This window comes from Nonomuraea sp. NPDC049129 (genome assembly GCF_040648495.1).
In the GTDB taxonomy this organism is placed as follows: domain Bacteria; phylum Actinomycetota; class Actinomycetes; order Streptosporangiales; family Streptosporangiaceae; genus Nonomuraea.
The window spans coordinates 1-55,903 of record NZ_JBEZDU010000015.1; the positions used below are offsets into that span (position 1 = coordinate 1).

Genomic DNA, 55,903 nt, shown 5'->3' on the forward strand with positions numbered 1-55,903 from the left:
CGGCTACACCACACTGATCCTTTACTCGACCGATGGCCGGCGGCAGTTCGAGATCTCCGTCACGCGAAGCACCACCGACGACGCCATCATCCCCGCGATGGTCAAAGCCGGCCAAGCCGTCCTGTGCCCGACGGGTTGAGGCTCTCCGCGTCGACGACTATCTCACGCCGGGTGCATCTCCCCCCGCCCGGGCATCTCTCCGAAGTTCGACAAAGACAGGATCGCCCAGCCAGGCCAGGCGCGGGGATGAATTCCTGGATACCTGAGCTCCACACCCACTCCTCGTCCGCCCCGCCGCTGTCGATCAGCTCGGGGATCTCACCAAGCTGCCGCAGTCCTTCGGACGGGGCGGATGAGGAGGCGGGAGTACCTGGACGTCGAGATGGCATGGCCGAGCGGCGGGCGGCTGGGCCGCGTCGGAGTTTTGACCGGAACGACGCGCAGCCGGTCGACCGCGGCCGACTGGCGCCAGACTCGGGCTCGACCAGTCCACGCCGTTCCCCCAGCAGTACGACAAGTACAAGGCGATCCGGCTCGCGTACGTCTTCTCGGTGTTGAACGCTCGGCCCGCCGCGCTCCCGCCAGGTACGCGCACGCCTCGACATGCAACCCGAAGCTCTCATCGACCACCCCCCACCACACCGACTCATCGGCGCCCCCACCGCCCGCTCAGGGCGGTATTACCGAGGCAGCACACCTGACATGCCTGAAGGGAGGAGCGACTGTGGTGATTAGGCGAGGAGGGTTCGGGTGAGGGCTTCCACCCGGGCTGCGGCGTCGCCGGCGAGTGCGGGATCGGCCAGCGCCTCCTCGACTGGAGGCTCGTTGATCGCGCCGGCGGTCGCGTCGATCAGCAGATGGTCCAGGCTCGGAAAGTACATGTGCGCCGTGTGCCGGGACACGTCGGCGGCCGTGATCTCGTCGATGGACGGTGTCGTTCCGCCAGCGTTCAGGCGGACCCCCATGGCTGCCTTGGCGATCTGTAGTCCCTTGGCGTGGGAAAGCATGGGTGACGGCGAGTCGGGTCACCGTCACCCGAGCGTCGGGATGCTACGCGGGCGGCTGGAGGACGGTGACCACCTGGGTGGTGCGCGCTGACTCGATGGTCGAGTTGCCGAACAAGTGGACGGAGTACGTGTGTTCCCCGGCCGTGGCCGGCGTATCGGAGAAGCTGAACGACCCGTCGGCGGCGGAGGTCAACTTCACTAGGTGCTCCGAGGTGACGGTGCCATCCGGGCTGACGACCTTGCGCGAGACGGTGATGATCGCCCGCGGGAAGGTGATGCCGTCGGCGCCGAAGGTGCCGCTGAACTCGAGTCGCTCGCCGACGTTGCCCGTCGCCGGTCCGGTCACGGTGAGCGTCGGCTCGTACAAGGCCACCGTGACGGTCACCGAGGAGCCACTACCCAGGAACCATGAGTTGCCCGGCCAGTACACCTGATATTTGAACGCCCCGGTGGACGGCGGGGCGTCGGTGAATTGGTAGGTCCCGTCCGCCGCCGTGGTGATCTCCTGGAACGGCCTGGAGGTGCCGTCGGGGAGCCAGCGGTACAGTTCGAGCGTCTGTACGCCGGGTGGCAGTCCGCTGCTCAGCGTGAGTCGTCCGCTGAGGGTCGACTGCTTGAGCACGGTCACCTTGGAGGGAGCCGTCAAGGTCAGCGTGGAGGAGTGGTAGGGCGAGGGCGGCAGCCGCCAGAGGTGCATCCGCCCGGTGCCGGGCTCCTTCAAAACCGCGAAGGTGAGCGTGCCGTAGAACTCGATGCTGCCCGCCACCACCGCCTTCCCCTGCTGGGCGGCTGTGTAGATGACCTCCGCGGTGGTCGCGTCGTACACCACGAGCTCCGCCGCGTCGCCCGCGGAGGAGTTCCAGCCGCCCACCACATAGGCGCCGTTCGGGCTGGCCGCGACAGCGGTGGGGAGGCCGTGCTCGCCCAATCCGCTGCTGTCGTAGGCGCGGCCCTGAGTCATGGCTGTCGTGTCCCAGGCGTCGAACTGGCGGGTATCGTCCAACGTCGACAGCGCCGTCGACCCGTACTCGGCGAGTGCGAGATCCCGCAGGGCCGGCAGCCCGTTCGCGTCTCCGCGGATCTCGCCGCGCGAAGTGGCCGGCGTGGTGCTGATGTCGTACACCTTGACTGTGGCGGGGCTGACTCCCGGCTCCCCGGCCACCAGCGTGTTCCCGGCGACGGCGACGAGCGGAGCCTGGGTCGTGGCCGGCCCGACCCGGACGGGGGTGGGTATCGCCGCCGCCGGAATGAGACCGAGAACGCCTCCCCCGCCCGCTTCGCCGCAACCAAATCCGATCCACAGCCGGCCGTACGACTGCGCCAGGCTCGATGGGCACGGGTACGCGGTGAGGTCGATGCGTTTGGTGATGGCGAGCGTGGTGGTGTCGATCTCGATCACTTCATGCGAATCGCGCAGCGCCGCGTACACCTTCCTGCCGGTCTCCGGCGAGGCCAGGGCGACAGCACCGGACAGGCCGGGGATCGTGTTGATGACCTTGCCGTCGATGGACGCGACCACGATCTGGTCGCCGGCGGCGACGAAGACCTTGCCGCCGCGCGCCACCACGTCTCCGCCCTTCCCGGCGACGCCGAGGTCGGTGACGGTCGCGGCGGCCGAGGCGGTGGGCGCCTGAGTGACGAGCAGGGCCGCCGTCAGGAGCAGGGTCCCGGCCCAGGCGACTAATCGGCGGGACAGAGGAGCACGGGCAGAGGTTGATCGGCGCACAGGCACTCCGTTCTGGAGGAGGAGGGGAGCACCCCGGCATGACTACGGGACCTGCTCCCGCTGACGATCTTCGTAAATCGAACTCATATTCGCATAGTGCGGGATTGCCGTCTAGAGCATCGGTCATGAGGTGCCGGCAAGAAATGCGCCACGAGCCTGTTGATCTTGTTGTGACTTGCCTGGTCAATGGCGGGCGGACATGACGCACCCCCGATGCACATCGACAAGTTGGTCGAGCACTGGACGATCCTGGGTGAAGAGCGCGACCTCGTCGCCGGCAAGCGCGGTGCCACGCGCCTCGCCTTCGCGATCTTGCTGAAGTTCTCCATGCAGTACGGCCGTTTCCCGCGCGGACGCTCGGAGCGCCCGACCAGGTCGTCGAAGACGTACCAGGGCCGGTGGCCGATGGAGTCCGCGTGCAGGGCCGTCTGCGCCAGGTGCTCGCCGACCTGGATGAGTGTCTGGTCGGGCAGGGCGACGCCGCATCATAGCCGGGACCGCCGGAGCTGTTCGCGCCATGGATCGCGGCGCTCCCGACGACTGCAGCACGGCCGTGGACGCATACCCTATGTGACCGGTATGTGGGGCTTCGACACGACGACCGGCAGGTTCGCCGGCCCGACGAACCAGGATCGGACCCGCCAGGCGCTGATCAACTGCGAGCACGTCCTGCGGACCGGAGGCGCGACCCGGGAGGACGTGGTGGAGGTGCACGTACTGCTCGCGCGTGCGGGGAACTTCGAGGCGTTCGACAAGGAGTACGCGACGATCGAGTGAATCACGCCGGACTCGCGCCAGAGCCTCCGCTCGTCCTCAAAGGGCGAGCGGAGGCCCCTGATCGGTCAGCCAGCGCCCAGGTACTGGACGGCGCCGCTGCCCAGGAACTGGTAACTCCGAATCGGCTTCGAACGCGCAAGGCACGAGCCCCAGACGGGGTTATACGCATAGCACAGGCTCCACTGGGTCTTCACTCGGTAGAGGTTCCAGCCGACGCCATAGTTCGGGTAATTGCTGCAACCCTCGTAGTTGTAGGTCGTGTAGTCGTCGTAGCCGTAGCAGAAGGAGTTGGCGTACCTGACCCATCGTCCGTCGCCGCACCAGTCCACGTCAGTTTTTCCGTACAGGCGCGGCCACGAGAACGTCCCGTACCCGAACCAGTAATGCCAGCAGCCATTGGCCTTCACGGCGGCTGTTCCGCCGATGCTCTCCTCAGGCTCCGTAGGCTTCATCCCCGACGTCGTGGCGTCTTCCAGCCTCGGCGTGGTCATGGTCAGGTTGTCCATGTCCACGTACTTGTCCAGGCCCTTCTCCTTGATCTCGTCCGCGGTGAGCGCCTGGGCAAAGTAGGTATCGCCCGCTTCGTCCGTCCAACTCACGACCGGCGGAGTGGGAGTGGGATCAGGTGTGTCATCCGCCGACGCCGCCCCGACCATGGCCGTCCCGGCTAAGAAGAGAGTCATCGCGAACGTGACCACCCGGCGTGCCAGCTTTTTCGTTTGATACATCTTTTGGCGCCTTTCTTTGTAACGGGTTCTCCGCTGATCTGGATATCAATTTCGACTTTTTGACGGTGGCGCCGGAGAGGGGCAGATATGCTCCCGCTCGGGCTACCTGGTGCTTGTACTGTTGATGATGAGACTGTGAGTGGACCGTCAACAGGGTGGTGACCGGCCATTTGCCGGTCATACAGAGGGGACGACCGGCCGCGCGCTCGCCCAGTACGACGGGATCGGGCAGCGCCACGGTCATCCAGATCGGCTCGCGGCGGTCCCGGGTCGCGTTGACAGCCAGGTCGATCTCGGTGAGCGAAAACCGGTGCGTGATCAACTGCTCGGCGTTCAGATCGGCACCCGCCGCCAGCAGGACCCGCGCCGTCTCCACGGCGTCGGCCTGCGCCACTCGTGAACAGGTCAGATACAGCAGCGGTTCCCAGCCGAAGGGCCGCCGTATGCCTGGGGCGATGCGGGGTCGGCCGCGTGTTATCCCTGCCGCGTCGCCGACCGCTGCCATCGTCCACACCGACGCGTCGGCTGTCTGGGGATGGGCGGCCAGCAGCCGCGCTGCAGTCTCGATGCTCATGGATCCGTGGTAGTTCAGGCAGGCCAGCCGCAGGAACTCGGTGGCCGGGCCGGCCGACGGGCCCACCTCGTGTGGTCGGCCATGTCGTCGTCGATGACCTTCGGCCGTCCGCCGTGGTTGCCCTTGGACGCGGCGATGACCTGGCCTTCGAGGGTCTTCTCGCGGATGTAGTTGCGCTCAATCTGCCCGGCGACGGCGAGCACGGCGAAGAACATGGCGCCCATGCCGTTGGGGTCGTAGATTCCGGTGAGCGGGCCGGTGAGGAGTTCGAGCTGGATGCGATCATTGGAAGGTAGTGATAGAGATTCCGGGTGACAACGACGCTCGAGTTCCCCGTTCTGCTGCGACTGATCGACGAACGGTCGACCGCCTTCCGCGCCGCGGTCGCCTCCGCGCCCAGCCTTGACGTACAGGTGCCGACCTGTCCCGAGTGGACGCTGTTCGATCTGGCGCAGCACATCGGCGAGGGGCGCCGCGACTGGGCCGCCACCGTCGCCGCAGGGCCTGCTCCGGCCAAGTCGGCAGCGGATGGCGCTTCCGTTGCGCCTCGGGAGCGCGAGGCGCTGCTGGCCTGGTTGGCGGAGTCCACAGAGCAACTGGTGGACGCACTGCGGAAGGCCGGCCCGGATCGCGGTTGCTGGACGTGGTGGGAGACGTCGCAGTCGCCGCAGACCTCAGGTGCCGTAGCTCGGCACCAGCTCCAGCAGATGGCGGTGCACACCTACGACGCCCAGATCACCGTGGGTGCCCCGCAGCCGCTGCCGGCCGAGGTGGCACTCGACGGTGTCGACGAGTTCCTGTCCACCTGCGTCGCAACGACGAGTGCCTGGCCACACAAGCCCGCTGTCGTCGACTTCCACGCCTCCGAGGGCCGCTCCTGGCGCCTCTCGCTCTCCGCCGACGGCGCACGGACCGCCCGTCTCCCCGGGCCCGGCACCATATCGGCCACCGCTGCCGACCAGGACCCGGACGCGGCCAACGCCTCCGCCTGGGGCACGGCCGACGAGCTGGTCCTCATTCTGCACGACCGTATCCCGATCGACTCGCTGAAGCTCGACGGCGACCGACGTGTCTTCGACCAGCTCAGCGCCTGGGACCCGGATGAGTAGGACGTGACGATGCGCCCCCTCGTACGCCCCGAGGCATGCCTCCCGGCAACGGCTACAGCCACGCCGTGGTGGCCTCGGGGCCGCTGGGGGCAGACCGCCACGGCTGCGAAGCGGCTGACCACGGGCGGCGGCCCACAAGCTGATCGGCGCGCCTGGTCGGCACCTGACGCCGTCAGTTCTCCGCGTCGTCCTCACTGGGCGTCGATGTAGCGGGGCGTCCAGAGCACGATGGCGTTGGGGACCAGGCCGAGCGCGCCGAGCTGGTCCGGCCACCACGTCTTGATTACGGCAGTAACGGGCCGCGGGCAGCGCGGTAGTTGCTGGTCAGCGTCGTCGGCGTTGGGCGGCGCGGCATGTGTTGTTGGGCGGCTGGGATGCGGGTGGCGTATACCCGGTGCGCTTTGCGCGCGGTCAGTCCGGCGCCCTCGGTCGTGAGGGCGCTGCTTTGCTGTAATGCGGCACGGTGGAGCGCGAACGGGGCGGTGACGCGACCAAGTGGCCCTGGCCGCGGTTGTGGAGTAGGACGCCAAGCCGCCCAGCTAGCTCGGCCGTTGCGCCAGGGTGCAGGACCAGCGGCCGTCGTGCCAGCCGCAGGTCTGCTCGTAGCCGGAGCGGAAGGACCCGAGCCAGGGGATGTCGTCCTCGTAGCGCGTGGGCGGCGGTGTCGGTGCGAAGTTCGCCGCGTCGTCAATGCTGCCGCTCCCGTCGTAGCGTGCGACGGTTGGATAGGGGTAGACCGGCCGGGTTCGTACGACGGTGTCGTCCTGGCGCTTCGTGGCGACGAGCCGGTCGGGTGCGACGCCGTTCTCGACCCAGTCGAGGGTGGGGGTGAGCGCGTCGATCGCGTCCGGCCCCTGACCGTCACCGCAGTGGGCGACGCCCGGCAGCATGTACAGGCGGGCGAACCGCTGCGTGGCGTCCGTCCCGCCCATGCGCTCGGTGAGGGCGTGGTAGTAGGCGATCGTCCCGTACGGCGAGATCGCCTGGTCTGCCCAGCCGTGCCAGAGCAGGAGCTTGCCGCCCGCGGCGCGGAAGGCTGTCAGGTCGGGGTCGCTCGCGTCGTAGACGCCGGCCTGCCGGTAGATATCGCGGAACGTCGCCGAGTCGTAGTGCAGGTCGTGCAGTGTCGCCGACGGCCGGGCGGACGGGTAGGCGAGGTACTTCAGTGCGTTCGTCGCGTTGCCCTCGGCCACGGCCGGGGCGCCGGTGGCGGTCGGGGTGACCCAGCGGGCCCAGTTCGCTTCCGAGCCCACGGGCTCGCCCCCCGGGTACATCCGTCGGCCCCGCTCGTCGCGTGGCCCGTCGTACAGCTTGCGTACGGCATCGATCTGCGCGTCGGTGAGGCAGTCCGCGCTGTCGGTTCCTGTCGCGCAGCGCAGGCTCCGCGGATCGAACGCGCAGGCACGCGGGTCGTCGATCTGGCCGTCGGCCAGGCCGTCCCGTGCGTCGCACTCGCGCATGACGGCGGCGTGCAGCGCGGGAAGCTTGGCAGCGGTCATGATGGGCCGGCCCCGCGCGTCGGTGTTGGCCGTGGCGTGCCAGCCCGCGGACCACACGATGAGCGACGTGAGCAACGACGCCGGGGCGCCGGCGATGATGCCGTCGAAGTCACGCGGGTAGCGCTGCGCCTCGGTCATCCCCTCATGGCCGCCCTGCGAGCAGCCGTCGAAGTAGGAGTAGCGCGGGCCTTGCCCGTAGTAGAGCGCGATGAGCCGCTTGGCGACGAGCGCGACGACGTGGTCGGACCGGTAGCCGAAGTCGACCCGGAGCTGCGGATCGGCACCGAACGTGCCGTCGAAGCCGGAGACGCCGACGTGCCCCCCGTTGCCGGTGGCTATGACGAAGTCGCCGCGGGTCAGCGGCACGCACCCGTCCGTCGCGTCGGCGTAGATGTCGACGCTCCCGCAGAACGCCCCGCACCCGGTCTGCAGATACCGCTGCCGCCACGTCTCGGTGGGGAGGAGGACGTCGAACTGGATCTGCGGCGCCGCGGTTCCCTTGACTTCGCAGGCCGCCCAGCCGACCGGCGAGGTCGTCGCGGTCGCGGACCCGATGACCGCCGGAGCGCCGGGCGTCCCCGACAGGTCCTGCCCGGCGAGGGCCGCGCAGTCGATCCTCGGCAGCACCACGGGAGGGCCGGAGGACGAACCGCGCGCCTCGGCGGGCGCCCCGGCCACGGCCGTACGGGCTGCGGCCTGGCCACCGCCGGCCATCACGAGGACGGCGAGGACGGCGAGCAGAACCGGTAGCGCCCGGACTCCAGCGGTGCGGCTGGCGCGGCCCGGCGTCCGACCCCGTACACAAGCGAGCAGTTCTTGCGTCATCGCCATACCTGATCATGACTGAAGGCGGGGATCGGCGCTACCGGGCGGCTGGGGACACGTTCGGGAGCGGCGGGCCTGGTAGGGACTTCGGACGGCATTCGCGCAGGTGAGCCCGTCGTCCGAGAACGTGTACGTTTCCGGACAGGCTGCGGCGGGACTCGCATCGTCGCAGGTCAGAGACCCTGCGGCCCGCATGCGCAGCTCGACCCCGGGGACGGCGACGGAACGCTGACCGGTGATCATCGCCGGTGTGTCGTGGGCGCGGGCCGGTCATGGCATCACGACGAGTCGCCTGCCTTTGAGGTCGGTTCGCTGCCAAGCGGCCGCGATGTCGCTCAGCGGGACCTTCTCCACGTCGAAGGTGAGCTCGCCGGACCGCGTCCACGTCACGACCTGCTGGTACGCCTGGTCCATGGTCTGCGGGTCGAGGCCCTTGGCCGCGCCGTAGATCTCCACGCCGGAGGTGCGCAGGCTCGACCCGGCGATGGCGACCTCGCTGCCGACCGACTCGCCGATCTGGACCACCCGGGTCGGCTTGCCGAACGCGAACGACCGCGGCACCAGGGCGCGCAGCAGGATCTCGGTGGGCCTGCCCCACAGGTAGTCCATGACGACGTCATAGCCGTCTCCCCTGGCCTCGAGGTACGCCTGCGCCAGCGCCTCGTCGGAGACCGCGGTGTTGATCACCGTGTCGGCCCCGATGGCCTGTACCTCGCGCAACTGGTCGTCGTCGCGGCCGGTGGCCACGATCCGGCCGGCGCCCAGCAGCCGGGCCACCTTGACCGCGAGCCGCCCGGCGACCCCGGTGGCGCCCTGCACCAGCACCGTCTCCCCGGTAACGAACCCCGCGGCCGTCTTCATCGCCATCGCGGTGACGGCCGAGGCCATCACCGCGACCACGGCCGGGTCGATGCCGTCGGGGATCGGCAGGTAGGAGCCCTGGGGCACCACGGCCTTCTCAGCGAGCGCGCCGTAGGGCAGGCGGATGTTGCCGAACCCGACGAGCGTGCCGTCCGGGAGGGCGCCGATGCCGTCGAAGGCGGGGATCAACGGAAGCCGGCCGATGTACTTCTCGCTGGCGTAGTGCGTACCGGCCGCGATCGCCTTGTCGACGTTCTCGACGGCGACCGCCTTGACATCGATGATCACCTCACCGTCGCCGGCGACCGGATCGGGGAAGTCCTCATAGCGCGGGATGCCGCCGACCTCGTGGAGCACCGCTGCCTTCATCCCAGCTCCTGCCCGAACAAGCGAGCGATCCGCGTCTGCCACGCCGCCAGGACACGAGGCGGACGGGCCGACGAGTGGTTGAACCCGTGGTGGTGCGAACGGTGGTGGGTGAGCGAGTGCCGCCTCCCATGGCCGTGGCGGGCTTGGCCCTGGTGTCCGGCCGGCCGCTCGGTGTGCGCGGGAATCCCCGGAATGCGATGGGTCGCCCGGTGCAGCAGGTCGCGGAGCGAGTGCTGGTGTCTCATCGTTGCCTCCTCTGGCACGTGAGCCTCTATCACTGATAGAGGACTCTATCACTGATAGACTCCGGAAGGGAGGTGCCGGAATTGGCTTTGGACAAGCAGCGGATCGTCACCGAGGCCGTCGCGCTACTGGACGCAGAGGGTCTCGACGGCGTGACCACGCGCAAACTGGCCGCCCGGCTCGGCGTACAGTCGCCGACCCTTTACTGGCACATCCCGAACAAGGCGGCGCTGGTCACCGCGATTGCCGAGGCGATCCTTGAGCAGCAGTTCCCCGAGCCGGCGCCGCCCGCGCCGCAGGAGCACTGGCCGGACTGGCTGATCGGCCTGGCCGAGCGGCTGCGCCGCGCGCTGCTGGCCCACCCGGACGGAGCCCGGATCATCGCGGCCTCCCAGCTGTCCCTCAAGATGGCCGCCATCTCCGAACTGGCAATGAGCACACTGGTCGGGCGGGGCATCCCCCTGCGGCAGGCTCGCCTGATCGTGTTGACGGTGTTGCGCTTCACCGTCGGCTACGTCCTGGAGGAACAGGCCGGCCGCCCCGACGCGGACGCCCTGGACGGCTTCGACATGGCCGCGTACGCCACGGCGTACCCCACCGTGATGGCCGGCGTGACAGAGTACTTCCAGGCCGGCCACAGCGTCGATGATCTGTTCCGCGACTGCCTGGAACAGATCATCCATGGTCCTGCGGCGCGGTCCGGGGCCTCACCGACGAAACCCGGACCCTGAACGAACGGCTTCAAGCCGCCCTCTCCAACGCCCGGTTCGCCGAACTCGAAGCTCAGGCGAAGAGCCTCGAACTGGTGATCGTAAGATCTACGCACATATATGTTCGTCGCCGAAGGCCAGACGAGGGGGCAGCCGTGGGGGTCTGCATCTACATCGACGTCGTCAGGGACGGAAAGAAGCTTGGCAGCTACGACCTCGACAATAGCGCGCACTACCTTCGCGTGGGGCTGGAGGCACTGGGGCTCGACGGCGACGAGATCGTTCACGGGGTAGGGGGTCCGGACGGCGTCGACGCCGAGGGGTCGGAGGAAGGATTCGTGGGCCGACTCGCCCCCGAACAGGTCAGAGCCTTCTGGGAGCGCCTTTCGCCCGTCACTGCCGAGCAGTTCATGACGGCCCTACGGACGAGCGAGAACGTCAACGGCGACGACGAGGAGTACTTCACGCTGTACTTCGCCGACCTCAAGGAGACATACAGCGCGGCCGTTCACGCGGACGCGGGTATGACGATGTCCTGGTACTGACGGTCCGCCCCGATCCCCAACACGTCGATCAAGAAAAAGGGATCTCGGATCAGCGCTCGGCCAGCGAAGCCGCGCCAGAGCCTGGCCGGCGGCGGAGCCTGATCGCGCCCCGGCCCCCTCGCTGGGCCAACGAGCGCCGCGGGATCATCCGAGCAGGCGCGAGCGGCGGATTCGGGCGTCCGGGTCCACAGCGTCGGCGATCGCCGCGGCCCGCTTCCGGACATCGGCCGGTAGCGCGTCCGGCACACTGGCCGCGCCCTCGACCCACGAGCCCGGCGTCGAGCCGGCGTCGGCGATCGACCAGATGGATCGCGCCCTAGCGAACCCTGCTTCGATCCGTTCGCGGGAGAACAGGTTGAGCGGCGCGACCGCGTGATAGATGAAGTCGCCCGGCGGGGCCACAACGGCCCCGGTGCGCCTGACCGGCGCGCCCGCCACGTGGCGGATCTCCATCATCACGATCGGGGCGTCGTCTGCCGCGGCTGTCGACAGGAGCGCTTCGGCGATGACAGGGGTCGATGCGTCGAGCCACCGCGCGTCACCGATGGCCGGTGTTGCCGTAGGTGGATCGAGGTGGATTCGAGCAAGTCCCGCCGCGTCGGTGGGGCCCCAGCTGTCGGAGACCGGCTCCGCTGCCGCCCGCATCGCCTCGAGCAGCGGAGTCGCCGCGACGGGCCCGTCAGGATCGGCGATCGCGAGGTGAACTGCGCTCCTCCCGTGCAGCTCCTGCGGGAACGGGGGCAGAGGCGGCACGTGAAGCACCGCGATGCTGGAGGAAACGCCGCTACCGACTGTTGCGATGGTGCTCGACCATGCTGCGAGGAGTTTCGGTAGCGCGTCGGCATGCCACAGCAGTGCTCCGGCGTGCAGGTCCGCCGCTGGGACGAGGTCGAACTCCAGCGTGTGAGCGATCCCGACTCCCCCCGCTCCGCGGAAGGCCCACATCGCCGCTCGATCGACCTCGTCGCCGGCATCGTCGGCAGCGGTACGGGAGCGACCGCCGCCGTCGACATAGTGGACGGCACGAAGCGCTCCACTGGCAAGTCCATCCCGCCGGACAAGCCAGCCGATGCCGCCGCCGAAGGTGTAACCGGACACGGACACACTCGGGGCTGAGCCGGCTAATGCGAGCAAACCGTGCTGTTCGGCAGCGGCGTTCACCGCAGACCAGGTCGCGCCGGCCCCGACCACGGCGACGCGCGACTCGGGGTCGATCGACACGTCGGTGAGCCTCGAGGTGTCGAGGAGGACCACCCCCTTGCCCACCGGCGCGCCGGCTCCGTGGCCGGTCGCCTGCGGCACGATCTCCAGTGGCGTGCCCGACGACCGCGCGAGCGCGGCCACCTCATCGAGCGTGGGCGCGATGTCCTCCGGACGGGAGACGACCGCGACCCGCGCGGGCCGCTGCTTGATGGAGGAGTTGCGGGGCCGGGTGGCGGCGGCGTAACCGTCTGAGTCGGCGTCAACGAGCATGCGCTCATCGTACGGGAATAACGGAGGTTTTCCTCCGCTTTAAGGGTCATCTACTCAGATTGGATGACTCATGACTCAGCTTCAGCAGCCCATCGCCGTGATCGGCGCGACCGGACAGCAGGGCGGCAGCGTGGTGGATGCTCTGCTCGCGCGGAAGCAGGCGGTTCGCGCCCTGGTTCGCGACGCCGAAGCCGCGGGCGCACACGCTCTCCGAGCCCGCGGCGTGGAGGTCGTCGCCGCCGACCAGGAGGACGGCGAATCGCTCCAGCGGGCACTCACCGAGGTCGCGGCACTGTTCTTGATGACGACGTTCGAGGGAGCGGACGGCACGGAGGGCGAGGCGCGCCGCGGTGTGACCGTCGCGGATGCCGCAGCACGCGCGGGCGTGCCGCACGTCGTGTACTCGTCGGTCGGCGGCGCGGAGCGAGCGACAGGGATCCCGCACTTCGAGAGCAAGCACCGGGTCGAACAGCGGCTTGGCGAGGTCGTAGCGACGAAGTTCGTCCGCCCGACGTTCTTCATGGAAAACCTGGCGCCGCAGCTCGCCGACGGCGGGAGTGGGGAGCTGGTGCTTCGCCTGCCGGTCGCGGGTGACGTTCCGCTCCAGATGATCGCTGTTCGCGACATCGGCGCCGCCGCCGCGCGTCTCTTGATCGCCCCTGATGTCATCGATGGTGACGCGGTCGAACTCGCCGGCGATGAGCTCACCATGGCTCAGGTGGCCGACCGGGTCGCATCCGAGCTCGGCCGGCCGACGCGATACGAGGGGCTGCCGATCGATGTGCTCCGTGATGACGAGGACATGCGAGCGATGTTCCAGTGGTTCGCCACCGTCCCCGCCTACCAGGCCGACTTCGACCTCACGCGCCACCTCGTCCCCGACGCGCGCGACTTCGCGGCATGGGTATCCGGCCAGGGTCCCGCGCGCGCCGGGAACTGACGCGTCGAACTAACCGCGATCGGGTGCGATGCCGCGCAGGAACACCGCGCGCAACTCGGCGGCCGCCTCGGCCCAGCCGGGCACGTTCGACATCGGCTGCGCGAGCATCGCCCCGAAACGCACCACAGTCCCCGCATTCACATCCGTGCGGACCGAACCGTCCTGATGGCCGCGCTCGAGGATGGCGCCCATGGTCTGCTGCATGCGCGCGCGCAGCTTCGCGGATTCGGTGCCCTCGGTCATGGGCGCTCCGTGGAGCGGAAGCACCAGTTCGTCGCGATGAGCGAAGGTTTGATGGAGGAACCGGCTGATCGAGTCATGACCGGTATCGCCGGACGTCAGCGCGTCCTCGGCCTCGGCCAGGATCAGACGGTAGGCGCGGACCGCCATCGCCTCAAGCAGCGCCTCCCGGTTCGGGTAGCGACGGTAGAGCGTCCCGATCCCGACCCCCGCCTCGGCGGCGATCTGCTCCAGCGGAACGAACTTACCCTCGGCCAGCCCCGCACGCACAGCTGCGGCGATCAGCCGCTCGGTGTTCTCCGCCGCATCCTTCCGGAGCTTGCGCGGTCGCGTGGAGGTCATGAACAACACATCCTACGTGAGTGTTCGCCCCCTCACCGGATCTGGATGACGTGCTTGCCGCGGACGCCACCGGCTTCCAGGGCCCGGTGGGCATCGGCGAGCCGGTCGAGAGGGTGGACGGTGTCCACGACGGGGACGATGTCGCCGTGCTCCGCGTAACGGGTGATCTGGGCCAGCAGTTCGGTGTCGGGGTTGCCGCTGAAGACGCGGATGCGTCTGCTCCCGTGGAGGGTCGAGGCGAGGATGGAGGCGAGGCCGGCGAGAGGCCGTCGAAGTCAAGGTTTCGGCGAGCAGTGAGATGGCCTGCACCGGGGTGACAAGCCGTCCGGGCCGGCGCCTGCTGGCCTATCTCTTCCAGGCTTTCCAGGTACAGCGCCCTGGCTCTCTCCCGCCTCCCGCGGCGATGGGCCCTGCGCTCGCGTAGCTACGGCCGGCGGACCTCGAGGGCCCCGCGGCTACCTCGGCGACGTCGAGAGGGGAGCCTCCCAGGTGGCGGTGATGTCGCGGGCGACATCACGGAGGAGGTCGATGAGCATGTCTGCCAGTGGTGTGAGGCCGGCGTCGGCTTTGGTCACGGCGTAGAGGTGGCGGTAGGGCCTGGGGTGGGCCAGTTCGCGATGGGTGGTGCCGGGCGCATGGGTCAGGGCCAGGCGCGAGACCAGGGCCACGGCGATGCCGGTGCCGACGAGGGCCTGGGCGACGTCGTAGGACTCGGTCTCGAACCGCACGGTGGGAGTGAAGCCGGCCTCGCGGGCGGCGTCGTGGAACTGTTCGCGGGCGGCATGGCCGGCCAGGATGGAAACCCACGATTCGTCGCGCAGTTGTTCCAGGTGAAGTTCGGTGTCCGCGGGCTGCCCGGTGGCCAGTGGATGGTCATCGGGGAGAACCACGACCATCGGGTCCAGCAGCAGCGAGTGGCCCCGTAGGTGTGGGGGCGGCGTGAGCGGTGCGCCCCAGGACGCGACGATGGCCAGGTCCAGGCGCCCCGCGCTGATCTCGTCCGCTCCGCGTCCGGACACCACGTCCACGACCGAGACGTCGGCGTCCGGATGGCGGTGCCGCAGGGCCGTCAGGGCGGGTGGCAGCAGGTGCAGGGCAGCCGCCTGGAACGTGCCGATCCGCAGACGGAGCGACAGGTGGCCGAGCAGTGCGGCCAGTTGCGCCTCGGCCTTGTCCGATGCCTCCTGCACGGTTCGACCGTGGGAGGCCAGCAGCGCACCGGCCGCGGTGAGCGTTGCTCCGCGAGGACCACGGATGACCAGGGGCACCTGCCAGTCGCGTTCGGCCTTGGCCACCTGCTGGGTGACCGCCGCGGGCGTGAGTTGGAGCGCGTGAGCCGCCGCCGTCAGGGAGCCGTGCCGCTCGATCAACGCGAGAAGCCGCAGCTGTCCCGGATCCACCAGCATTCACTAATCCTAACGCTGCACCCTTCTCTTTTAACTTCTCTTACTGGTACGGGCGAGGAAGACTCGTGGGACACTCATCGGCCGCAATCCCCGGAAGGGGTTCTTTCTCCATGCCCACGCATGTGCCCGTTTTCATCGCCACCACCTTGCTGCTGGCGATGCTGCCAGGCGCGAGTCAAGCCCTGATGATCCGGCAGGTTCTGGAAGGCGGGCAACGCACGGTCCGAGGCACGCTCGCGGGCAACGCCACCGGCTTCCTGCTGTGGTCCACGGCCGCCGCGGCCGGGCTGTCCGCCGTCCTGCTGGCCAGCCCCACCGCGTACGCGGTGCTCCGGATCGCCGGCGGCATCGTGCTGATGATCCTCGGGGTGAACACCCTACGGACCGCGCTCACCACCGTCCCCACTCCCCCGGCCTACGAGGGCGGGCGCCGCACCGGCTTCACGGGCGGATACCTCACCGGCCTGATCACCAATCTCGGCAACCCCAAGGCGGGCGTGTTCGCCGTCTCGGTGCTGCCCCAGTTCGTGACCGCGAATGGCCCGGTGTTCCTGTCAACCGTCGCCCTCGGAGCCCTGTGGGCGCTCGTCAGCGCCTCCTGGTACACCTTGCTCACCTGGGCCGTCAGCCGAGGGCGCGCCCTGGTATCGCGGCCGACCGTCCTGCGGGGACTCAGCGTGACCACCGGCGTCGTCCTGCTGGGGCTGGGCGCCGCGGTGGCAGCGGGTTTCTGAGGGCCGGGCCGGCATTTCCTCCAGCGCCCGACGCGACTTGTGACCTACCGGCCGGCAGGCCGCCATCGGCTCAGGACCGTCCTGTCCCGCGGGCCGGTGGTTTCGCGGCCGGTTGTCGGTGACGATGGGGGTGTGTCCGCGCGGCTGTCCTGGTTGGCTTCGATGCGACGCTCGCGCAGGGTTCCGGCCGCGGTCGCGATCGTCCTGGTGGTGCTGGGCGTCGTCGCGACCGCCGTCTCGCTGGACGCGCCGTCCGACGGCAGCATCGTGCGGCTGGGCTGGTCGACGTGGCGTCTCGACGGCGTCGTGGTGGACGTGCCGGCCGCGCCCTCGGGGCCTGGGCTGCGGACCGGGGACCTGGTGATCGCCGTCGCCGGCAGGAGCCTGGCCGACGGGCTCGGCGCCGTCTCTCGTCCCGGCCTGGGCGCGAGCGTCCCGTACGGCGTGGCCGGCCAGGACGCGGTCGTGGCGGTACGCGTCGATCGGCCCGATCCGTACCCGCTGCTCGTGCAGGGCTGGGGCAATCTCGTGTTCGTCCTGGCGCTGGCGGGGCTGGCGGCCGCGCTGTACCTGCGGCGGCCCGAGGCGCCCGCGACGGCCCCGCTGCTCGTGCTCGCGGCCGGGCTGCTGGGCAGCACGCTCACCGTCGCCGTCGGGCTGCCCGCACTCGCGCTGGCCACCGGCGGCCCTCAGCTCTGGCTGTTCCACATCAACGCGATCGTGTCGTACTCCATCGGCTGGGGAGCGTTCCTGGCCTTCGTGCTCGCGTTCACGGCTCGCCAGCCTCTGTCACCCCGTACCCGCAAGACGATCGCCGTCGCCTACGCCGCGCCCCTGGCCGCGATGGCCGCGTGGAGCGGGGTCGCGGCGCTGCTGGCGCCCGACGCGCTGCGGTGGCTCGGCCTGCTGCACAGCGGTCAGACGGCGGTGGTGGCGCTGGTACTGGTGGCCGGGACGGTCTGGGGCGCGATCAGCTATCGCGGCAACCCGGATCCGCTGATGCGCGGGCGGACGCGCTGGATGCTGGGCGGCGGCGCGGCCGCGGCCGTACTCGGCATCGCGGGCTGGCACCTGCCGGAACTGATCACCGGAACGCAGCCGCTGCCGTGGGGCGCGCTCGGCCTGACGGGATTGCCGTTCGTGGCCGGGATCGGGGTCGCGCTGCGCCGCCACCGCCTGTTCAACGTCGAGAGGCTGGCCAACCGCTCACTGGTGTACGCCACCATGGTCGCGATCCTCGTCGCCGGGTACGCGGCCGTGGTCGCGCTGCTGGTCAGCGTGCTGCGGCTGTCGGGCACCGTGGCCGCCGCGCTCGCCGCGGCCAGTGCGGCGCTCGCGCTGGCGCCGCTGCGCAACGCGGCGCAGAGCACCGTCAACCGGGTGATGTACGGCGACCGCCACGACCCGGAGGGGGCGCTGACCCGCCTCGGGACACGGCTGCAGGCGGTACTGCTGCCCGCCGAGATGCTACCGGCGATCGTGGAGACCGTGGCCCGGTCGTTACGCGTGCCGTACGTGGCGATCGACCTGGTGGACGGCGCGGGCGAGCGCCACCCGGCGGCCCGGCACGGCGTCGCGGCGGGCCAGGTGCACGCCGAGCCGCTGCGCTACCACGGGACGCTCGTCGGGCTCCTGCTGGTCTCGGCGCGCGGCTCGGACGACCCGCTCGATCCCATCGACCTCAGCCTGATCGCCTCGCTGGCGCAGCAGGTGGGAAGCGCGGTGCAGGCGGTACGGCTGCACGACGACCTGACCCGCTCCCGCGCCGAGGTGGTGGCCTCGCGGGAGGACGAACGCCGCCGGCTCCGCCGCGACCTGCACGACGGGCTGGGACCGACGCTGGCCGCGATCGGGCTCAAGGCCGCGCTGGCGGCCCGCGCCGTACCGGGTGACTCGGCGGCGCGTTCCCTGCTCGGCGAGATCTCCGCGGAGGCGAGCGCGTCGCTGAGCGACATCCGGCGCCTGGTCGAGGCGCTGCGCCCGCCCGCGCTGGACGAGCTGGGCATCGTCGGAGCGGTACGCTCCCGAGCGGCGAGCCTGGCGGGAGCGATGCCGATCGAGGTCATCGGCGAGGAAGGCTTGCCGCCGCTGCCCGCCGCGGTCGAGACGGCGGCCTACCGGATCGCCGTCGAGGCGATCACCAACGCGGTCCGGCACAGCGGCGCGACCGGCTGCACCGCCGAGATCGCGCTGGCGGCCGACGGCGTCGAGGTGACGGTACGCGACGACGGCCGCGGGCTCGATCCTGAGCGGGCACCCGGGGTGGGGCTGCGTTCCATGCGCGAGCGGGCCGCCGAGGTCGGCGGGCAATGGTCGATATGCTCCCTGCCCGAGGGCGGCACCTCTGTGCGCGCCTTCCTGCCGGCGGATCTGGGCGAGTCTGGGAGGGCACGATGATCCGGCTGATCCTTGCCGACGACCACCCCGTGTTCGCGTCGGGCCTGCGGGCCCTGCTCGACTCCGAGGAGGACATGACGGTGCTCGCGGTCGCCGCGACCGGCGAGGAAGCGCTGCGCTCGGCGATCGAGCACCGGCCCGACGTCGCGGTGCTCGACGTCAACATGCCCGGCGGCGACGGGCTCACGGTCACCTCCCGGATGCGGGCCGCCGGCCTGCCCACGCGTGCGCTGATCCTGACGATGTACGACGATGACGAGAACGTCCTGGCCGCCCTGCGGGCCGGCGCCCACGGCTACGCGCTCAAGGGCGCCGGCCCCGAGGAGATCACGGCCACGGTCCGCGCGGTCGCCCGCGGCGAGGCGGTCTTCGGCGCCGGCGTGGCGACGCGGCTGCTCGCGCACTTCTCCAAGGCCGTCGTGGCTTCCCCGTTCCCGCAGCTCACCGAGCGGGAACATGAGGTGCTCGGGCTGGTGGCACGGGGCCTGGACAACACGGCGATCGCGCGGCGCCTCGGCGTGAGCGGCAAGACCGTGCGCAACCACGTCTCGAACGTACTGACCAAGTTGCAGCTGGCCGACCGGCCCGCGGCGATCGTACGGGCCCGCGAGGCGGGACTCGGCGGAGCGCCCGAATCCTCATGAAGGCCCCTTTCGCCCGGGAACAACCTCCCGGATCGACTGGGACCCGGGACCCATGACGACGGGACACGGTATCGCCCACCCTGAGGGTGACCGATCGACGAGCCACCTTCAGGAAAGGACGATCCCATGCGCGGGACCCGAAGGACACTGGGCGCCATATCGACCGCTGCGGCCCTGATCGCGGGGCTGACCTTCGCCACCACCGGAACCGCCCACGCGCAGGGCACCACCGCCCTGGCCACCAAGACCTTCTACTTCGGAACGATGCGGGCGGGCGACTGCACGATGTTCTCGGGTGCCCGATGGACCCTGACCTCCACCGGCAAGGCCTCCTTCGACGGCACGGTCACCAGCAGTGATGACGGCGACGCCTGGCTGATGTGGGCGAAGATCAAAGACGAGAACGGCGCCGTGCTCGGCTGGCTGCGACACACCCGCTCCAACCCCACGAACCTGACGAAGTTCGTCATGAACATGCCCAGCCACACCGAGCCGTACCGGTGGCAGATCAAGGACACCGAGGCGGAGTTCGACCCCGGCCTGTTCCCGCTCATCAAGCACATGTCGCTGAGCAAGCACTGCTGAGCCCGCACCGCCGGCCCTGACGACGAACATGAGAGCGCGGGCGCTCGGCGGGCTGGGGCTGCTGGCCTCGGCGATGCTCTGCCTCGCCGGGACCCTGACCGCATGCGCCGAAGTGATGTGGGGGGCCGGCGCATGGGCCGGGGTGGCGGCGACCGCGACGGTGTACCGCGACATCGCGCGGCACGCCGGACGGGGGCGGGCCGCCGTCGCACTGGCCCTGCTCGGGGTGGTCGCCTCGGCCTGGATGGTCGAGGCGACGCTGCGGGTCGCCGGCGGGCGGTGGGTCGCGGCGCAGTCCGTCCCGCGGCTCACCTTGGCCTGTGCCGCCGCCGCCGGCATCGCGCTGCTGGCGTACGGGCTCGCCCGCGCCGGACTGGTCCGGCCGGCGGCTGGAGCGGTCATCGCGTTCGCCGCTCTGCTCGGCCCGCTCACCGGCGATCCGGGAGCCCCCTACCTCCTGGGTGCCGGGCCCCTCGGCGCCGCTCTGCTCGCCGGCGCCATCCGAACACGCGTTTCGGCACGGAGGTCGCGGGACGGCCCGGCCTGATCCATACGATACGAAAGGAAAGATCGTCATGACCAACCCGAACTTCTCATCGTGGCAGAGCCAGAACAACGCCAACCAGAACGCGGCCAGGGCGGCCCAGTGGGCGCGCCAATCCGCTCAGGACTCGGCGCGGCTGGCGCGCCGCTCCGGCCGGTCGAGCTTCGTCGGCAACGTGATCGCGCTGCTGATCGTCATCGCCGTCCTCGTCGTCGCCGCGCCGTTCGTGCTGGAGATCATCGGCCGCGTCTAGCACCGACTCGGGAGTCAACGACGAGCGAGCTTTCCCATGGGTCCCTTTTATTGCCAAAGGTGATCCAAAAGTGAATGAGGTGCATCATGCGATGCTATTCCCGGATCTTGGTGGGACGGCTGGGTCGTGCTCGGGCCAACGGCGTCTATGCCCACGTGAAGTGCAGCAGCGACTGACGTGCCCAGGGGCGGCCGCGCGCCGCCCCACCCACGCTCCCCGAGGTTGGTATGAGCGAGACCGGAATCCCAGGCCCTCGCGGACAGTGGCCGGTCGGCCAACTCCCCGCCTACGAGCGCGACCGCATGTCCTGGCTGTGCCTCACTCGCGGGGGCCGCCCCGCCCCTCTGTCCCGGCTCCCCGGCTGTTTTGTCGGATCGGGCTGCGAGACACCGCGCATGCGTGATCACGTACGGTCGCTGCTCGTCCAAGGAGCACTACGCGAGCAGCGTTTCGACCTCGATCGCGGTCGGTGTTGCGTTCCGTGTGCAGCCCGTGCAGGTGTTGGCGGGTGGCCCTCAGGGCGGTCTTGGTCTCGTCCAGCTCGGCCTCCAGCCGAGCCCCGCGCTCGGTGGCCTGCTGTCGTTGCTCGGTCAGCCAGCGCTGCTCGGCGTGCGCGACCTGGAGCCGGGCGGAGTGCTCGGCGGCGGTCTGTCGAACTGGGTGCGCAGGTTTGTCTCGCGCTGGGAACAGCTGTGGCGTGGTGTGCCATGGAGCGTGCGTATGAACCCGGGCGTCAGGGAGGAGCTGCCGTTCTCTCCCGGGAACTGGGAGAAGAGCTCGCCCTCGCTCCGGGCCTGGGGACGGAGCCGGAACGGCTGTGGCTGATGGATGCGCGGGTAACACGGCCAGGAAAATCACCTTCGCCCCGCAAGCTCCACCTGATCTATCGCCTCCACGTCAGCGCGGAGGTTCGCCGCGCTCTGGCCTCCTGGATCTGACGCGTCCCGCCCAACCGAGAGGCCGTTCTTGAGGCGGCCGAGCTCCCGCAGTACGTCAAGGACCGCCTGCGCCGGCGGCGCCCCAGCGGACGATCTCGCCGTCCACGATCGTCCGTTCTGGGAGGTGCTCCCAAACCGCGAACACGACTGCGGGGAACATCTCGTTGAGCCGGGTGCCGTGCCGCGAGGAGAGCTGTACCCCGCCGTCGCCGTCGCACCTCGCTAGAGCCCTGTAGCCGTCATATCTCGGCTCGTAAAAGGCACCCCCGCGCCGAGCCGACGGGCTCAGGCAGGTAGTCGACGGCGAGTGCCAGCATAGGACCGGCAGTGCGAAGCGTAGCCATGATGCTCCCCCTCGGGTTCAACCGACACGGGGGTGCGATGAGGGAGTTTACCCAGGTCAAAAGCGGTGCGCAGTCAAGACATAGCAAAGGGGCCCCGCGGAACACCGCAACCCGCCGCCTCGCCGGCGTTCCGGCTCATCGGCCACGTCAGCGTGGTGTATGGGCTGGCATTCGGCCCGGACGGCCGCATCCTGGCCAGCCCGTGCGTCGGTATCTGCCTCTGCCGCCATCGCGCGATCGGCCAAAACGCCCGGCCACGCTATCGATGCAACATGCCTTCAAGATCGGTCACACGCCTTACGAGCCTGAAAGGATCATCTCACCTCTGACCCTGCGAGAAGAGGCCAAGAACCCCAGATAGCGATCGATCGAGGTCGGCTGGGATGTGGTGCAGCGGTCGGAATCTGCTCCTGCTTAGTCTGCCGTGAGTCCGCGGTTCTTGACCGCCTGCACGGTTGAGTAGCCACTACTCATGCCGTACCGCCGCAAGGTCCTCATCGTTGGGCGCATGCGTCATCCACCACATTTCAGCCGATTGGTTGTCATCCCGCTGGTCGTGCTCTGTCTCATCGCGCTCAACACGGCGATCGTCTCGGTGGCCAGTGCCGCTACAGACGTCACCATCACGCTGACCATCAACCACGTCCAGCAGCACGAGAACCCGGACGACGACGGCGGGGACGGCGACTACTTCCCCGAGATCCGCATCGGCGACGGACCGGGCGATCCCGTCCTGCGCAAGCCGTACGTACAGGACGACGTCTTCGACCCCAGCACCTTCCCCGACCCCTGGATCTTCACCAGGACGGTCTCCGTGCCCGATGACAAATTCACCGTGCCGGTGCTCATCAGGCTGTGGGACTACGACGACGGCACCAACTTCGGCGACGATCTCATGGACATCAGCCCCGGCAACCAGGACGACGAGCTGAACCTGGACTTCGACCTCGGCACACGCTCCTGGCGCGGCGTCGCCGACGGGATCACACCGAGCCAGGGCCGGATCACCGGTGACGGTGACCCGAACTTCCCCGAGGTCAACGACGGCGTCGCGGCCACGATCGGCATCGACATCAAGGTGGATCCCGCCACCCTCCCCGACACCGACGAGGACGGCATCTACGACGTCATCGAGCGGTTCGGCATCAGGGAGGCGGACGGCACGATGCGCTACGACCTGGCGGCGATGGGCATCAACCCCTGCCGCAAGAGCGTCATCGTGACCATCGACTACATGACCTCGCCCGCCGAGAACCACAAACCCAAATCCGCCGCGATCGCCGAGGCCAAGAACGCGTTCGCGAACGCGCCGGTCGATCCCGTACGGCCCTGCCGGTACGCGGGGGTGCCCACCCCAGTCGGTGTGGACTTCATCTACATCGAGGGCAACCCGATCGCCGAACAGGCCACAATCGGGCTCGACAACGACTTCCGCAGGTTCCGGACAGCCAATCTCAGCCCGCTGCTGCGTCCCTACGCCCACTACGCGATCGCCGCTCACGACCAGCCTAACGCGGCCGGCGTGTCCGGGGTCTGCTGCGACGCCGACAAGGACTTCCTGATCACGCTCGGCTCCTGGCGCACCCTGTGCGTCGCGCCCGGGACGAACGGCGTCATCGACACCAAGCTCGGCGGCGACGACGTGCTGCTCGGCACCAACGAGATCGACGTCGGCACCAATGGCGACTGCGAGAGCAAAGTCGACACGACCCTCGTCCCCCGCCCCGATGACGAGCAGGTCCTGCCTCCGGGCACCGGCCGGGACAACGCCCGGGTCGGCACGGTCCGCGACCAGTCGGGCACGATCATGCACGAACTGGGCCACGCCCTCGGACTCGCCCACGGCGGCAGCATCCGCACCAATCACAAACCCAACTACCTCAGCGTCATGAACTACTCCTTCGACCCGGGCGGCATCCCGATCGCCCCCGGCCGCGACGCCGCCCGCCGCCTCGACTACTCACGCGAGGACCTGCCCGACCTGGACAGGACCGCCCTCAACGAGTCGATGGGCATCCAGGACGGCACCGACCTCACCCGCTGGCTGGACCCGATGCGCAACGAGAGGTTCGGGCCGGGGCGAGGGCCGCTGAACTGGAACGCGAACTTCGACACCGCCGGCCAGCCCATCATCGACCCGGCGACACCGCCCCTGGCCGTGGACATCAACGCCGACGACGACGTCTGCGTGCTAGGCGGCACGAACGGCCTCAACAGCACCGTCAACCCGAACGACGTCCGGATAGGCGACGACATCCTGGCGGGCGGGGACAACACCTGCCAGTCCACGCCCGGCGGCGGCGACAGCGGGCGGGAGACGGTCCTGACCGGGCACGACGACTGGGCCAGCCTGAAGTTCAAGGGCGCGGCCATCACCGGTTCGGGGCCGGAGATCTCGTTCCGGCAGGTGGTCAGCTCGGAGCTGGCGCGGCGCAACTTCTACGAGCCCGACGTCACGGTCGCCAAAACCGTCGACAAGGCGACCGCGCTACCCGGCGACACGCTCACCTACCAGGTGAAGACCAGCAACATCGGCAAGGGCCGCGCCGCCGCGGTAAGCCTCACCGACACCCTGCCCGACGGCACCGCAGTGAACCGGGCGCTGCCGGAACTGGCTGCGCAGGCCTCCCACACTGAGACCTTCACCTACCTGGTGCCCTGCACCACGGCCGACACGACCGACCTCACCAACCGCGCCACCGTCACGGCAAAGAACCTGGCCGAGGAGCCCGAGACCGACACCGCCAACAACAGCGACTCCGCGACCACCCGGATCAAGGCCCCGAAGCTGACATTGACGGCCACCGCCACCCCGACGGCGAACGCGGCCGAGGCGGTGACCACCAAGCTCACCGCCGCCAACACCGGCAGCGCCACCGCCACCGGCGTCACCCTGCAGTACACGCTCCCCGAGGGCGTCTACTACAGCACCGCGCTCGACCAGGGCACCGGGCCGCGCCCGGCGAACGTCAACGGCCGGATCCTGACCTGGAACCTGGGCACGGCGGACGCCGGCGCCGCCAAGAGCGTGGAGTTCACCACCCGCTCCAGCCTGCTCACCGAGGGCGGCACCCGGCTGACCGGCCAGGCCAAGGTCACCTACGGCAACGCCAACGGCTGCGCCTACGACCCGGTCTCGGCCTCCAGCACCTCCACGGTCACCGAGGCGGCACCCAGCCGTAACCCGCAGATCTCCACCATCTGGGCGAGCCTCCCGGCGACGCGCACGGCCGAACTGCTGGCCAGGGTGCAGGCCACCGACACCCGCTTCGACACCTCCCCGGCCGACGGCCGACTGACCCAGCAGGAGGTCAACGACACCTTCCGGCTGCCGCTGCTACAGCCCAGAACCCTCAAGGCCGAACTCCTGGCCACCTACCTCAACCTGGCCGACCGCCGGATCAACGCCGCGACGGCCGTCCACACCGTGACCATCGAGCGGCTGGGCCTGCGGACCGTGGGCGACGCCGCCCGCCACGCACAAGCCACACTGCCGCTGCCACCGCTGAGCAACGTGGTCGCCTTCACCGACACCACGCTGGCGCTTGTCGAGATCAACTCCGGCATCGCCGAACGCTACTGATCCACCGGCATCGCCCGGCCTGCGAGGCCGGGCCATGCCGACTGGCTGGCCGTCCAAGGCCGCAACAGCCTCCAGAGTGCCCTGGCGATCAACGCGGGTGTGGTAGCTGATGGTACTCGCCTGGTGGCAAGTACCGTGACCCAACAGCGGCGCCTTGGCGCCCGTCTCGAGACTCAGTCGGTGCGGAACTGGTCGGCCGGGTAGACCCCGAGGATCTTCACGTCCGTGGTGAAGAACGCCAACTCCTCCAGCGCGTTCTTCAGGCCAGGATCCTCGGGGTGCCCGTCGACCTCGGCGAGGAACTGGGTGGCCGCGAAGTGGCCGCCGACCATGTAGCTCTCCAGCTTGGTCATGTTGATGCCGTTGGTCGCAAACCCGCCGAGCGCCTTGTAGAGCGCGGCCGGCAGGTTGCGGACGTTGAAGACGAACGAGGTGACCACCGGGCCCTCGCCGCGCGGTGCCTGCACGAAGTCGGGGCTGAGCACCACGAACCGGGTGGTGTTGTGCTCCTCGTCCTCGACGTCGCGGGCGAGGATGTGCAGGCCGTAGATCTCCGCCGCGAGCGGCGGCGCGATCGCCGCCTGGGTCGGGTCGTCCGCCTCGGCCACCTCGCGCGCGGCGCCGGCGGTGTCACCGGCGATCATCGGCACCAGGTCGTGCTCGCGGATGATCCGGCGGCACTGGCCGAGGGCATGCACGTGACTGTGCACGGCCTTGATCGTGTCCAGGGTCGCACCCGGCGGCGCCATCAGGTGGAACTGGATGCGCAGGAAATGCTCGCCGATGATGTGCAGGCCCGAGGTCGGCAGGAAGTGGTGGATGTCGGCGACCCGGCCGGCGATCGAGTTGTCGATCGGGATCATCGCCAGCTCGGCCTCGCCGTTCTCCACCACCGCGAACACATCCTCGAAGGACGCGCACGGCACCGTATGCCAGTCGGGGTAGTGCTGCTTGCACACCAAGTGGGAGTTCGAGCCGGGCTCCCCCTGGTAGGCGATACGTCGTGCGGTCACCCCAGCAGTGTCCCATGCAGCCGGGCGCGGCTGCATGGCCTCCCCGGGGGTCGATACCGGTGGAACAGTCGTTGGCGACTTCCGCGACCTGTGATGTAGCGGCTTACCGCCAATGGCTGTTCCGCCGCACGAGCGGCGATGACCGCGGCATCCCCGCCTCCGTCACCGTCACGTTCACCGCGACGGCCGAGCTGGAAGTGGTGCAGACTGCTGCTCTGACCAGCGAACAGCAGCACCAGCTCATCGTCTGGTATGTCCGTGCGGTCGCGTTCCTCTTCGTGATGCAGTTCGCCTTTGAACAGTGGGACACCACCGGAGAATGACGCCCCGGACCGGCTTCGCGATCGTCCAAGCGCAGGCCGAGAAGGCTGCGGCTTCATCGGATGAGCTCATCGCACTTCACGCGCAGGTGCTTGCGCACCGTGAACAGGTCCGCACGCTGAACCTGCCGACCCCGCGCCTGGCAGGCACTCGATCCGAGAGTTGGTGATCGGAGTTGAAGGTCCGCGAAGCCCTCAAACGAGGCTGGGCGCACCTGCGCCGGAGTGTGCATCTCCGGCCGCCTCGGCCGTAGCCGGCGCCCCAGGCATGCCGAGGCCGGCCCGCTGCTCATGACCATTCACGCCGGGGTGCGCGAGCTGTAAGTGGACCTCCGCTACTACATGAGCGGGCGCATGCCCGAGGGCCGCGGTGGCTCCAGCGGCAACACCACCGCGGCGCTCGGCTACGTCGTACGCCTGGTGCATGGCGTCGACGAGGAGATGGCCCGGGACGCCCGCCACCGCATCGACCGGTGGATCGAGGCGGTCCGTCAGGTGCGCGACATCGGCGAGTCCAAGGAGCGCAGGCCGACGCGGAGATCGACCGGATCATCTGGGTGGCCGCGATGATCGGCTGGGAGTGGGCAGGTGAGCCTGATGCCACGGACGACCAGCGGGATCTGCCATCGCCCGGTCCACTGCGTCGAACCGAGCTGGGTGGGAGCCGTGCTGTGGATGGAAGAACTCAAGCAACGCTGTCGTCGGGATGGGACAACGGAGACGGGTGGTCGCGTCCTGCATCCTGATCCGGTCGCGGTTGAGGCTGGTGTGCTCGCCTCCGGGCGGCTCCTGGGCCTCCAGCTGATCGAGAAGGTCTTCGAGCGCCTGCACCCGGCGTTCAGCCCGATACGTTCGTTCGCGGGCCAGTTTCAGCTGTCGCGTCAGCTGCGCGATCTCTTCTTGGTGGCGGGCACGGTCCTGTTGGATAGCGCGACACGGTGCCCTTGTCGATCGGATGAAGCTTGGCGAACAGGCTGAGCGACATTCCCAAGAGAACAACCTGCCCCCCGTCGTCGCGCGCCATCATGGACCACCTCGACACCGAGACTCTGCGATGCCTGCTGCGGGTGACCACCCGGGTCCGCGAGGTCGCCGACCAGCTCTACCCGTGACCCTCCGTAAGCCTTCTGGGTCTAAATGAGGGTATTTATTCGATTATGTGTTTGGGTTTTTGCTCCGCCCGGACGCCTTTACAAAGTAGATTTTTGGAGATGCGAGACAAGACCGGCGGCAGGCCACCGTGAAGACCTGGGCGGCGGCGCGCTCCGGGCCCAGCCAGGAGGCAGTGCCTGGCGGATCGACATGATGGCGAGCGAGGCGTTGACCAGGACACCGTCCAGATCCGGCCCGTACGGGTGTTCCCGCCACAGGTACGCGAACGGCTTGAACACGGCGCCCTCCCCCGCCCTATTGACGGCCAGCGCGTCCGGCAGACCGACGCGGCGGCGCCGGCCAAACTACTGCCGTTTCGGCATGTGACCCCCTGCGCAATCCAGGAAACCCTGACTCCGCCCGCACCGAACAAACCACCCCGCCTGGCACGACCAATACGCCCTCCGATGCAGCATCGAGGCCACCATCCACCAAGCCGTCACCGGCACCGGCCTGCGCCGCACCCGCTACCGCGGCATCAAGAAGTCCACCTCGAACACATCGTCTCCGCCATCGCTGTCAACCTCATCCGACTGGACGACTGGCGAAACGACCGCCCTCCGCGGAAACACGCCAGCCACCTGGCCCCATTCGAATGAGGACCCCGCTCCAGGCCGATGCCGAACTGTTCGCCCCAGCGCTATAGGACCGAACCTGCTCCCGCTGATCGTCTGTATGACGGCGCCTACGTGACAGCCGGCCGTCGAAGAGGACCGCGCAGGACCCAACGGTCAGCAGCCCTCCGACGAGGAAGGTGCCCCGTCCCTCGGCGAGCGGCAGGACCAGTGCCCCAAGCGCGGCACCCGCTGCGATGCCGGCGTTGTAGGCGCCGGAGTTCGCCGCAAAGGCGATGTCTGTTAGTTACTCAGGGGCTGGTGGCGCGGACCCGAGCGGGGGCGCGGGAGGGGATTCCGGCTCGTTCCTCTCGGTCCGAGAGCGGCGGTCCGATCGCCCGCGTACGAGCATCACGGCGAGCGCCGCGCACCCCATGACCGCGATGGGCAACCATAGCGTCGCCCGCATGGCACCCACGAAGCCCTGCTGGAAGACGAGCGTGAAGAAGGTGTCCAGTTGGGCCCGTACCTGATCCGGGATCCCGGCAGGCAGGTGGGGGGCGATCTGTCCGCCGGCGATGTCCTGGCTGCCTGAGGCCACGTGGCTCAGTGTGTCGACAACCTGCGCCCTGTACTGCGCGGGCAGTTGACCGGCGTCGGCCGCGGCGGCGCTCTTGAGGTGGGTGGAGATCTGGGCCTGCAGCACCGCGCCCACGGCCGCCGACCCGATCACCCCGCCGAGCTGCCGGGTCGTATTGATCATGCCGGAGGCGGCGCCGGCCATTCGCGGCTCGACGTTGCGCATCGCGACAGCCTGCATCGGAGCGAACGTCATGCCCAGCCCGAAGCCGGCCACGATCAGCCCAGGCAGCAGATCGAGCCGGCTGGTATCCACATGAGAGGACGCGATCAGCACGCCCATGCCACCGGAGAACAGCGACAAACCGACGAACAAGATCCACTTGCCTCCGACCCGGTCTGCGGCACGCCCGGCCAGCGGCGCCACCACCATGGAGATCAGCGCCATCGGCGACAAGGTCAGGGCCGCCTGCAACGCGGACAGTTCCAGTACCGACTGCAGGAAGATGGTCAACGGCAGGAACAAGCCGAGCATGCCGAACGCGATCGACGCGGCCACGACGTTCATCACGGAGAAGTTCCGGTCCTGGAAGATCTGGAAAGGGACCAGCGGCTCCCGGCGCTGCTGCGCCCGTTGATGCACGAAGAAGAGACCGAGCATCACGACGCCGGAGATGAGGATCTCCACGATCGTGATCGGACCCCAGACCTTCCCCCAGGCATGGGATTGCCCCTCGATGAGACCGAACGTGATCAGAAAGAGCGCGACGGTGACCAACGCGGTGCCGGCCCAGTCCAGCCGGTGCCGGCGGTTCAGCCGCAGGTTCGGCATCACGATCCCGGCCAGCACCAGGGCGATCACGCCGACGGGCAGGTTCACGAAGAAGATCCAGCGCCATCCGAAGTCGGTGACCAGCCAGCCGCCCAGCAGCGGCCCGGCCAGCGTGGCCACACCGGCGACCGCGCCCCAGACGCCGAACGCCGCACCACGTTTCTCCGAGGGGAAGATCATCGTCAGGACGGAGAGAGTCTGCGGGGTGAGCAGTGCGCCGCCCAGCCCCTGGATCACCCGGAAGACGATGAGCTGTGCCGGGCTCTGGGCGAACCCGCATGCGGCCGACGCCCCGGTGAAGACCACGAGACCGATCATGAACAGCTGCTTGGGGCCGTACAGATCGCCCAGACGCCCGGCGGTGATCAGCAGGACCGCGTAGATCAGGATGTACGCGTTGATGACCCACAGGATGTCCGACAGGGACGCCTTGAGGTGATCACCCATCTGCGGGATCGCGATGTTCACGATCGTCGTGTCCAGAAGGATCATGAAAAAGCCGAGGCAGAGAACGAAGAGGACAAGCCAAGGGCTGTGCCTGCGCTCCGCCGCGGTGGCTGTGGGGAGTGTCATGTCGCGACTTCCTCGTCTTGGTACCACGACAGGTCTCCGGGTCGGATGCCCTCAGCAAATGTCCCACATCCGGATGAAGGCGCGCGGCGCCAAGAACGGCCCCTATTCCGGCTTGGGCTCTTGGTCGGCGAGGAACTGCTCCGGCACGGAACCGCGACAGTGTCCAGATTCACCGTGTCCGGCCGGCCGCGCGGGAGACTGGCGCCCGCGCGGCCGGAGTGCGGACCCGTCACCCGATGGCGTACGCCCGGGTGATGGTCTGCGTCACGCGGTCACCCGCCGCGTCCGTGACCTTGGCGCGCAGTGAGACGAACCCTGGTGCGGCCGGGTTCGCGATCCGGGCCGTCCATCCTGAGCCGGCGTGGGCCAGCCGGACCGGCCGCCAGTTCGCCCCGTCGTCGAAGGACGCCTCAAGCGTGATCGACGTGGCGCGCGGCGCGGAGGCTCCGGGGTTGCGCTGGAGGCTCACCGGGACGACGGTCGTGGACCCGGGCTTGGCGCGGTTGTGGTCGTCCAAACCCTCGGGGGCGTAGCGGACGGCGGTCAGGAACAGCGGCCGGGGTTCGGCCGTCCGCTGCGACCGGAACGTCCAGGCCGACTCGACCTTCGTGGACAGCGCCGACGGCCGCCGGGCCGACGCGGTCAGCGTGTAGGCCGCCGGCTCGGCGGGCAGGCGGACGTCCAGCCGGCAACTTTCCGTGTATCCGGGTTCGCAGGTCGCCAGATCGGTCTCGGCCAGTTTCTCCTCGCCGCGGGCCAGGGCGATGCTGCCGGTGATGTCGTAGTCGCCGCCCATCAGCCCGGCCCGCCCGTCGGCGAGGATGCCGTCGACGTTGAAGTTCAGCCAGTCGCCGTCGCGGCTGCCCGCGGACGTGCCGAAGGCGGGGCCGGTCACGGCGGCGTTCCACAGCTCGGTGACGGGCCGCCGGCCGAGCACCTGGCTCACGCCGGACACCCAGTGGGTGCCCGTGGTGATGCCGGTTTCCCAGGCGAAGCCGGGAGTGCGGTAGTGCGTCATGGTGGCCGGCAGATTCAGGCTCGGGCTCTCGGACAGCCAGGCGCCCCCTGCCCAGGACCCGCCGGGGAGTAGCGGCCCCACGATCACGTCGGCCGTGCCGGGCACGCCGGGCGCCCGGTACGTCGCGCTCACCTTCACCAGGTCACGCGTGCGCGCCGTGTACGACAGGTCGTCCGGAATTCCGCCGGTGCGGTAGTCGACCAGGTCGTAGCGGTACGGGCTCGGCGCGGCGTCCTTCTTGTGCCAGGTGCTCCCGGCCAGGTACTTCAGGCCGGGCTGGCGCACCGGCAGAGCGTAGACGTCGTCACCGAAGCTGGCCCAGCCTTGGCTGAACCAGCCGTTGGCCAGGGTGATCTGCTCACTGCCGTCCTGGACGGCGGTCGGCTCGTCCACCGTGAACGTGATCTCCTTACCCTGGCGCGCGTCCACCGTCACTTCCTGGTCCGCGCCGTCGATGGTCACGGGCCGATGCGCGGTCGTGGATTGGTCCGAGTTGTAGACGTTGACGTAGAGGTTCCACTCGCCCTTGGGCACCCGTACTCTTGCGACGCCTTGGTCGTCGAACGAGAGCGTCTTCTGGGTATCGGTCTCGAGCTGATAGAGATAACCCATGGCGGCGCGGGGTGTCTGGCCGTTCCTCTCAATGGTCTTGACGGTCAGGGTGTGGGTCTCGGGCTCCACGAACGCGCCCGCGAGCGTGCGCACGACGGTGGCGCCCGACCTGGCGGTGACGACGCCGGGATAGTCCCCGGGCGCCTTGCCCTCCGCGCGGATCGTCAGCTCGACCGACGCCTCGCCCTTGGCGGGCACCTCCAGCCGCTTGGACCCCAGCTCCAGTCCCTCGCCGTCCGCGGCGAGGTCCAGGGTGAGCGGGGTGTCGCCGGAGTTGGCGTACGTGAGCGTCTTGGTCGCCACGCGCTCGCCAGTGCCGTTCCAGGGGAAGGAGGCCCAGACGTTGCCGGTCGTCGCGGCCACCTGCTGGGAGACCGCGCGGGCCACGTCCACGCGTCCGGCGCCCTCCTCGTAGATTTTGGCGCTCCCGTTGGGGGCGGCGCTGCCGATGAGGGCCGCCTTGAGCCGCTGTCCGCTCCAGTCGGGATGGCGCTGGGCAAGGATCGCGGCGGCTCCCGCCACGTGGGGCGAGGCCATCGAGGTGCCGCTCCTGGCGACGTACGGGGCGTCGGCACCGCCATTGGCGTTGGCCGCCTTGATGGCGACGCCGGGGGCGGTGAGGTCCGGCTTGATGGCATGGTCGTTGAGCCGGGGGCCCTTGCTGGAGAAGTCGGCCACCTTGTCGTCCCGGCCGACGGCACCGACCGTGAGGGCCGCGTCGGCGCTGCCGGGGCTCAAGACCGTACCGGGCTTGGCGTCGTTGCCCGCGGCCACGACGAAGAGCGCGCCGGTACGCTCCGACAGCGTGTTGACCGCCTGCTCGACCGGGTCCACGTCGATCGTGTCCGGGCCGCCGATGCTCATGTTGATGACCTTGGCCTTGACCTCGGCCGCGGCCCACTCCATGCCGGCGACGATGTCGGACTCCTGCATCACGATGTCGCCGATCTTGCCGATGGCGAGTTTCGCGCCGGGCGCCACGCCGCGCTGTTTCTCTCCCGCTCCCGCGAGGATCGACGCGACGTGCGTGCCGTGCCCGTTCCTGTCGCGGATGTCGTCGCGACCGGTGAAGTCGCGTGCCTGCGTGACGACGTTCTTCAGGTCGGGATGTGTGGGGTCGTAGCCGTTGTCGAGCACGGCGACCGTGACACCCTCGCCGGTGAAGCCCTGCTTCCACGCCTCGGTGGCGCCGATCTGCTTGACGCTCTGGTCGAGAGTGAAGGAGCGGTGGCCGTCCAGCCAGATCTTCGTCCGGCCGGCGGTCAGAGTCTGGACGCCGTCCGTTATGCCCTTCCACGTCTCGGCGGCGCTCTTCTTGGGCACCTCAGCGGCAGACATGCCGAGGAAGGACAGCCGCCGGTCCTGGCGCGCGCTCCGGAGCGCGGGCGCCTCCCCCTTGGCCGACTGCGTGATCAGTGGGATGTCGCTCCGCTTCGCGTCACCGTACCCCCAGGCCAGGAGCTGCGTGACGTCGAACAGCCGCTCGTCCACAACGCCCTTGGCCACCAGCGGATGGGCGTCGGACGGGTAGACGTACAGATGGCCGTCGCGGTACTGGCTGCTGTAGTGCACCTGTCTGCCCGCTCCCGGCTCCACCCGATGCCCGGCGGCGGTGACGATGACGCGGTCGCCGGTGATCAGCGTCACCGTGCCGGTCGGCCGGTTCGTCGTGCCTTCTTGCCTCGCGACCCACGGGGTCGGGGCCGGCGTCGCGGCGGCGGGTGCCGGGGCGGTCGTGACGCCGGCCGTCACTGCCAGGATGGCGGCCAGCAGGCCCTTGCCTAACCTCATGCGTTTCCTCTCCATCGGCTGCATGACCGATCGCCGCCGACGACGCTCAGGTACGTTCAGCGGCAACGCATGAGCAAATGTCCGGATACGGCAGGGTGTTACGGGGTCTCCGGTGAAAACCTTTCGGGAAAATAGGCCTTCTTGTGAAACAGAGCCGCTAAGCCGGACATCTGCTGAGATGTGTCCAAACAACGGAGAGAAGGCGACACCGGCCCCCCGGCGCCGGAGCAACGCTTCGAGCAGCTCTACCTGGCGCACTATCCCGCCATCGCCGCCTATGTGGCGCGACGTACCGAGTCCACGGACGACATCGCCGACGTGATCGCCGAGACGTTCACGACCGCCTGGCGCCGGCTGGACGACATTCCCGCGGGGGACGAGGCCCGGCTGTGGCTGTACGCCGTCGCCCGGCGGGTCCTCGCCAACCACTTCCGCGCCGAGGAGCGCCGATCGGCGCTGGCCGCGCGGCTGCGCGCGGAACTGTCCACCTGGTCCAGGCCGGTGGCCGAGCAGTACGGAGAGGCCACCCACCAGGCGTTCAGACGCCTGTCGCCCGACGACCGGGAACTGCTCGCCCTGGTCGGCTGGGAAGGGCTGAGCAGCGCCGAGATCGCCAAGGTGCTCGGCTGCTCGCGCGGAGCGGCGCGGCTGCGCCTGCACCGCGCCCGCCAGCGGCTGGCCAAGGAACTGGCGGCCGCCGACCTCGACCTGACCACCTACGGCCTGCGCGCCGTCGCACTCGCGGAGGGAAAATCATGAAGAACAGCGTGGACCGCGTGGTCGCCCACCTGTCCCCCGGCGCCGGGCCCGGCATGACCGAGGCGGCCCACGAGCTCATGCGCGACATCATGGCCGCCGAGCCCACAACAGCCAGGGCCGTCGCACCGGCAGGGCGGCGCGCGCACCGGCCGCTGATCCTGCGCGCCGCGGTGCCGGGCGTGGCCCTGCTGACCGCCGCGTTCCTCGCTCTGAGCTGGCTCTTGCCCACCGGGCTCGGCCTCGGACCCGGGACGGCGGCGGCGCTCGACATCAGGAAGGAGGACGGGTACTACGTCATCGAGATCAAGGACCTGTACGCCGACGCCGGCACGTACCAGGCGCAGCTCCGTGACGCAGGGCTGAACGTGACCCTCAGGCTCATCCCCTCGACGCCGTCGTGGGTGGGCTCCATCTTCCCCACCTCGCCCACCGAGCACCGGTACCTCGACGAGATCAAGACCATCGACCAGCCGGGGACCTGCGACAAGATGGGCGGCTGCCCCATCGGGGTGAAGATCCCGGAGAATTTCCAGGGACCCGCCGACATCACGCTCGGGCGCGAGGCCCGGCCCGGCGAGCTGTTCGAGAACAGCACCACGATCGACGGCCTGGGCGAGCCGCTGCACTGCCAGCCCTACATCGGCCGGACCGTGGCCGAGGTGCGCGGCATGCTGCAGGAGCGCGGCGTGACCATCCAGAGCTTCGAGGACATGGATCCCCTAACCGGCGGAACGAAGCAGTCGGTGCCGGACTCGTGGCTGGTGGAGAACGGCTCCATGACGGAGCCGGGCAAGGCGACCCTGAACGTGTACGAGGGGTCCGAGCCGCAGGAGCCAGGAGGCCGCCGCGGCGAGAACTGCCCGACCTCCTAGGCCCGCGAGCGCGCACAGCAACACCACCTTGATCGCGAGCTGAACTCGACATCTCTCCCCGTGACTCTCCGTAAGCCGGTTAGCTCTAAATGAGGGTATTTATTCGATTATGTGTTTGGGTTTTTGTTCCACCCGAGCGCCTTTACAAAGTAGATTTTTTCCTCCCCGCCTCATCGTCATCGTCCGGCACAGCGGCCTGATAGGCCTTGAGCGGATGTGGCACGAAGGGCTTGAGTTCGCGGGGCGGGACTCGGCCGGCCCGAGCCCGCTTCTCCTCCGTCGAAGGGCCGAGATTCAGAGGGAGGGACATGCTGTCCGTGGTGAAGTCGTACCAGAGCCCTGGCACCGTGGAGGACGTACCTCCTGAGCCCTCATCGCGCCACAAGCTGTAGACGAGCCGCTGGTTGTCGTCGGTGATGAACGCCGTGCTCGGCCAGGTGTCCGGTGAGCCGCCCGCGATGTGGGTGGTGGTCGTGTCGTAGTACACGCGAAGGCTCGTCCGGTTGGGCGAGCCGCTGGCGAAGGCGATCCAGCGGTAGGCGAGCGCCCGGCCGTCCTTACTGAGGAAGATCGGTTCGGCCCGCCCGGCGCTGGTGTCGCTGACCCGGCAGTCGGCGGCGGTCGGGGGCGGGTTGCTCAGCGCCTTGATCACGAAACACGACGTGAGGCGGTCCGGCGAGGTGTAGGACAGGACGACGACCTGCCCATCGCCCGAGATGAGCGGGGCGGCGACGTCGGCGCCGGGGAAGATCTCGGTGGTGGTGCCGCTGGGCGCGTTGTCGAGCCAGCTGTGCCGCTTGCCGGCCGAGTCGGCCGTGGACCACACCACCCGGTTGCCGTCGCCGGACAGCATCCCCCTGCCCGGCGGCGTCAGAGCGCACTCCGGGCCGCTCAGCCCGGTGCAGTTGGTCAGCTTCTGTGCCGCGGCGCCCTTGACCTGGCGGTAGAGGTTGGCGGCCTGGCCGGATGCGGACTTCCAGTAGAGGACCACCTGTCCGTTGTCGCTGACGCCGTAGATCTGAGCGTTGTCCTCGGTCGTCCATGAGGTCCCGGCCGTGATGTCGTGGACCACCCCTCTGAAGACGCCGGGCCGGGCGTAGCTGGACCCTGTGTAGGCGACCACATTGCCATCTCTGCTGATCAGCGGCTCGGTGTACATGTTGTAGCTGGGATTGCCGTCCGGCTCGATCGACGCCACCACCGAACCGCCACCGGTGCCGTCGACCTGCTTCCTCACCACGTAGGGGTACCTGCTCGCCGGGTGGCGGTACGGCGAGTCCTGCGGCATCAGGTTGCCGCGTCCCTGGGTCTCGAAGACGATGTACTTCCCGTCTCCCGAGATGGAGCCGCCGCCCATGCCGCCGGCGGTGCCTGTCGAGTCGGGCCGCCCCGGATACTCGGTGCTGCTGGCGAGGTCCGCGCCCAGTGTGCTGGGCGGGCCGGGGAAGACGATGTCCAGCGGCTTCAGGACGGTGGTGCCGGACGGCTCGCCCGTGCCGTTGTTGTTCTGCGCGATCACCGACACGGTGTAGCTCACGCCGGGCTTGAGCCCCTGGATGAGCTGGTGCGTGGCGTCGCCGTCGTAGGCGTACACCGATTTGATGCCGCTGCCGTCGTCGGCGGTGGCGGTGACGACGTACCCGCTGATGGGGCTTGCCCCGTGGTCGGCCGGCGGCGTCCAGCTCACCGAGGCGCCGCGCAGGGTGGGCTTGGTGTAGGCGTCGAGCTGGGGCGGGCCGGGGGTGCCGTACTGGGTGCCGACGATCACTCCGCCACGGCCCTCCAGCTGGGGATGCCCGCCGGTGGCCGGGCTGACCACGGCGACCTCGGCGATCCCTTCCTGCGGCGACATGTACAGCCCGCCCGGGGTCACGGTTCCGGGGCCGCTCACCATGCTCCACTGGGTCTCGACGTCGTCGGGGTATCCGGACACGGCGACCTTGAACTGATGGTTCTGCCCCGGGCCGACGGTGCCGAGCGATGGGGTGACCTTGATGCCCTGGAACGGGCCGGCGGCGTGGGCGATGGTGTAGGAGGCGCTGACGATGTTGTCCTTGCGCCAGAGCGAGTAGTCCTTGCTGATGGCGCCGAGGTCGATCGCGGCGCCCAGCCGGGCGAGGCCGCGAAGTTCCCACCACGGGTTCTGCGTGGTGTCGGCCTTCAGTTGTACGCCCGGCAGGTCGACCACCAGGGCCGGGCCGACCACGCCGTACACGAGGAGCTGGATGTCGGTGGAGACCGTGGCGGTGAGACTGGAGTCGCCGAAGAGGCCCACCCCGCCGTCGAGGTAGAAGCCGGGCCCGTCGTCGACCGGGGTGCAGGTCGTGCCGCCCTTGACGACGTGGCAGCGGGTGCCGAGCGTCTTGTCCCAGTGCACCGAGAAGGTCGCCCCGACCGAGGCCCCGCCCTCGATGCCCAGCGCTACCGAGAAGCGCAGGCAAACCACGACGGGGACCCGGCCCAGGTTGAAGGTGAAGCAGGGCCCGTTGACGTGCCCGATGTGCACCCGCTTCTCGAACTCCTGGCTGAGGTTCTGCTTCACGCGCAGCTCGGAGCTGACGCTCGTGGAGTTGGTGATGTCGACGCCGCGGGCGCTGGAGTCGGTTCCGGCGCTCATCTTGGTCCGCTGCTGGAGGGTGACCTGGCCCTCGACCTTCGTGACCATCCGGCCCTTCTCCTGGAAGCTGTGCTCCACCTCGATGACGAGGGCGCCGTCACGCAGGACCACTCCCCCGCCGCCGAGCGCCGAGACCCCCTGCTTCACCGGCCGCACCAGGCGCGCCCCCGGCAGAGACGGCACGAACGTCACCTGGTCACCGCTGTCGACCTGGCCGTCCACCGCGAAGTTGGCGTCGGTGAAGGCCTCGGCCAGTGTCGCGGGGACGGTTTGGACGATGAACAGCCCGTTCTGCCTGATGGTCTGGACCACCTTGCCGAAGAAGCCTTCGGGCGTGAGCGTGCTCTGCCCGATGACGAGCAGGGTGCCCGCGGTGAGCCCGGTGACCTCCGCCGGAGGATTGTCGAACTCCAGCGCCTGGCCCTCGTGCACGGTGCGCAGGGTGGCCGCCGCCTCCGGGGAGAGCACCACCGGAGCGCTCTTCACCGTGAGCTTGGGCGTGATCGCCTGGGTGGGCGCGCCGGCCACGCCGGTGCCCGAGGCGTTGGCGGCGCGGGCGGTGAAGGTGTAGGCGGTGGCGGGATCCAGCCCGGACAGCGTGGCGGTGGTGCCGGTGACCGTGGCGGTCTTGCCGCCCGGACTGGCCGTCACCGTGTAGGAGGTCACCGGGCTGGTGCCGGTGACGGCCGGCGGGTCCCAGGTCAGCTGCACGCTGCCGGAGGCGGGCAGCCCCGCGCGCAGGTGGTCGGGCGGGCCCGGCGGCAGGCTCGCCGACGGTGTGACGGGCTTGGCGGTGGAGGGGGCGCTCGCTCCGGCCGCGTTCCTGGCCACCACCGACACGGTGTACGCGGTGCCGTCGGCCAGGCCGGTCACCGAGGTCACCGTGGTGTCGGGCGCGGTGTCGACGGACCGGCCGCCGGGCTGCACCGTCACGGTGTACCCGGTGATCGCCGAGCCGCCGTCGACGGCGGGCGCCCACTGCACGTCCACCCGCTGGTCGAGCGGGGTGACCAGCAGTCCGGGCGGGGACATCGGGACGTCGGCGGGCTGTGGGCGCACCGGGTTGGACGGCGCGGAGGCCTCGCCCGGGCCGGCGGCGTTGACCGCGCTCACGGTGAAGGTGTAATCGGTGCCGTTCGTCAGGCCGCCGACGGTGGCCTGTGTCGCCGTGCCGGGCGCGTTCACGATGGCCCCGCTGGGCGAGGTCGTGACGACGTAGCCGGAAAGGCCGTCCGTGCCGGTGTCCGGCGGCGACCACTCGACGCGCACCTCGCCGTCGCGGCCGTACACCGAGGTGATGAACGGCCTGCCGGGCTTGCGCGGCCCGCCCGGGGTGACCGGATCGGACGGCGCGGACCGTCCGGAGGTGCCGACCGCGTTGGCCGCCGTGACGGTCAAGGTGTAGCCGGTGCCGTCGGTGAGACCGGTGAGCGTCGCCTCCAGCGTGCCGGCGGGCACGCTCGCGGTCTTGCCACCAGGGGTGGAGGTCACCGTGTACCCGGTGATCGGCGCGCCGCCGTCCGACGGCCCGCGCCACTTCACGGTGGCCCTCCCCTGGCCCGCCGTCGCCGTGACCCCGCTCGGCGGGGCGGGTACGGTGGCGGCCCTGTAGTAGTCGAAGGTGTCCACGGCGACGCTGATGTTCTCGCTTCCGGTGTTGAGGATCACGAACGTACCGCCGGGCCCCAGCTTGACCGGCACCAGGCTGGACCAGAAGTCGTTCGGCTGGTAGGCGATCGATCCGCCGCTCGGGACGCTCTGCTGCCCGCCGGGATAGACCCGGATCATGCCGTTGGCCGTGCCTTTCGCGGTGATGTTCACCCCGACGGCGGACACACCGCTCGCGGGCACTCCTCCCTTGCCGAGCGGGGCGACCGTGGCGGTGGCGCCGCCCGCGACCGTGACGTTGCCGGCGATCCTCGCCGGAGCCACGGGCACCAGCGCCGACGGGGACACCGCGGCGGCGGGCGTCACGAAGTAGCCCGCCACATCGGCGTACACACTCAGCGCGGCCGGGCCGCTGTTGTTCACGGCGATCTTCCCGTCGGCGCCCGGCGCGACGATGACCAGGTTGGACTGGAAATAGGAGGGCCGGTACTCGATGTCGGCCCCGCCGGGCAGCGTCCCGCCCGAGGGGTAGGCGAACATCTTGCCGGACCCGGTGCTCTTGACGGCGACCGTCAGCGCCACGAACGCCACCCCGGTCGCGGGGACGCCGCCCACACCGGTGACGGTGAAGGCCGAGGTCGAGTTGGCGGCGACGCTCTGGTTGGAGACGAGCCTGGCGGTGTCGAGCGGTACGTACGCCGCGCCCGCCGGGCCGGCGGCCGCGGCGCTGAAGTAGCCCCGCACCTCGGCGTAGACGTTCACCGCCGCCGACCCGGTGTTCTTCACCTTGATGGAACCATCGGTGCCCAGCTTGACCGTCAGAAGCTGGTCCTCCCACACCCCAGACCGGTAACGGGTGCCGGTGACACCCGGCGCGGCCGTCAACTCCGAGGGGTAGACGATGAGGCCGCCCGTCCCGCTCGCGCCCTTGGCCGCGAAGTTGACCGCGACACTCGACACACCGCCGGCGGGCACGCCGCCCACCCCGGCGACCTTCACCGTCACCGTGGCCCCGCCCGCGATCGACGCGTTGCTCAGCACGCGGACCCTTGCCTCGTAGTACTGGCCGGGGCCCGGCTGCAGCGGCTCGGCGGTGGCCACCTGCACCGCGGCGGCCGCCGGGCCTGCCAGACCGGATAAGGCGAGGGCAAAGGACAAGAGCCACCGTACGATCACATCGGCCTCCTCGCCGCGGCACACGATCCCGGCGCCTCGAGGCACCGAGCCCCCCGCGAGCGCACCTGGAGGGCAGTGTGCCGCGAACCGCCAACGCTCTCCAGACACTTGCACCTGAGTGCAAAGGCCCTGGTCAACGGCTCGGGATTCGGGTCGTTGTGGGCCGGCGTCCCGCGCACTCGCCCCGGGACGCCGATCGGCGTGTCAGTTCTGCCGTGTGCCGTCCGGACCGTTCAACAGGGCGATGCCCAGCGTGGTGGCGGTGTGGTGTGCGGTGTTGCGGTAGCGGGTCGTATAGATGAGCCCGGCCTCCCGCAAAACGGTGGCGTGCTGGCTCGCACCTGGAGGCGTGGTGCCGCTCAACCCGGCCAGTTCCGTGGTGGTGCAGCCGGGGTGTTCGGCGATGACGCTCAGTACGGCGGCGCGGGTGTTCCCGAGCAGCGCGGCCAAAGCGGCTGTGGAGCCCGGGACCTCCTGCTCAGGGACCAGGGCGGTCAACCGGTCGAGAGACAGATCGCCGGGGAGGGGATAGGTGACCTGCGGTTGGCTCTCGTCGTCGTCGACGATGGAGCGCGATGCGAAGGCCGACGGCACCAGCACGATGCCCTGCCCTTGAAGATACAGATCGTGGTCGAGCCCATTCGCCATCCGCACTTCCAGCACCGGTGGGTTCCAACGCATCCAGAGAGGGTTGGCCAGAGTGAGCAACCGCTCGACGCCTCCGGCGAGCAGATGCTGGGTCCGGACAGCGCGATCAGCCGCGAAACAGCCGGTGAGCCGCTGCCAATAGGGGCCCAGTAGCTGCTCGTACAGCTGCTCGAGCGCCTCCCACAGCTGTCCGCGCAGCGTTTCGTCGTCGCCGAGACGGCGAGCCCATGTTGGGACGCTCTGCAGCTCCGCCATCGCGGCGAGTTCGTTGTTCATCACGTCGGGCGGGGTCGCTCTGACTTCCTCGACCAGTTCTGGCAGGGTGCCGGCCTTACCCGGGCCGAGAAAGGTCGGTGCCCACCCGACCGCGGGAACCAGGGATAACACCATGCGCGCGTGCTGCGGCAGCCGGGGCATGACCCGTCGGCGCCAGCCGTCCAACCACGCCGCTTCACGGTCTTGCAACATCCGTATCGCCAGCTGCAGCTCCGCCAAGGGCATTGGCGCCTCGGCCACCCGCGTACGAGCAAGATCCTGACTGGTGAAGTGAACGCGATAAACCATCGACGCCCCCCGTATTTGGCATCCCCTGAGGTGATTCTTCCCGGACGTCATTATTCAGGCCAGCCTGAATCTCCTGGAGATTCCGTCCCCGAAGCCACACGCTGGACCTCGGACCCGGTTTCAGGCCTGGACCACCGACCAGCTCATTCAGGCGTACATGGTCTCTCCCGGAAGGATTGACGAGCGTGCTGCGCATCCACTTCACCGGCGCCGATCTGGCGCGGACCCGGATCGCCCGGGAACCCGACACGATGTGGGAGCTGATGCTCAGCCTGAACCGGCTACGTCGCCGCGAGCACAGCGTGGTCTACGGCGAGTGGAAGCGACGCACCCTCCGCCGCGTGCCGTCGCTCACCGGGCGGCTGACCACCCTCGCGCCGCCCCGCGGCTACACCGTCGACTTCCTCACCCCGCGAACGGAGTCCGGCTCGCTGGAGGCCGGCATGGAGAGCCTGCGCCGCACGCCGCGTCACCGGCTGCGCGCCGACTTGGCGGAGCTGTCGCACAGGCACTCCACCACCCGGCTGCCCTCCTGGACCCACGGCCTGGCGGCCGGCGGTACGCAGGAGGTGGAAGCCGTCGCGACGGCGACCGGCGCCTACTTCCAAGCGTGCCTGTCGCCGTACTGGTCCCAGATCCGGGTGGAGGTCGGCAAGGACCGGACACGCCGCTCCCGCCTGCTGTCGGAGGGCGGCTGGGAGGCGGTGTTCGCCACGTTGCACCCGTCGGCGCGCTGGTCGTACCCGGTGCTGGAATTGGCCTACCCGGCCGAGCACGACATCCATTTGGAGGGACGCGGGCTGATCCTGCAGCCGTCCTTCTTCTGCCGCCAGGCCCCCGTCACCTTGCGCGATCCGGAGCTTCCGCCGGTTCTGGTCTATCCCATCGAGCATGACCCGGCGTGGGCGCACGGCGTGGGCGGCGATCCGCCGCAGACCTTGGCCGACCTGCTCGGACTCACCCGCGCCCGGGTACTGGAGGCCGTCGCTGCCGGCGCGTGCACGACGTCCGAGCTGGCGCGGCAACTGCGCGTCCTTCCCTCCACCGCCAGCCGCCAGGTCACGACCCTGCGCGAAGCCGGGCTGGCGACGAGCCAGCGTCACGGTCAGACGGTGCTCCACTCCGCCACCCATCTGGGCACCGCCCTCCTCAACGGCCACCGCCACGACCTGACCGAGTAGGGTGCGTCACTGCTCAGGGCGCTCCGAGGTCAGTTCAGCTGGTCCGCCGTGGTTCTGCCCCCATACCGGTCGGCCACCCACCCGGTGGTTAGGGTGAGCAGCCCATCCCCGACGCGCTCCGTGGGGTCGTCGGCTGTACGCAACCGCCGGCCTCACCCTCAGACGTCGAACCCTGGAGATCGCGGTCGGCGAGACCACTGCCCTGGACGTGCGGCCTCGTCGCACACGGGGCCAGTGCGCGCCCTGCGGGGCTGAGAGTTCGCGCCGGGCATGCGAGACACGATGCCGTCAGCCGTGCGGTGCATCCCAGCCGTCGTCGACGTCCTCGAGGCGCAGGCCGGCAGCCCTGGCCTGCGTTTCCTGGATCGCCATGGCGAGATCGTCCCTTGGTAGGGCTGCGATGCCGTTGACTTAGGGCACCGGTGTGGCGGGCAAGATCTTCACAGCGGCCAACCCGTCTTGACGGAACAGGCCCCTACACCAAGGGAAAGGCCGTCCGTTCCCCCGCAGGGGAGACGGACGGCCTCGGGTGCAGCGGTGGCTAGAACTTGTGCCAGCCTCCGAAGTCGCCGCCCCGGCTCTCGCTCCCGTAGAGCCCGATGCGGAGATTGCGGTAGTCGTCCCGGTCGAACCGGTAGGAGTAGCGGCGCCCCTCGAAGGCCTTGACCCAGCGGTAGTGCCAGTCGCCGTCGTCGTCCTGCCACTTGAAGCGGACCCAGTTGTAGTCGTCGTCCCCGTCCACGATCACAATGGCGAAGACGAAGACGACGTCACCGGACCGATCGCGGTGCCATTCCCCCTTGATGTAGCTGCGGTCGCCCCGGTCCTCGCCCCGGCCGAAGCCCGAGTACCACCGGAAGCCGTTCGAAGTGGCAACTGTCGCGGTCGCCGTGGTCGCCGCCACCCCGGTGGTCGCGGCGTTCGCGGCCGGCGCGAGGGCCAGACCCGCTGCCAGAGAGCCGACGACGGCGCCCCCGGCGAGAATGCTGCGAATCTTTCGCATTCCGTCCTCCTGATTAGTCGTGATGTCCAGTAGTCGTTCCGGACGGACATGAACGTAGGAGGTTTCCTGCCGCTGTTCTGCGTAAAAATCCGCACTCGCCGCAACTGTGCTGTTTTACCACCTCAGGGGCCACATGAAAGGTGACAGGCCCGTCTATTCGGCATCTACAAAATGTCTACAGAATGTCTGCTTCTCCCGCTACTACGGATTCCGAACAACGCGAAAGAGCTGGTCCCGCTGATGAACGCCTGGAACCCCCTCGCGCTAATGGCCTCGGCCGGACGCGGGGCCATGGGCGAGACAGGCAGGAAGCGCGGTGGCGAGCAGAGCGAGGGCCGCCGCCACCGCGACGATCATCAGGTAGGTGGGCACCGGGACGTACGGCATGGCCAGCGTGTTGCCTGCCCCGACGACCAGTGTGAGGCGCAGCGTGACCTTGCCGATTTAAGTTGGGTATTTATTCGATTATGTGTTTGGGTTTTTGCGTCGCTCCGGCGCCTTTACAAAGTAGATTTTTGGGACAAGTGGAACAAGAGCGGGGGCAGGCTGCCGCGACGACCCGGGTGGCTACGAACCGCGTCCGCCAGCCCCGCTCGAGCAGCGCGGCCAGTCCGGCGTCTTCCGGTCGTCACTCGGAGGCCAACCCTCCTCGCAGGCCGACCCTGGCGTCAGAGCACCACGGCTGATGCTGCCCGATGGTCAGTCGCTACTGGCCGTTCCGATCCTCCCTACGGGGCCCTTTTCGGTTGCTCAGGCCGAATCAGTCGGCGGGCTTGCCGAACCAGCGGGAGAGGTGGTCGTCCAGGTCCTGCTGATCGTCGCCGATCCAGGCGACGTGGCCGTCGGGGCGTAGCAGGACGCACGGGACATCCAGTGCCGCAGTGGGATCCGCGAGGTAGTCGACCCGGTCCGACCAGCCGCCGACGGTCAGGCGTTCGGTGCGGTCCAGCAGCAGGCCGCGGCCGCGGTGCAGCAGACCGTACAGGTGGCCCTGTTTCACGTCGATGTCGCGCAGGCGGCGGCCGAGCAGGTTGGGGCCCGCGCCGAAGTCGTAGCGGATGCCGATCGCGGTGATCTTCTCGATCAGATGGCGGTTCACCTCGTCGAAGTCCATGAGTTCGGTGAGCAGCCTGCGCACGGCCTGCGGGCCCGGTTCGGTGGAATGCAGTTCCATCTGGGCGCGGGTGTTGTCCAGCACGTCCTCGGCGACCGGATGACGTTCGGTCTGGTAGGTGTCCAGCAGTGTTTCCGGTGCCCAACCGCGGATCTGGGCGGCCAGTTTCCAGCCGAGGTTGACTGCGTCCTGGACGCCCAGGTTGAGGCCTTGTCCGCCGGTGGGTGGATGGATGTGTGCCGCGTCGCCGGCCAGGAGCACCCGTCCGACCCGATACCGTTCGGCCAGCCGGGTGGCATCCCCGAAGCGGGACAACCAGCGCGGGGAGTGCACGCCGAAATCGGTTCCGGCGATGGCGCGCAGCTGTTGTTGGAAATCGTCGAGGGTGGGCGGTTCCGCGCGGTCGCTGACTCCCGCGGCGGGGACGACGACGCTGTAGACGCCCTGGCCGAAGGGCCTGAGCCAGAATGGCTTATGGGTGTCTTGGAGTTGCGCCACCTTGGCGGTGATCTCCTCCTGCGGCACGCCTACTTCCATCTCGCCCATCAGCGTCTCGGTCCGTGAGGGCTCGCCGGGGAAGCCGACGCCGAGCAGTTTGCGCACCGTACTGCGCCCGCCGTCACAGCCGATGAGATAGCGCGAACGCAGGCGTTCGCCGTCCGCCAGCTCGACGGTCACCCCCTCGTCGTCCTGCTCGAGATCGGCCACCGCGCAACCGCGCCGAACCTGCGCACCCAGTTCGATCGCGTGTTCTTCAAGCAGACGCTCTATGACCGGCTGCGGGATACCCAGCAGATAGGCGTACGCGGAATCCAGGCCCTTGGGCGCGGGTTTGGGGATGGCGGCGAAGAAGCCGCCGGCCGGACGCTGTCTTCCGTGTTCGAGCATGCGATCCAGCAGTCCGCGCATTGCCATCAGCTCGAGACTGCGAATATGCAGACCGACTATGCGGACGAACGACTTGGGCTCGGTTTCCTTCTCCAGAACGAGTACCCGCACATCGTGCAGGCGCAGTTCGGCGGCCAGCATCGCGCCAGTTGGGCCGCACCCGGCAATGATCACGTCGAACATGGGCGCGCGATCGGAGGCCGGCGACCGGAGGCCGGAGATGTCGCGCTCGACCGTATCGTCCGACGACGGCTCGGCGGGGAACTGCGGAAAGTGCATAGGTGTTGCCTTTCGGGAGTGCCTTGTTGTCGAGGCGCTCCCGGCGACACCTACATCAATCGCCGGCCGTGACCGGAAGGGGGAGCACCCACATCGATACAGCGTTCATGGGTCTCACCTCCTGGGGCGGTGTCACGGTCGACTGCAAGCTACAAGCCCGAGCATCATCCCGTCCAATCCTTTTCCAGCCACGTGATCACGGCTCCAGACGGGCCCGTGCGGCTGCGGGGCGAATCCGGTGTGGCGGCCCGGCTGGCCCGGTCACGCTCAGATCGACCCGGACGGAGGCTCGTCGGCCGGGAGCCGCAGTGCCACGATGCGGCGGGCCTCCGATTCGTCCATGCCGAACATCCGAAGGACGTTGAGCACGGTCTGGTCGGCGACGTCGTCGACCGAGGCCTTCGGGTCGGTGGCGCAGGGGTGCATCGTGGCGATCAGGCAGCCCGCGGCATCATCACCTGCGCCAGCCGGGGGCGGTGCGGACGAGCCGGCCGGTGAGCCGCATCGACGTCGCGAAGACCTCAGCGGGCTCGTCGACGTCGGCGAGCAGCCTCTCCAGCCAGGCGGCGTGGGTCTCGAGCGCCTCGGCGATCGCCGCGTCGAGTAGTTCCGCCTTGTAGCCAGGGCGAGCCCGTTACTCACCGCAGTGCCCCGGACGGTCCCGCGGCCTTGATCACGCGGTCGGGGTCGACGCTGACCCAGGCGACGCCGGCGTTCCGCAGCCAGCGTGCGAGGAACCGTTCGCCCTCGCCGCCCTCCGGATCGACGGTCAGCCAGGCCGATGGCAGGGCGTCGGGGACGGCCGCGCGGCCGGCTTCCAGGCGAGGTCGTGCGCGGCGCGGAGCCCGGCGCACAGGCCCGGGTCGATGAACGGCGGTGTGACGTGGGCGGCGTCGTCGCTGTGGCTCACCAGCACGCCGGGTCCGGCGCGATCCGGGCTCGGGAAGGGCGGGCGCGATCGGGCTCGGGAAGGGCGGGCGCGATCCGCAGGCACCGCGGCGACTCCGGGCCGTCGTCATACCGAAGCCGTCTGCCGCAAGGCCGGGATAGAGCCGTCCCGGACGGCCGGCGATCTGGCCGTCCGGCGCCGCCACGTCCGCCTGACCGTGGGCAGGTTCGTGCTGTGGGTGAGCCACCTCGTGCCGCTCGGCTACCTCTACGCGGCGAACTCACTCGCCGGGCTCACGCTGGTCAGCGCGCTGTTCAGCAGGCCGTCGCTGCTGGCGATGACCGCCTTAACCGTCGTGGTCGGACGCCGGGCCTGTACGCCGCTGGCGCCGCACCGCGATCATCAAGTGGTGACTGTCACGCCCGAAAGCCGCTGTAGAAAGGACCCGTCATGACCTCCTCGATTCTCAAGCTGGCCGATGAGATGTGGGGCCGGCGCGAGCCGACCTCCATAGTGGCATCCACCTTGAGTGCCGCCGAGGAGGTCGCCGACGGGGTGCTGATGGTGCCCGGCTTCGGGCACGCCTTCGCCCTCCGGCACGAGCACGGAGTCGTACTCTTCGACACCGGCGTCAAGCTGCTCGCCGACAAGCTGCACGAGCGGGTGACCGCGTGGGACTCCGGGCCGGTCACCCACGCCGTCTACTCCCACGGTCACGTCGACCACGTCGGCGGACTCGGCCCCTTCGACGCCGCCGCCGATGCCCGCGGCGTGCCTCGCCCGCAGGTGATCGCGCACGACAACGTACTCGCGCGCTTCCGGCGCTACGCCGACACACAGGGCTACAACACGATCATCAACCGCCGCCAGTTCCGCATCCCAGACCTCGTCTGGCCGGCCGAATACCGGGAACCGGACGTCACCTTCTCCGACACCTATGTGGTCGAGGCCGGTGGCCTCCGCCTCGAACTCACCCACCACCGGGGCGAGACAGACGACCACGTGGTCGGCTGGCTCCCCCGGCAGCGGATCCTCTTCCCCGGCGACCTGTTCCTCGGCGTCGCCCCGAACGCCGGCAACCCGCAGAAGGTGCAGCGCTACCCCGTCGACTGGGCCGCCGCCCTGCGCTGGATGGCCTCGCTCGACGCCGAGCTGATGCTCGGCAGCCACGGCATCCCCGTCGTTGGCGCCGATCACGTACGCGAGGCCCTAGAGAACACCGCCCGCTACCTGGAGACCCTCGTCGACCAGACGCTCGCTTGCCTCAACGACGGCGCGACACTGGTCGAGACCCTGCACCGGGTGCGGGTGCCGGACGATCTGGCCGCGCTGCATTACCTCCAGCCGCTCTACGACGAGCCGGAATTCATCGTCCGCAACGTATGGCGCCAGTTCGCCGGCTGGTACGACGGCAACCCCGCTCACCTCAAGCCCGCCACCGACGCCGCCCTCGCCACCGAACTCGCCGCGCTCGCCGGCGGCGCCCAGGTCCTCGCCGACCGCGCACTGGAACTGTCCCGCGCCGGCGAGCACCGGCTGGCCTGCCACCTCGCCCAGCTCGCCGGCGACGCCGCCCCGGAGGACAAGGCCGTCCACACCGCCCGCGCCGAGGTCTACGCGCTCCGCGCCGCCCAGGAGCGCAGCACCATGTCGATCGGCATCTTCAGCTGGGCCGAGACCGAATCGCGGGACATCCTGAACGGCCCTGGTGCGATTACCTAGCTCGCGACGAGGTTGGCTGCCCGGAACGCCGAGCTGGACATCCAGCTCGGCGAAAACGATGCCTGGGGTCGTGGCGGCGAGCCTGATCCTGGTCCGGGTTTTCGCACGCCGCCGGTCGTCGAGCTGCTCCGATCGGTTCAGTCGTCGCGCTGGTCACCCAGGAGCAGCATCTGTTCCTTGGCACCGTCCGCGACAACCACTTGGACAAGGCCCTGGCCTCCACCCTTCGAGCGCCAAAGATTGTACCTTTCACAGGAAGATGCTACCTTTCCCGACTAATCGCGAGGGATGGGGAGTACGGATCGATGGCTGTGAGCCCGGGACCTGACCGGCCGAACGTGGTGATCTTCGTCGGAGACGACCACGGCTATGGCGACCTGTCGTGCATGGGATCACCCACGGTGCGAACGCCGCGATTGGACGCGCTGGCGGCCTCGGGCGCCTTGCTGACCAACTGGTACTCGAACTCGCCGGTCTGCTCACCCTCGCGGGCGGCCCTGCTCAGCGGCCGATATCCGGGGAACGCGGGCGTACGGTCGATTCTGCAGGGGTATCGGACGACGCCGGGCCTGAGCCAGGACGTGCCGACGCTCGCGAGCGCACTCCGAGAGGTCGGTTACCACACCGAACTGGTCGGGAAGTGGCACCTGGGCCTGACCCCGGAATCACGGCCGGAGGCCCACGGGTTCGACCGGACGTTCGGGCACCTGGCCGGGGCTGTGGACTACTACTCGCACATTCACTACAGCCCGAACAACCGCCGGGTGAGCATGAACGGCGAGACCTATTTCGGCACGCCGCTGCACGACCTCTGGGAGAACGGGAGCGAGATCTACCTCGACGGTGAGTACCTCACCGACCTGGTGGCCGACCGCGCGACGCGCGCGGTGCGCGAGGCCGCCGCGGCGCGGTCGCCGTTCTTCCTGTACGTCCCGTTCAACGCCCCCCACTACCCCCTGCACGCGCCGGCGAAGTACAAGGAACGCTTCGCGCACCTGCCATGGGATCAGATGATCATGGCGGCGATGATCAGCGCGCTGGACGACGCCGTCGGCGCGGTCATGGACGAGCTGGATCGCCAAGGCGTGCTGGACAACACGCTTGTGCTCTACATGTCCGACAACGGGCCGTCCCGCGAGATCCGCAACTGGATGGACGGCAGCCAGACCCCGTACCGCGCCAGCAGTTCCGGCGGGCTGAAGGGCCACAAGTTCAGCCTCTTCGAGGGCGGCATTCGGGTACCGGGCATCGTGAGCTGGCCGGGCGTGATCCCCGCGGGGCAGGTGGTGGAGGAGCCACTGGCCGCCATGGACGTGTTCCCCACCGTGCTCGCCGTGGCGGGCGGGGAGCCGGAGAAGTACGAGTGCGACGGCCACGACGTGCTGCCCGTGCTCACCGACGGCGCCCGATCGCCGCACGAGCACCTGTTCTGGGAGCAGGGCGTGCAGACGGCGACCCGGCGCGGCCGATGGAAGCTCGTCCTGGACGGCCAGCTCGAAGAGGGCCTGCCCCCGGCCGAGCCGGTGTTCCTCGCCGATCTCGCCGACGACCCCGGCGAGACGGTGAACCGGGCCGCCGACCACCCGGACCTTGTGGCCGAGCTGACCGCGGCGGCCACGAGCTGGCGCGACGGCATCGAACAGCGCTGGAGCGCCGAATGGCTGCCGCGCATCCCGGACCACGACACCCACGTGTTCCCACCCGGCGTATCAAAATGACCGAGCCCGCGCCCTCCCCCGGCGCGGGCGACCTCGAGAAAGATCCGCACCATGAGGTTGCGCACCATCCCGGCCGCCGCGTCGGCCGGACTGCTGCTCGTCACGAGCTGTTCCCTGACCGAGGCCCCGTCCTCCTCCGGCTATCCCTCGCAATCGATCTCCATCATCGTCCCCGTCCCGGCGGGGTCGTCCACCGATCTGTCCACGCGCGTGCTGGCACCCTGCCTGGAACAGCAGCTCAAGGCCACCATCGTGGTCGAGAACCGCGAGGGCGGATCCGGCGCCGTCGGCAACGGCGTGTTCGCCCGCGCGAAGGCCGACGGCTACACGCTCGTGTCGACCACCGCGGCCAACGCCGTCCTGCCGCCCATTCTGGAAGGCGACGTCGGCTACACCGTCGACAGCTTCCGGCCGGTGGGGATGATCGGCACGGCGCCGGTCGTCCTCGTGGTGCCGAAGGCCTCCCCCTTCAAGACGGCGAAGGACCTTTTCGCGGCCGCCAAGACCGGCGCCGTCAAGCTCGGGATCCCGGGCAAGACAAGCGTCCCGGGCATCTCCGCCGGCGCGCTGATCGGCTCCACCGGGCTGAAGCTCACGCCGGTGCCCTTCGACGGCAACGGCGGCACCATGACGGCCGTGCTCTCCGGTGAGGTGCAGGCCGGTTACCTGTCGGCCGACGCCGCGGTCGTACTCCCCCGCGTGCAGTCAGGCGAGGTCCGGGCCGGAGACCGCCAACAACGCCGCCAGCATCTCCAGCTTCATCCCGCTGCTCACACTCGGATTCCCGCCCAACGGCGTGCTCGCCGTCATCTTCGGCGCACTGCTGATCCAGGGCGTCACCCCGGGGCCGACCTTGATCTCCGACCACCCGGACATCTTCTGGGGCGTGGTGGGTTCCATGGTGGTCGGCAACCTGATCCTGCTCGTCATGAACATCCCGCTGCTGCCGGTCTTCGTACGGATCGCGAAGATCCCGCCCGCCGTGATGTCCACGCTCACCGTGGCGATCCTCATCGTCGGCGCGTACACCATCAACGGCAACACCTTCGACGTCGCCGTCATGGTGGCCGCCGGCCTGGCCGGCTATCTCCTGCGGAGCATCGGCGTCCCGCCCGCGCCGATCGTGCTGGCCTTCATCCTGGGCCCGATCTTCGAGACCAACTTCCGCCGGTCGCTGGTGCTCTCCGACGGCGGCTTCGGCATCTTCGCCTCCTCGCCGACGGCCGTCGTACTGCTCGCCCTGACGATACTTGTCCTCATCAGTACGGCGCTGCCCTTGGTCCGTCAGCGCCGCAGGACCCTCGAAGCGGAGAACTGACCAGTGACCGTACCCGCTCCGCCCGGCACGCGTCCCTGGCGCGACGTCGTCCGAACGACCCGGCCCCAAGGCGGGACGGCGAATGGCCGTCCCGGTGACGAGTAGGGTGATCGTATGTCGGCTGCGACTCTCCATTCGGCGGTTCTCGACGCACTGGGTTCGGACATCGTCAGCGGAGAACTGCCCGCCGGATCCGTCCTCACCCTGGAGAGCCTGCAACAGCGATACTCCGTCTCCAGAGGGGTGGCGCGTGAGTGCATGCGCATCCTGGAATCGCTGCGCATGGTCACCTCACAGCGCCGCACCGGCATCTGCATCTCGCCTGAGCAGCAGTGGAACGTCTACGACACCCGGGTGATCCGCTGGCGCCTGGACAGCAAGCACCGCGCCGCCCAGCTTCGCTCTCTCACGGAGCTGCGCCTTGGCATCGAGCCGATCGCGGCGCACCTGGCCACCCTGCGGGCCTCCGCCGACGAGCGCGCCGCACTCCGTGCCGCCGCGCAGGACATGCGCCGCTACGGCACGACGCACCGGCCGATGCGCTACCTCGCCGCGGACATCGAGTTCCACCGGATCATCCTCGGCGCCTCCGGCAACGGGATGTACACCGCCCTCGCCGATCCGATCGCGGAAGTCCTCAGGGAGTCACCGACTCACGGCCGCTCCGACTACCCCGTCCCCGAGACCATCGGCTATCACGAGGCCGTCATGGAAGCCATCTGCGCCGGAGACCCGGACGCCGCCGAGCGGGCGATGACGACCCTCCTCAGCGATGTCCGCAGCGCGTTGAGACTGCTGTAGAGAGCCTCGGCGCATCTCTCGAGCGCGACGCGAGCAGCACGCACAGTTCCACGAGTGGAGGTAGGCGCCGGCATTGAACTGCTGGATGATCCGAGCCTGACACCTCCTGGGCTGGGGTGTCAGGCTCGGTGACCGCGTGGGGGCTCAGAGCTTGCGGATCGATACGGCGTTGTCGCCGATCCCGCCGCCTCGGGGGTACACGCACAGGTAGGTCTGTACGACGGCGACGACGGTCCAGCCGGGCGGCGCCGATTGGACGCCGCAGATGATGAGGGTGCGGCCGGAGGGCAGACCGTTGATGTTGGTGAGGGTCTGCTGGTTATTGAGGACGCCGTTGGGAGTCTTGCTGATTTCGCAGTTGAAGGAGTAGGACAGCGCCGTGGCATAGAACCCGGCCGGGGGCGGAGGCGTGATGCAGGTGGTCACCGTGCCACCGGCGGCGGTGTCGCTGATGACCTGGAGGGTTTTCGCGTTGTAGTAGATGGTGCCGGGCTGGCCACACTGGTACCAGTCGAAGTAGGCCGTCGGCATCGAGCCGGTGGGGATGGGGGCGTTCGCGCAGACGTTCGAGCTGGGGCCGAGCATCCGCGCCGATCCTTCTGCCGGAGAGGGAGAAAGACACAGGACGGCGGCCGCCGCGACGACGATGGCGGTCAGCAGTCTTCTCATCGGCGCTCCTGTCGAATCGATGTTGGGGGGACATCACGGCTCATCATTACTGGGCATCTGCCTCCGAGAAATGCTTATTGTTGCCTAAAAGAGCGAATGTCATTTTTTGTCACGCATATTGCGTTTTTCGGCAACGTCTGGAGTGTCCTGCGCGGGCTCCAAGCACGAGACCTTCTCGAACGCCGTTACGAGGACGGCGACGAGGTGACGGCGGTCCACCACTTCGAACTCCCCATGGCCGGCCGGTCTGTCCAGATCCAGACGCAATTCCTCACCGCGTCGGTGTGAAGGGCACCCACCTTCGAAGCCGCGATCACGGCCATCGCCTAATTCTCTCCGGCGGCGAGTTCGCCGAAGAGGCGGTTCGCAGAGGGAGAGGTGAACTGGCGTTCCAGTTCCGCTCGGGCGATCTGCTTGCGGAACTCTCCCTCGTAGGAGGCGTCACCGGCGTTGTGCATGGTCTCGGTAATCCATGTGGCGAATGCTTGATAGTTCCAGATATGGGGATGTGCCGGTACCTCGGCCAGGACGCTCAGCCAGGCATACCCGTACTCATGGGAGTGGCGAGTGAGGGCGCCGGCGGGAATGGCCGCCCTGCTGACGCCACGGTCGCCGTCGCAGCCGGCGACGAAGTCGCAGCTGACGACCTTCGTCGAACCGGCGGCGTCTCGATAACGCACAAGGGGACGCTCGCCGCCGACGTCTTCCAGGCGAACGTCGGCGGCCTCGAAGCGGAGGTCTCCGCCGTCGCGGCGGAAAACATCCGTGAGGTTCCGTACGAGTACCTGCTGAGGGCAGAAGAGACTGGCGTTGTCGTCGTTCTCCTCGAACTCGATCGGCAGTTCTTCACCGTCGATCCAGAAGCCGCCCTCAGCCTGCGAGATGGGGTCACCCTCCAGCACCTCGTCGAGCCCCCATTCACGGAACATTCGAACCCCGCAGCTGTCGATGGTCCCCGCTCGTTGCCGCCGCTCGACGTATTCACGGCTGTGCTTCTCCAGAACGACGCAGCCGATGCCGTTGCGCAGCAGGAAATTGCCGAGCGTAAGTCCGGCGACCCCGGCCCCTACGATGACTACGGCGGTGTCCTCGCCTGTTTCCACCATGTATTTCCGGACCTCCGTGAAGAGTGCGGCGTGCCGACCACCACTCTGGGACCCGACAGTGGTCGCCGACCACCGATAAAATGGCCACCGAATACCGGAAACCCGCCAATTTAGTGCACGCGGGGCCAGAGTGGTTACTTCGCGCCGCCGCGCAGATCCGCTTGGTAGCGGCCCGGGGTCTGGCCGACGACCTCGGTGAACGCCTCGATGAAGCTCGAGGGGTTGGACCACCCGCACTCCGTCGCGGTCTCGGTGACAGACCGGCCGTCGGTGAGATGGACCAAGGCGTGGTGGATACGCAGGACGGTGCGCCAGCGGTGGAAGCTCATGCCCAGCTCGGTATGGAACAGGCGGCTCAAGGTGCGCTCGCTCGCTCCCACGGTCCGGCCCAGCTCGGTCAGGGTCGCGGTGCGGCCGGGATCGGCGTGCAGGAGATCGGTGACGGCACGCAGCCGGTCGTCGCGCGGTTCGGGCAGGTGCAGGGACTGCTCCGGGGTCTCGGCGAGCTCGTCGATCACCACCGCGCGCAGCCGTTCGTAGGCGCCGGGGCGCGGCGCCCGCCGTTCGGTCAGCGCCAGGAGGGCCTCTCGCAGCAGGGGGCTTACCGCGAACACGCTGGGGTGTGCCACGAGCGCGTCGCACAGGCCGGCCGGGATGGTGACGAGCCGGATGTCGGTCCTGCCGTAGAAGCGATGGGAGTGATCGAAGCCGGGCGGCGTCCAGGTCGCCCGGTTGGCCGGGGCGACCCAGGTCCCGCGCGCCGTCGTGGTGGCCAGGGCGCCGGCGGCCGCGTACACCAGCTGGCCCTCGGTATGAGAGTGGGTGCCGAGGTGGTAGCCGTGCGGCAGCCAGCCCCCACCACTGGGCGGTGACGTCACCGGTGACGTCGAGGGCGGCGGGAAAGGCGGGAAAGGCTGGCGGGTTTCCGGCATCGATCGCCAGCCTATGTCGTCGGCGAGCTCGCTGACGGGGCTCAGGCGACACGATGGTCGTCGAGGGCATCGGGATCCCAGTCGATCCCGATGCCGGGGACGTCGGGCGGTGTCATCTGGCCGTCCTCGATCACCGGAGAGCCGCGGGTGATCGCCCGCAACTGCGGGATGTACTCGACGTACATCCCGTTCGGCACCG

At 69.2% G+C, this 55,903-nt stretch carries 54 protein-coding genes and 2 pseudogenes (1 of these 56 cut by a window edge); 28 read left to right on the plus strand and 28 right to left on the minus strand.

Annotated features, from left to right (window positions below; all coding sequences use genetic code 11):
- Positions 1-731 precede the first annotated feature (731 nt).
- Positions 732-1,007 carry a hypothetical protein gene (locus AB0B64_RS37340; protein WP_358183531.1) on the minus strand — a complete coding sequence of 92 codons (276 nt, stop codon included), beginning with the start codon at positions 1,005-1,007 and terminating at the stop codon, positions 732-734.
- 43 nt (positions 1,008-1,050) lie between these two features.
- Positions 1,051-2,733: a hypothetical protein gene (locus AB0B64_RS37345; RefSeq protein WP_358183534.1), complete on the minus strand. Its 1,683-nt coding sequence runs from the start codon at positions 2,731-2,733 to the stop codon at positions 1,051-1,053.
- A 213-nt stretch (positions 2,734-2,946) separates the two neighbouring features.
- On the opposite strand from AB0B64_RS37345, the gene AB0B64_RS37350 reads away from it, so the two are divergent.
- Positions 2,947-3,510: a Rid family hydrolase gene (locus tag AB0B64_RS37350; RefSeq protein WP_358183538.1), complete on the plus strand. Its 564-nt coding sequence runs from the start codon at positions 2,947-2,949 to the stop codon at positions 3,508-3,510.
- Between the two features lie 65 nt (positions 3,511-3,575).
- Here the strand turns inward: AB0B64_RS37350 and AB0B64_RS37355 are convergent, their stop codons facing one another.
- The 3 genes from AB0B64_RS37355 to AB0B64_RS37365 are packed head-to-tail and all read right to left on the minus strand — an operon-like array spanning position 3,576 to position 5,036.
- Positions 3,576-4,208, minus strand: coding sequence for a hypothetical protein (locus tag AB0B64_RS37355; RefSeq protein WP_358183541.1), 633 nt, complete (start codon positions 4,206-4,208; stop codon positions 3,576-3,578).
- Positions 4,141-4,812: a hypothetical protein gene (locus tag AB0B64_RS37360; RefSeq protein ID WP_358183544.1), complete on the minus strand. Its 672-nt coding sequence runs from the start codon at positions 4,810-4,812 to the stop codon at positions 4,141-4,143. Before AB0B64_RS37360 ends, AB0B64_RS37355 begins: the two co-directional genes overlap by 68 nt.
- A gap of 14 nt (positions 4,813-4,826) precedes the next feature.
- Positions 4,827-5,036: a hypothetical protein gene (locus AB0B64_RS37365; protein WP_357956357.1), complete on the minus strand. Its 210-nt coding sequence runs from the start codon at positions 5,034-5,036 to the stop codon at positions 4,827-4,829.
- 87 nt (positions 5,037-5,123) lie between these two features.
- On the opposite strand from AB0B64_RS37365, the gene AB0B64_RS37370 reads away from it, so the two are divergent.
- Positions 5,124-5,921, plus strand: a complete 798-nt coding sequence (locus AB0B64_RS37370) for a maleylpyruvate isomerase family mycothiol-dependent enzyme (protein ID WP_357956359.1) — start codon at positions 5,124-5,126, stop codon at positions 5,919-5,921.
- A gap of 539 nt (positions 5,922-6,460) precedes the next feature.
- Here AB0B64_RS37370 and AB0B64_RS37375 read toward each other — a convergent pair.
- The 3 genes from AB0B64_RS37375 to AB0B64_RS37385 form a co-directional block, all read right to left on the minus strand.
- Positions 6,461-8,245, minus strand: coding sequence for a tannase/feruloyl esterase family alpha/beta hydrolase (locus AB0B64_RS37375; RefSeq protein ID WP_358183547.1), 1,785 nt, complete (start codon positions 8,243-8,245; stop codon positions 6,461-6,463).
- A 270-nt stretch (positions 8,246-8,515) separates the two neighbouring features.
- On the minus strand, positions 8,516-9,475 hold the full coding sequence (locus tag AB0B64_RS37380) for a zinc-binding alcohol dehydrogenase family protein (RefSeq protein ID WP_358183550.1): 960 nt from the start codon (positions 9,473-9,475) through the stop codon (positions 8,516-8,518).
- Positions 9,472-9,720, minus strand: coding sequence for a hypothetical protein (locus AB0B64_RS37385; RefSeq protein ID WP_357956365.1), 249 nt, complete (start codon positions 9,718-9,720; stop codon positions 9,472-9,474). Before AB0B64_RS37385 ends, AB0B64_RS37380 begins: the two co-directional genes overlap by 4 nt.
- Positions 9,721-9,801: 81 nt before the next feature.
- Between AB0B64_RS37385 and AB0B64_RS37390 the strand changes: the two genes are divergently transcribed.
- Together AB0B64_RS37390 and AB0B64_RS37395 are read left to right on the plus strand one after the other, a co-directional pair.
- Entirely contained in the window at positions 9,802-10,449 is a 648-nt protein-coding gene (locus AB0B64_RS37390; RefSeq protein WP_358183553.1) for a TetR/AcrR family transcriptional regulator C-terminal domain-containing protein, read from the plus strand.
- Between the two features lie 134 nt (positions 10,450-10,583).
- Positions 10,584-10,973 (plus strand): DUF1877 family protein, encoded by a 390-nt coding sequence (locus AB0B64_RS37395; protein WP_357956368.1) that lies wholly within the window; start codon positions 10,584-10,586, stop codon positions 10,971-10,973.
- A gap of 144 nt (positions 10,974-11,117) precedes the next feature.
- Here the strand turns inward: AB0B64_RS37395 and AB0B64_RS37400 are convergent, their stop codons facing one another.
- Positions 11,118-12,446, minus strand: coding sequence for an FAD-dependent oxidoreductase (locus AB0B64_RS37400; protein ID WP_358183557.1), 1,329 nt, complete (start codon positions 12,444-12,446; stop codon positions 11,118-11,120).
- 70 nt (positions 12,447-12,516) lie between these two features.
- Between AB0B64_RS37400 and AB0B64_RS37405 the strand changes: the two genes are divergently transcribed.
- Positions 12,517-13,386, plus strand: a complete 870-nt coding sequence (locus AB0B64_RS37405; protein WP_358183560.1) for an NmrA/HSCARG family protein — start codon at positions 12,517-12,519, stop codon at positions 13,384-13,386.
- Positions 13,387-13,395: 9 nt separating this feature from the next.
- On the opposite strand, the gene AB0B64_RS37410 is transcribed toward AB0B64_RS37405, so the two are convergent.
- The 3 genes from AB0B64_RS37410 to AB0B64_RS37420 all read right to left on the minus strand — a co-directional run bounded on the left by AB0B64_RS37410 (position 13,396) and on the right by AB0B64_RS37420 (position 15,374).
- The gene (locus tag AB0B64_RS37410; RefSeq protein ID WP_358183563.1) at positions 13,396-13,968 is read right to left on the minus strand and encodes a helix-turn-helix domain-containing protein; all 573 of its coding nucleotides are present in this window, start codon (positions 13,966-13,968) and stop codon (positions 13,396-13,398) included.
- Between the two features lie 32 nt (positions 13,969-14,000).
- Positions 14,001-14,213, minus strand: a complete 213-nt coding sequence (locus AB0B64_RS37415; protein WP_358184053.1) for a zinc-binding dehydrogenase — start codon at positions 14,211-14,213, stop codon at positions 14,001-14,003.
- 210 nt (positions 14,214-14,423) lie between these two features.
- Complete coding sequence (locus AB0B64_RS37420; RefSeq protein WP_358183567.1) at positions 14,424-15,374, minus strand: LysR family transcriptional regulator; 951 nt, start codon at positions 15,372-15,374, stop codon at positions 14,424-14,426.
- Positions 15,375-15,484: 110 nt separating this feature from the next.
- Here AB0B64_RS37420 and AB0B64_RS37425 point away from each other — a divergent pair, with 110 nt between their 5' ends.
- From AB0B64_RS37425 to AB0B64_RS37455, 7 genes are all read left to right on the plus strand, one after another.
- On the plus strand, positions 15,485-16,108 hold the full coding sequence (locus tag AB0B64_RS37425) for a LysE family translocator (RefSeq protein WP_357956377.1): 624 nt from the start codon (positions 15,485-15,487) through the stop codon (positions 16,106-16,108).
- Between the two features lie 162 nt (positions 16,109-16,270).
- Positions 16,271-18,505, plus strand: a complete 2,235-nt coding sequence (locus AB0B64_RS37430) for a GAF domain-containing sensor histidine kinase (protein ID WP_358183570.1) — start codon at positions 16,271-16,273, stop codon at positions 18,503-18,505.
- The gene (locus AB0B64_RS37435) at positions 18,502-19,149 is read left to right on the plus strand and encodes a response regulator transcription factor (RefSeq protein WP_358183573.1); all 648 of its coding nucleotides are present in this window, start codon (positions 18,502-18,504) and stop codon (positions 19,147-19,149) included. The genes AB0B64_RS37430 and AB0B64_RS37435 overlap by 4 nt, the downstream gene beginning before the upstream one ends.
- A 126-nt stretch (positions 19,150-19,275) precedes the next feature.
- Positions 19,276-19,734: a DUF6294 family protein gene (locus AB0B64_RS37440; RefSeq protein ID WP_357956382.1), complete on the plus strand. Its 459-nt coding sequence runs from the start codon at positions 19,276-19,278 to the stop codon at positions 19,732-19,734.
- 28 nt (positions 19,735-19,762) lie between these two features.
- The gene (locus tag AB0B64_RS37445) at positions 19,763-20,281 is read left to right on the plus strand and encodes a hypothetical protein (protein ID WP_358183576.1); all 519 of its coding nucleotides are present in this window, start codon (positions 19,763-19,765) and stop codon (positions 20,279-20,281) included.
- Positions 20,282-20,309: 28 nt separating this feature from the next.
- Entirely contained in the window at positions 20,310-20,531 is a 222-nt protein-coding gene (locus AB0B64_RS37450) for a hypothetical protein (RefSeq protein WP_358183579.1), read from the plus strand.
- Positions 20,532-20,930: 399 nt separating this feature from the next.
- Positions 20,931-21,356, plus strand: coding sequence for a hypothetical protein (locus AB0B64_RS37455; protein ID WP_358183582.1), 426 nt, complete (start codon positions 20,931-20,933; stop codon positions 21,354-21,356).
- Between the two features lie 168 nt (positions 21,357-21,524).
- Here AB0B64_RS37455 and AB0B64_RS37460 read toward each other — a convergent pair whose 3' ends face one another.
- On the minus strand, positions 21,525-21,797 hold the full coding sequence (locus AB0B64_RS37460; protein ID WP_358184056.1) for a hypothetical protein: 273 nt from the start codon (positions 21,795-21,797) through the stop codon (positions 21,525-21,527).
- A gap of 551 nt (positions 21,798-22,348) precedes the next feature.
- Here AB0B64_RS37460 and AB0B64_RS37465 point away from each other — a divergent pair.
- Entirely contained in the window at positions 22,349-25,396 is a 3,048-nt protein-coding gene (locus AB0B64_RS37465) for a CARDB domain-containing protein (protein WP_358183585.1), read from the plus strand.
- Between the two features lie 173 nt (positions 25,397-25,569).
- Here AB0B64_RS37465 and AB0B64_RS37470 read toward each other — a convergent pair whose 3' ends face one another.
- Positions 25,570-26,409, minus strand: coding sequence for a prephenate dehydratase (locus AB0B64_RS37470; RefSeq protein WP_358183588.1), 840 nt, complete (start codon positions 26,407-26,409; stop codon positions 25,570-25,572).
- A 59-nt stretch (positions 26,410-26,468) separates the two neighbouring features.
- Here AB0B64_RS37470 and AB0B64_RS37475 point away from each other — a divergent pair, with 59 nt between their 5' ends.
- The 4 genes from AB0B64_RS37475 to AB0B64_RS37490 all read left to right on the plus strand — a co-directional run bounded on the left by AB0B64_RS37475 (position 26,469) and on the right by AB0B64_RS37490 (position 27,841).
- Positions 26,469-26,732 (plus strand): hypothetical protein, encoded by a 264-nt coding sequence (locus AB0B64_RS37475; protein ID WP_358183591.1) that lies wholly within the window; start codon positions 26,469-26,471, stop codon positions 26,730-26,732.
- Between the two features lie 321 nt (positions 26,733-27,053).
- Positions 27,054-27,299, plus strand: a complete 246-nt coding sequence (locus AB0B64_RS37480; RefSeq protein WP_358183594.1) for a hypothetical protein — start codon at positions 27,054-27,056, stop codon at positions 27,297-27,299.
- A gap of 105 nt (positions 27,300-27,404) precedes the next feature.
- Positions 27,405-27,707, plus strand: a complete 303-nt coding sequence (locus AB0B64_RS37485; protein ID WP_358183597.1) for a hypothetical protein — start codon at positions 27,405-27,407, stop codon at positions 27,705-27,707.
- Positions 27,692-27,841 carry a hypothetical protein gene (locus tag AB0B64_RS37490; protein WP_357956403.1) on the plus strand — a complete coding sequence of 50 codons (150 nt, stop codon included), beginning with the start codon at positions 27,692-27,694 and terminating at the stop codon, positions 27,839-27,841. The genes AB0B64_RS37485 and AB0B64_RS37490 overlap by 16 nt, the downstream gene beginning before the upstream one ends.
- 78 nt (positions 27,842-27,919) lie before the next feature.
- Here the strand turns inward: AB0B64_RS37490 and AB0B64_RS37495 are convergent, their stop codons facing one another.
- Positions 27,920-28,120: a hypothetical protein gene (locus AB0B64_RS37495; RefSeq protein WP_358183600.1), complete on the minus strand. Its 201-nt coding sequence runs from the start codon at positions 28,118-28,120 to the stop codon at positions 27,920-27,922.
- Between the two features lie 136 nt (positions 28,121-28,256).
- Between AB0B64_RS37495 and AB0B64_RS37500 the strand changes: the two are divergent.
- Positions 28,257-28,574: pseudogene (locus tag AB0B64_RS37500) on the plus strand (hypothetical protein); the annotation flags it as partial.
- Between the two features lie 168 nt (positions 28,575-28,742).
- Here AB0B64_RS37500 and AB0B64_RS37505 read toward each other — a convergent pair.
- Positions 28,743-30,419, minus strand: a complete 1,677-nt coding sequence (locus AB0B64_RS37505; RefSeq protein WP_357956405.1) for an MFS transporter — start codon at positions 30,417-30,419, stop codon at positions 28,743-28,745.
- Between the two features lie 229 nt (positions 30,420-30,648).
- Positions 30,649-33,840, minus strand: coding sequence for a S8 family serine peptidase (locus tag AB0B64_RS37510; RefSeq protein ID WP_358183602.1), 3,192 nt, complete (start codon positions 33,838-33,840; stop codon positions 30,649-30,651).
- A gap of 180 nt (positions 33,841-34,020) precedes the next feature.
- Between AB0B64_RS37510 and AB0B64_RS37515 the strand changes: the two genes are divergently transcribed.
- Together AB0B64_RS37515 and AB0B64_RS37520 are read left to right on the plus strand one after the other, a co-directional pair.
- Positions 34,021-34,599, plus strand: coding sequence for an RNA polymerase sigma factor (locus AB0B64_RS37515; RefSeq protein ID WP_358183604.1), 579 nt, complete (start codon positions 34,021-34,023; stop codon positions 34,597-34,599).
- Positions 34,596-35,471, plus strand: a complete 876-nt coding sequence (locus AB0B64_RS37520) for a hypothetical protein (protein ID WP_358183607.1) — start codon at positions 34,596-34,598, stop codon at positions 35,469-35,471. The genes AB0B64_RS37515 and AB0B64_RS37520 overlap by 4 nt, the downstream gene beginning before the upstream one ends.
- 142 nt (positions 35,472-35,613) lie before the next feature.
- Here AB0B64_RS37520 and AB0B64_RS37525 read toward each other — a convergent pair whose 3' ends face one another.
- A complete protein-coding gene (locus AB0B64_RS37525) occupies positions 35,614-40,872 on the minus strand; it encodes a fibronectin type III domain-containing protein (protein WP_358183610.1) in 5,259 nt (1,752 codons plus the stop codon).
- 204 nt (positions 40,873-41,076) lie between these two features.
- Positions 41,077-42,015 carry a winged helix-turn-helix domain-containing protein gene (locus AB0B64_RS37530; RefSeq protein WP_358183613.1) on the minus strand — a complete coding sequence of 313 codons (939 nt, stop codon included), beginning with the start codon at positions 42,013-42,015 and terminating at the stop codon, positions 41,077-41,079.
- A gap of 254 nt (positions 42,016-42,269) precedes the next feature.
- On the opposite strand from AB0B64_RS37530, the gene AB0B64_RS37535 reads away from it, so the two are divergent.
- Entirely contained in the window at positions 42,270-43,265 is a 996-nt protein-coding gene (locus AB0B64_RS37535) for a winged helix-turn-helix domain-containing protein (protein WP_357956415.1), read from the plus strand.
- A 541-nt stretch (positions 43,266-43,806) separates the two neighbouring features.
- Here the strand turns inward: AB0B64_RS37535 and AB0B64_RS37540 are convergent.
- From AB0B64_RS37540 to AB0B64_RS37560, 5 genes are all read right to left on the minus strand, one after another.
- Complete coding sequence (locus AB0B64_RS37540; protein WP_358183616.1) at positions 43,807-44,268, minus strand: hypothetical protein; 462 nt, start codon at positions 44,266-44,268, stop codon at positions 43,807-43,809.
- Between the two features lie 264 nt (positions 44,269-44,532).
- Entirely contained in the window at positions 44,533-44,655 is a 123-nt protein-coding gene (locus tag AB0B64_RS37545; RefSeq protein WP_358183619.1) for a hypothetical protein, read from the minus strand.
- Between the two features lie 373 nt (positions 44,656-45,028).
- Positions 45,029-46,453, minus strand: a complete 1,425-nt coding sequence (gene rox, locus AB0B64_RS37550; protein WP_357956703.1) for a rifampin monooxygenase — start codon at positions 46,451-46,453, stop codon at positions 45,029-45,031.
- A 363-nt stretch (positions 46,454-46,816) separates the two neighbouring features.
- Positions 46,817-46,975 (minus strand): hypothetical protein, encoded by a 159-nt coding sequence (locus tag AB0B64_RS37555; protein WP_357956419.1) that lies wholly within the window; start codon positions 46,973-46,975, stop codon positions 46,817-46,819.
- Between the two features lie 212 nt (positions 46,976-47,187).
- Entirely contained in the window at positions 47,188-47,403 is a 216-nt protein-coding gene (locus tag AB0B64_RS37560) for a hypothetical protein (protein ID WP_358183621.1), read from the minus strand.
- Positions 47,404-47,415: 12 nt separating this feature from the next.
- Between AB0B64_RS37560 and AB0B64_RS37565 the strand changes: the two genes are divergently transcribed.
- From AB0B64_RS37565 to AB0B64_RS37590, 6 genes and pseudogenes are all read left to right on the plus strand, one after another.
- Positions 47,416-47,892 carry a hypothetical protein gene (locus tag AB0B64_RS37565; RefSeq protein ID WP_358183624.1) on the plus strand — a complete coding sequence of 159 codons (477 nt, stop codon included), beginning with the start codon at positions 47,416-47,418 and terminating at the stop codon, positions 47,890-47,892.
- Positions 47,889-49,160: an alkyl sulfatase dimerization domain-containing protein gene (locus AB0B64_RS37570; protein ID WP_358183627.1), complete on the plus strand. Its 1,272-nt coding sequence runs from the start codon at positions 47,889-47,891 to the stop codon at positions 49,158-49,160. The genes AB0B64_RS37565 and AB0B64_RS37570 overlap by 4 nt, the downstream gene beginning before the upstream one ends.
- A 305-nt stretch (positions 49,161-49,465) precedes the next feature.
- Positions 49,466-50,878 carry a sulfatase-like hydrolase/transferase gene (locus AB0B64_RS37575; RefSeq protein WP_358183630.1) on the plus strand — a complete coding sequence of 471 codons (1,413 nt, stop codon included), beginning with the start codon at positions 49,466-49,468 and terminating at the stop codon, positions 50,876-50,878.
- Between the two features lie 51 nt (positions 50,879-50,929).
- A pseudogene (locus AB0B64_RS37580) lies at positions 50,930-51,565 on the plus strand (tripartite tricarboxylate transporter substrate binding protein); the annotation flags it as partial.
- Positions 51,525-52,196, plus strand: a complete 672-nt coding sequence (locus tag AB0B64_RS37585) for a tripartite tricarboxylate transporter permease (protein ID WP_358183633.1) — start codon at positions 51,525-51,527, stop codon at positions 52,194-52,196. The pseudogene AB0B64_RS37580 and the gene AB0B64_RS37585, both read left to right, overlap by 41 nt.
- Positions 52,197-52,310: 114 nt before the next feature.
- Positions 52,311-52,997, plus strand: coding sequence for an FCD domain-containing protein (locus AB0B64_RS37590; protein WP_357956429.1), 687 nt, complete (start codon positions 52,311-52,313; stop codon positions 52,995-52,997).
- A gap of 144 nt (positions 52,998-53,141) precedes the next feature.
- Here AB0B64_RS37590 and AB0B64_RS37595 read toward each other — a convergent pair whose 3' ends face one another.
- On the minus strand, positions 53,142-53,666 hold the full coding sequence (locus AB0B64_RS37595) for a hypothetical protein (RefSeq protein WP_358183636.1): 525 nt from the start codon (positions 53,664-53,666) through the stop codon (positions 53,142-53,144).
- A gap of 96 nt (positions 53,667-53,762) precedes the next feature.
- Between AB0B64_RS37595 and AB0B64_RS37600 the strand changes: the two genes are divergently transcribed.
- The gene (locus tag AB0B64_RS37600; RefSeq protein ID WP_357956433.1) at positions 53,763-53,954 is read left to right on the plus strand and encodes a hypothetical protein; all 192 of its coding nucleotides are present in this window, start codon (positions 53,763-53,765) and stop codon (positions 53,952-53,954) included.
- Positions 53,955-53,992: 38 nt separating this feature from the next.
- Here the strand turns inward: AB0B64_RS37600 and AB0B64_RS37605 are convergent, their stop codons facing one another.
- The 3 genes from AB0B64_RS37605 to AB0B64_RS37615 all read right to left on the minus strand — a co-directional run.
- A complete protein-coding gene (locus AB0B64_RS37605; protein ID WP_358183639.1) occupies positions 53,993-54,772 on the minus strand; it encodes an FAD-dependent monooxygenase in 780 nt (259 codons plus the stop codon).
- Positions 54,773-54,906: 134 nt separating this feature from the next.
- Positions 54,907-55,704, minus strand: a complete 798-nt coding sequence (locus AB0B64_RS37610) for an AraC family transcriptional regulator (RefSeq protein ID WP_358183642.1) — start codon at positions 55,702-55,704, stop codon at positions 54,907-54,909.
- Positions 55,705-55,745: 41 nt separating this feature from the next.
- Positions 55,746-55,903: the 3' portion of a mandelate racemase/muconate lactonizing enzyme family protein gene (locus AB0B64_RS37615; protein ID WP_357956439.1), read on the minus strand. 931 nt of this gene lie beyond the right edge of the window; the window shows 158 of its 1,089 coding nt (coding positions 932-1,089); the start codon falls outside the window, past its right edge; it ends in the stop codon at positions 55,746-55,748.

What these genes read in the sequence shown, in the direction of transcription:
- AB0B64_RS37340 (WP_358183531.1), bottom strand. Translation starts at nt 1,007, where the DNA reads ATGCTTTCCCACGCCAAGGGACTACAGATCGCCAAGGCAGCCATGGGG.
- AB0B64_RS37350 (WP_358183538.1), top strand. Translation starts at nt 2,947, where the DNA reads ATGCACATCGACAAGTTGGTCGAGCACTGGACGATCCTGGGTGAAGAG.
- AB0B64_RS37360 (WP_358183544.1), bottom strand. Translation starts at nt 4,812, where the DNA reads ATGAGCATCGAGACTGCAGCGCGGCTGCTGGCCGCCCATCCCCAGACA.
- AB0B64_RS37365 (WP_357956357.1), bottom strand. Translation starts at nt 5,036, where the DNA reads ATGGGCGCCATGTTCTTCGCCGTGCTCGCCGTCGCCGGGCAGATTGAG.
- AB0B64_RS37375 (WP_358183547.1), bottom strand. Translation starts at nt 8,245, where the DNA reads ATGACGCAAGAACTGCTCGCTTGTGTACGGGGTCGGACGCCGGGCCGC.
- AB0B64_RS37380 (WP_358183550.1), bottom strand. Translation starts at nt 9,475, where the DNA reads ATGAAGGCAGCGGTGCTCCACGAGGTCGGCGGCATCCCGCGCTATGAG.
- AB0B64_RS37385 (WP_357956365.1), bottom strand. Translation starts at nt 9,720, where the DNA reads ATGAGACACCAGCACTCGCTCCGCGACCTGCTGCACCGGGCGACCCAT.
- AB0B64_RS37400 (WP_358183557.1), bottom strand. Translation starts at nt 12,446, where the DNA reads ATGCTCGTTGACGCCGACTCAGACGGTTACGCCGCCGCCACCCGGCCC.
- AB0B64_RS37405 (WP_358183560.1), top strand. Translation starts at nt 12,517, where the DNA reads ATGACTCAGCTTCAGCAGCCCATCGCCGTGATCGGCGCGACCGGACAG.
- AB0B64_RS37410 (WP_358183563.1), bottom strand. Translation starts at nt 13,968, where the DNA reads ATGACCTCCACGCGACCGCGCAAGCTCCGGAAGGATGCGGCGGAGAAC.
- AB0B64_RS37420 (WP_358183567.1), bottom strand. Translation starts at nt 15,374, where the DNA reads ATGCTGGTGGATCCGGGACAGCTGCGGCTTCTCGCGTTGATCGAGCGG.
- AB0B64_RS37425 (WP_357956377.1), top strand. Translation starts at nt 15,485, where the DNA reads ATGCCCACGCATGTGCCCGTTTTCATCGCCACCACCTTGCTGCTGGCG.
- AB0B64_RS37430 (WP_358183570.1), top strand. Translation starts at nt 16,271, where the DNA reads ATGCGACGCTCGCGCAGGGTTCCGGCCGCGGTCGCGATCGTCCTGGTG.
- AB0B64_RS37435 (WP_358183573.1), top strand. Translation starts at nt 18,502, where the DNA reads ATGATCCGGCTGATCCTTGCCGACGACCACCCCGTGTTCGCGTCGGGC.
- AB0B64_RS37440 (WP_357956382.1), top strand. Translation starts at nt 19,276, where the DNA reads ATGCGCGGGACCCGAAGGACACTGGGCGCCATATCGACCGCTGCGGCC.
- AB0B64_RS37445 (WP_358183576.1), top strand. Translation starts at nt 19,763, where the DNA reads ATGAGAGCGCGGGCGCTCGGCGGGCTGGGGCTGCTGGCCTCGGCGATG.
- AB0B64_RS37450 (WP_358183579.1), top strand. Translation starts at nt 20,310, where the DNA reads ATGACCAACCCGAACTTCTCATCGTGGCAGAGCCAGAACAACGCCAAC.
- AB0B64_RS37485 (WP_358183597.1), top strand. Translation starts at nt 27,405, where the DNA reads ATGGAAGAACTCAAGCAACGCTGTCGTCGGGATGGGACAACGGAGACG.
- AB0B64_RS37505 (WP_357956405.1), bottom strand. Translation starts at nt 30,419, where the DNA reads ATGACACTCCCCACAGCCACCGCGGCGGAGCGCAGGCACAGCCCTTGG.
- AB0B64_RS37510 (WP_358183602.1), bottom strand. Translation starts at nt 33,840, where the DNA reads ATGAGGTTAGGCAAGGGCCTGCTGGCCGCCATCCTGGCAGTGACGGCC.
- AB0B64_RS37520 (WP_358183607.1), top strand. Translation starts at nt 34,596, where the DNA reads ATGAAGAACAGCGTGGACCGCGTGGTCGCCCACCTGTCCCCCGGCGCC.
- AB0B64_RS37540 (WP_358183616.1), bottom strand. Translation starts at nt 44,268, where the DNA reads ATGCGAAAGATTCGCAGCATTCTCGCCGGGGGCGCCGTCGTCGGCTCT.
- AB0B64_RS37545 (WP_358183619.1), bottom strand. Translation starts at nt 44,655, where the DNA reads ATGCCGTACGTCCCGGTGCCCACCTACCTGATGATCGTCGCGGTGGCG.
- rox (WP_357956703.1), bottom strand. Translation starts at nt 46,453, where the DNA reads ATGTTCGACGTGATCATTGCCGGGTGCGGCCCAACTGGCGCGATGCTG.
- AB0B64_RS37555 (WP_357956419.1), bottom strand. Translation starts at nt 46,975, where the DNA reads ATGCACCCCTGCGCCACCGACCCGAAGGCCTCGGTCGACGACGTCGCC.
- AB0B64_RS37565 (WP_358183624.1), top strand. Translation starts at nt 47,416, where the DNA reads ATGAACGGCGGTGTGACGTGGGCGGCGTCGTCGCTGTGGCTCACCAGC.
- AB0B64_RS37570 (WP_358183627.1), top strand. Translation starts at nt 47,889, where the DNA reads ATGACCTCCTCGATTCTCAAGCTGGCCGATGAGATGTGGGGCCGGCGC.
- AB0B64_RS37575 (WP_358183630.1), top strand. Translation starts at nt 49,466, where the DNA reads ATGGCTGTGAGCCCGGGACCTGACCGGCCGAACGTGGTGATCTTCGTC.
- AB0B64_RS37590 (WP_357956429.1), top strand. Translation starts at nt 52,311, where the DNA reads ATGTCGGCTGCGACTCTCCATTCGGCGGTTCTCGACGCACTGGGTTCG.
- AB0B64_RS37595 (WP_358183636.1), bottom strand. Translation starts at nt 53,666, where the DNA reads ATGAGAAGACTGCTGACCGCCATCGTCGTCGCGGCGGCCGCCGTCCTG.
- AB0B64_RS37600 (WP_357956433.1), top strand. Translation starts at nt 53,763, where the DNA reads ATGTCATTTTTTGTCACGCATATTGCGTTTTTCGGCAACGTCTGGAGT.
- AB0B64_RS37605 (WP_358183639.1), bottom strand. Translation starts at nt 54,772, where the DNA reads ATGGTGGAAACAGGCGAGGACACCGCCGTAGTCATCGTAGGGGCCGGG.
- AB0B64_RS37610 (WP_358183642.1), bottom strand. Translation starts at nt 55,704, where the DNA reads ATGCCGGAAACCCGCCAGCCTTTCCCGCCTTTCCCGCCGCCCTCGACG.